This window comes from Silvimonas sp. (assembly GCF_031291215.1).
Lineage (GTDB): Bacteria > Pseudomonadota > Gammaproteobacteria > Burkholderiales > Chitinibacteraceae > Silvimonas > Silvimonas soli.
The window spans coordinates 112,131-169,801 of record NZ_JARLJK010000059.1; the positions used below are offsets into that span (position 1 = coordinate 112,131).

45 protein-coding genes and 2 tRNA genes (2 of these 47 cut by a window edge) are annotated in these 57,671 nt (G+C 58.0%); 26 read left to right on the forward strand and 21 right to left on the reverse strand.

The features are described 5' to 3' along the window. The 4 genes from grpE to P4L78_RS05125 form a co-directional block, all read left to right on the forward strand. Positions 1-445: the 3' portion of a nucleotide exchange factor GrpE gene (gene grpE, locus P4L78_RS05110; protein WP_283148309.1), read on the forward strand. 98 nt of this gene lie to the left of the window's left edge; only the last 445 of its 543 coding nucleotides appear in the window; the start codon falls outside the window, past its left edge; it ends in the stop codon at positions 443-445. Between the two features lie 171 nt (positions 446-616). After that, positions 617-2,551 carry a molecular chaperone DnaK gene (gene dnaK / locus P4L78_RS05115; protein ID WP_283148310.1) on the forward strand — a complete coding sequence of 645 codons (1,935 nt, stop codon included), beginning with the start codon at positions 617-619 and terminating at the stop codon, positions 2,549-2,551. Between the two features lie 81 nt (positions 2,552-2,632). Beyond that, positions 2,633-3,772, forward strand: a complete 1,140-nt coding sequence (gene dnaJ / locus P4L78_RS05120) for a molecular chaperone DnaJ (protein WP_283148311.1) — start codon at positions 2,633-2,635, stop codon at positions 3,770-3,772. A gap of 174 nt (positions 3,773-3,946) precedes the next feature. Further along, positions 3,947-5,020, forward strand: coding sequence for a Gfo/Idh/MocA family oxidoreductase (locus P4L78_RS05125; RefSeq protein WP_309327151.1), 1,074 nt, complete (start codon positions 3,947-3,949; stop codon positions 5,018-5,020). A gap of 92 nt (positions 5,021-5,112) precedes the next feature. On the opposite strand, the gene P4L78_RS05130 is transcribed toward P4L78_RS05125, so the two are convergent. Together P4L78_RS05130 and P4L78_RS05135 are read right to left on the reverse strand one after the other, a co-directional pair. After that, a complete protein-coding gene (locus P4L78_RS05130) occupies positions 5,113-5,472 on the reverse strand; it encodes a 5-carboxymethyl-2-hydroxymuconate Delta-isomerase (protein ID WP_309327153.1) in 360 nt (119 codons plus the stop codon). A gap of 131 nt (positions 5,473-5,603) precedes the next feature. After that, positions 5,604-8,120 carry a family 20 glycosylhydrolase gene (locus tag P4L78_RS05135; RefSeq protein ID WP_309327154.1) on the reverse strand — a complete coding sequence of 839 codons (2,517 nt, stop codon included), beginning with the start codon at positions 8,118-8,120 and terminating at the stop codon, positions 5,604-5,606. Positions 8,121-8,706: 586 nt separating this feature from the next. Here P4L78_RS05135 and purL point away from each other — a divergent pair. Beyond that, complete coding sequence (purL, locus tag P4L78_RS05140) at positions 8,707-12,654, forward strand: phosphoribosylformylglycinamidine synthase (protein ID WP_309327155.1); 3,948 nt, start codon at positions 8,707-8,709, stop codon at positions 12,652-12,654. A 172-nt stretch (positions 12,655-12,826) separates the two neighbouring features. Continuing rightward, positions 12,827-13,132, forward strand: a complete 306-nt coding sequence (locus P4L78_RS05145) for a DUF962 domain-containing protein (RefSeq protein WP_283148316.1) — start codon at positions 12,827-12,829, stop codon at positions 13,130-13,132. Between the two features lie 33 nt (positions 13,133-13,165). Here the strand turns inward: P4L78_RS05145 and P4L78_RS05150 are convergent, their stop codons facing one another. Then, positions 13,166-14,095, reverse strand: a complete 930-nt coding sequence (locus tag P4L78_RS05150; RefSeq protein ID WP_283148317.1) for an ankyrin repeat domain-containing protein — start codon at positions 14,093-14,095, stop codon at positions 13,166-13,168. A 161-nt stretch (positions 14,096-14,256) separates the two neighbouring features. Here P4L78_RS05150 and P4L78_RS05155 point away from each other — a divergent pair. After that, positions 14,257-14,341 (forward strand) — tRNA-Leu (locus P4L78_RS05155). Positions 14,342-14,402: 61 nt separating this feature from the next. On the opposite strand, the gene P4L78_RS05160 is transcribed toward P4L78_RS05155, so the two are convergent. Together P4L78_RS05160 and P4L78_RS05165 are read right to left on the reverse strand one after the other, a co-directional pair. Beyond that, a complete protein-coding gene (locus P4L78_RS05160) occupies positions 14,403-15,116 on the reverse strand; it encodes an SAM-dependent methyltransferase (protein WP_309327156.1) in 714 nt (237 codons plus the stop codon). After that, positions 15,113-15,712: a Maf family nucleotide pyrophosphatase gene (locus tag P4L78_RS05165; RefSeq protein ID WP_283148319.1), complete on the reverse strand. Its 600-nt coding sequence runs from the start codon at positions 15,710-15,712 to the stop codon at positions 15,113-15,115. Before P4L78_RS05165 ends, P4L78_RS05160 begins: the two co-directional genes overlap by 4 nt. A gap of 60 nt (positions 15,713-15,772) precedes the next feature. On the opposite strand from P4L78_RS05165, the gene P4L78_RS05170 reads away from it, so the two are divergent. The 11 genes from P4L78_RS05170 to P4L78_RS05220 all read left to right on the forward strand — a co-directional run bounded on the left by P4L78_RS05170 (position 15,773) and on the right by P4L78_RS05220 (position 26,316). Next, entirely contained in the window at positions 15,773-16,297 is a 525-nt protein-coding gene (locus P4L78_RS05170; RefSeq protein WP_283148320.1) for a DUF177 domain-containing protein, read from the forward strand. Positions 16,298-16,381: 84 nt separating this feature from the next. Continuing rightward, on the forward strand, positions 16,382-16,561 hold the full coding sequence (gene rpmF, locus P4L78_RS05175; RefSeq protein ID WP_283148321.1) for a 50S ribosomal protein L32: 180 nt from the start codon (positions 16,382-16,384) through the stop codon (positions 16,559-16,561). A gap of 107 nt (positions 16,562-16,668) precedes the next feature. After that, the gene (plsX, locus tag P4L78_RS05180) at positions 16,669-17,733 is read left to right on the forward strand and encodes a phosphate acyltransferase PlsX (RefSeq protein ID WP_283148322.1); all 1,065 of its coding nucleotides are present in this window, start codon (positions 16,669-16,671) and stop codon (positions 17,731-17,733) included. An 18-nt stretch (positions 17,734-17,751) separates the two neighbouring features. After that, positions 17,752-18,732: a beta-ketoacyl-ACP synthase III gene (locus P4L78_RS05185; protein WP_283148323.1), complete on the forward strand. Its 981-nt coding sequence runs from the start codon at positions 17,752-17,754 to the stop codon at positions 18,730-18,732. A gap of 105 nt (positions 18,733-18,837) precedes the next feature. Beyond that, positions 18,838-19,764 carry an ACP S-malonyltransferase gene (gene fabD, locus P4L78_RS05190; RefSeq protein ID WP_309327157.1) on the forward strand — a complete coding sequence of 309 codons (927 nt, stop codon included), beginning with the start codon at positions 18,838-18,840 and terminating at the stop codon, positions 19,762-19,764. A gap of 43 nt (positions 19,765-19,807) precedes the next feature. After that, the gene (gene fabG / locus P4L78_RS05195) at positions 19,808-20,551 is read left to right on the forward strand and encodes a 3-oxoacyl-ACP reductase FabG (protein WP_283148325.1); all 744 of its coding nucleotides are present in this window, start codon (positions 19,808-19,810) and stop codon (positions 20,549-20,551) included. A gap of 170 nt (positions 20,552-20,721) precedes the next feature. Next, positions 20,722-20,961 (forward strand): acyl carrier protein, encoded by a 240-nt coding sequence (acpP, locus tag P4L78_RS05200; RefSeq protein ID WP_184099651.1) that lies wholly within the window; start codon positions 20,722-20,724, stop codon positions 20,959-20,961. 201 nt (positions 20,962-21,162) lie between these two features. Continuing rightward, positions 21,163-22,404, forward strand: coding sequence for a beta-ketoacyl-ACP synthase II (gene fabF / locus P4L78_RS05205; protein WP_283148326.1), 1,242 nt, complete (start codon positions 21,163-21,165; stop codon positions 22,402-22,404). 132 nt (positions 22,405-22,536) lie between these two features. After that, positions 22,537-23,838, forward strand: coding sequence for an aminodeoxychorismate synthase component I (locus P4L78_RS05210; protein WP_309327158.1), 1,302 nt, complete (start codon positions 22,537-22,539; stop codon positions 23,836-23,838). Between the two features lie 71 nt (positions 23,839-23,909). After that, the gene (pabC, locus tag P4L78_RS05215) at positions 23,910-24,737 is read left to right on the forward strand and encodes an aminodeoxychorismate lyase (RefSeq protein WP_283148328.1); all 828 of its coding nucleotides are present in this window, start codon (positions 23,910-23,912) and stop codon (positions 24,735-24,737) included. Positions 24,738-24,966: 229 nt separating this feature from the next. Continuing rightward, positions 24,967-26,316, forward strand: coding sequence for a sigma 54-interacting transcriptional regulator (locus P4L78_RS05220; protein WP_309327159.1), 1,350 nt, complete (start codon positions 24,967-24,969; stop codon positions 26,314-26,316). On the opposite strand, the gene P4L78_RS05225 is transcribed toward P4L78_RS05220, so the two are convergent. From P4L78_RS05225 to P4L78_RS05250, 6 genes are read right to left on the reverse strand one after another with little or no spacing between them, the layout of a single operon-like run. Further along, complete coding sequence (locus P4L78_RS05225; protein ID WP_283148330.1) at positions 26,298-27,089, reverse strand: amidohydrolase family protein; 792 nt, start codon at positions 27,087-27,089, stop codon at positions 26,298-26,300. The genes P4L78_RS05220 and P4L78_RS05225 overlap by 19 nt on opposite strands. After that, on the reverse strand, positions 27,086-27,856 hold the full coding sequence (locus P4L78_RS05230; protein ID WP_309327160.1) for a GIY-YIG nuclease family protein: 771 nt from the start codon (positions 27,854-27,856) through the stop codon (positions 27,086-27,088). Before P4L78_RS05230 ends, P4L78_RS05225 begins: the two co-directional genes overlap by 4 nt. Continuing rightward, a complete protein-coding gene (locus P4L78_RS05235) occupies positions 27,849-28,979 on the reverse strand; it encodes an aminotransferase class I/II-fold pyridoxal phosphate-dependent enzyme (protein WP_309327161.1) in 1,131 nt (376 codons plus the stop codon). Before P4L78_RS05235 ends, P4L78_RS05230 begins: the two co-directional genes overlap by 8 nt. Before the next feature lie 10 nt (positions 28,980-28,989). Further along, positions 28,990-31,044 (reverse strand): hypothetical protein, encoded by a 2,055-nt coding sequence (locus P4L78_RS05240; protein WP_283148333.1) that lies wholly within the window; start codon positions 31,042-31,044, stop codon positions 28,990-28,992. Between the two features lie 20 nt (positions 31,045-31,064). Continuing rightward, positions 31,065-32,402: a hypothetical protein gene (locus P4L78_RS05245; protein WP_283148334.1), complete on the reverse strand. Its 1,338-nt coding sequence runs from the start codon at positions 32,400-32,402 to the stop codon at positions 31,065-31,067. Positions 32,403-32,422: 20 nt separating this feature from the next. Next, on the reverse strand, positions 32,423-33,502 hold the full coding sequence (locus tag P4L78_RS05250; protein ID WP_309327163.1) for a hypothetical protein: 1,080 nt from the start codon (positions 33,500-33,502) through the stop codon (positions 32,423-32,425). A 359-nt stretch (positions 33,503-33,861) separates the two neighbouring features. Between P4L78_RS05250 and P4L78_RS05255 the strand changes: the two genes are divergently transcribed. Continuing rightward, positions 33,862-34,131, forward strand: a complete 270-nt coding sequence (locus P4L78_RS05255; RefSeq protein ID WP_283148336.1) for a hypothetical protein — start codon at positions 33,862-33,864, stop codon at positions 34,129-34,131. Positions 34,132-34,317: 186 nt separating this feature from the next. Here P4L78_RS05255 and P4L78_RS05260 read toward each other — a convergent pair. Beyond that, a tRNA-Ser gene (locus P4L78_RS05260) sits at positions 34,318-34,407 on the reverse strand. Between the two features lie 109 nt (positions 34,408-34,516). On the opposite strand from P4L78_RS05260, the gene mltF reads away from it, so the two are divergent. The 4 genes from mltF (at position 34,517) to P4L78_RS05280 (ending at position 39,862) form a co-directional block, all read left to right on the forward strand. Continuing rightward, complete coding sequence (gene mltF, locus P4L78_RS05265) at positions 34,517-36,022, forward strand: membrane-bound lytic murein transglycosylase MltF (RefSeq protein ID WP_309327164.1); 1,506 nt, start codon at positions 34,517-34,519, stop codon at positions 36,020-36,022. 147 nt (positions 36,023-36,169) lie between these two features. Continuing rightward, positions 36,170-37,558, forward strand: a complete 1,389-nt coding sequence (gltX, locus tag P4L78_RS05270) for a glutamate--tRNA ligase (RefSeq protein WP_309327165.1) — start codon at positions 36,170-36,172, stop codon at positions 37,556-37,558. A gap of 83 nt (positions 37,559-37,641) precedes the next feature. Continuing rightward, positions 37,642-39,177 carry a beta-N-acetylhexosaminidase gene (nagZ, locus tag P4L78_RS05275; protein WP_309327166.1) on the forward strand — a complete coding sequence of 512 codons (1,536 nt, stop codon included), beginning with the start codon at positions 37,642-37,644 and terminating at the stop codon, positions 39,175-39,177. A 217-nt stretch (positions 39,178-39,394) separates the two neighbouring features. Next, complete coding sequence (locus P4L78_RS05280) at positions 39,395-39,862, forward strand: hypothetical protein (protein ID WP_283148340.1); 468 nt, start codon at positions 39,395-39,397, stop codon at positions 39,860-39,862. A gap of 88 nt (positions 39,863-39,950) precedes the next feature. Here P4L78_RS05280 and P4L78_RS05285 read toward each other — a convergent pair whose 3' ends face one another. From P4L78_RS05285 to glgB, 7 genes are all read right to left on the reverse strand, one after another. Next, positions 39,951-40,499, reverse strand: a complete 549-nt coding sequence (locus P4L78_RS05285) for an NUDIX hydrolase (RefSeq protein WP_309327167.1) — start codon at positions 40,497-40,499, stop codon at positions 39,951-39,953. Positions 40,500-40,661: 162 nt separating this feature from the next. After that, positions 40,662-43,109: a glycogen/starch/alpha-glucan family phosphorylase gene (gene glgP, locus P4L78_RS05290; protein WP_309327168.1), complete on the reverse strand. Its 2,448-nt coding sequence runs from the start codon at positions 43,107-43,109 to the stop codon at positions 40,662-40,664. Positions 43,110-43,130: 21 nt separating this feature from the next. Beyond that, complete coding sequence (gene glgA, locus P4L78_RS05295) at positions 43,131-44,567, reverse strand: glycogen synthase GlgA (RefSeq protein WP_283148343.1); 1,437 nt, start codon at positions 44,565-44,567, stop codon at positions 43,131-43,133. Between the two features lie 111 nt (positions 44,568-44,678). Next, positions 44,679-45,953 carry a glucose-1-phosphate adenylyltransferase gene (gene glgC / locus P4L78_RS05300; protein ID WP_283148344.1) on the reverse strand — a complete coding sequence of 425 codons (1,275 nt, stop codon included), beginning with the start codon at positions 45,951-45,953 and terminating at the stop codon, positions 44,679-44,681. A gap of 162 nt (positions 45,954-46,115) precedes the next feature. Beyond that, positions 46,116-47,747 carry an alpha-D-glucose phosphate-specific phosphoglucomutase gene (locus P4L78_RS05305; protein WP_309327169.1) on the reverse strand — a complete coding sequence of 544 codons (1,632 nt, stop codon included), beginning with the start codon at positions 47,745-47,747 and terminating at the stop codon, positions 46,116-46,118. Positions 47,748-47,753: 6 nt separating this feature from the next. Next, positions 47,754-49,844 (reverse strand): glycogen debranching protein GlgX, encoded by a 2,091-nt coding sequence (glgX, locus tag P4L78_RS05310; RefSeq protein WP_309327170.1) that lies wholly within the window; start codon positions 49,842-49,844, stop codon positions 47,754-47,756. Continuing rightward, positions 49,841-52,021: a 1,4-alpha-glucan branching protein GlgB gene (gene glgB, locus P4L78_RS05315; RefSeq protein ID WP_283148347.1), complete on the reverse strand. Its 2,181-nt coding sequence runs from the start codon at positions 52,019-52,021 to the stop codon at positions 49,841-49,843. The genes glgX and glgB overlap by 4 nt, the downstream gene beginning before the upstream one ends. A 258-nt stretch (positions 52,022-52,279) precedes the next feature. Between glgB and P4L78_RS05320 the strand changes: the two genes are divergently transcribed. Both P4L78_RS05320 and P4L78_RS05325 read left to right on the forward strand, forming a co-directional pair. Beyond that, complete coding sequence (locus P4L78_RS05320; RefSeq protein WP_309327171.1) at positions 52,280-53,914, forward strand: alpha glucosidase; 1,635 nt, start codon at positions 52,280-52,282, stop codon at positions 53,912-53,914. Positions 53,915-54,036: 122 nt separating this feature from the next. Beyond that, the gene (locus P4L78_RS05325) at positions 54,037-55,182 is read left to right on the forward strand and encodes a glycerate kinase (protein ID WP_309327172.1); all 1,146 of its coding nucleotides are present in this window, start codon (positions 54,037-54,039) and stop codon (positions 55,180-55,182) included. Between the two features lie 44 nt (positions 55,183-55,226). On the opposite strand, the gene P4L78_RS05330 is transcribed toward P4L78_RS05325, so the two are convergent. Further along, complete coding sequence (locus P4L78_RS05330) at positions 55,227-55,784, reverse strand: YbhB/YbcL family Raf kinase inhibitor-like protein (protein ID WP_309327173.1); 558 nt, start codon at positions 55,782-55,784, stop codon at positions 55,227-55,229. Between the two features lie 186 nt (positions 55,785-55,970). Continuing rightward, positions 55,971-56,891 carry an AraC family transcriptional regulator gene (locus tag P4L78_RS05335; protein ID WP_309327174.1) on the reverse strand — a complete coding sequence of 307 codons (921 nt, stop codon included), beginning with the start codon at positions 56,889-56,891 and terminating at the stop codon, positions 55,971-55,973. 362 nt (positions 56,892-57,253) lie between these two features. On the opposite strand from P4L78_RS05335, the gene cysE reads away from it, so the two are divergent. Then, positions 57,254-57,671, forward strand: the 5' portion of a protein-coding gene (cysE, locus tag P4L78_RS05340) for a serine O-acetyltransferase (protein ID WP_309327175.1). Its footprint extends 335 nt past the window's final position; only the first 418 of its 753 coding nucleotides appear in the window; the start codon lies at positions 57,254-57,256; its stop codon lies off the right edge, out of view.

Below are 57,671 nucleotides of genomic sequence, written 5' to 3' on the forward strand. Positions count from 1 at the left end.
CACCAATCTGGCCGAGTTGCTGGCCGAGCTGGATAAAGCCCGTCAGGACGTGCTGTACGTGCGTGCCGAAGCCGAGAACATCCGTCGTCGTGCCGCCGAAGAAAACGAAAAAACCCGCAAGTTTGCGATTGAGCGTTTCGCCCGCGAACTGTTGGCGGTGAAAGATTCGCTGGAAATGGCGATGGCCGATCAGTCTGGCTCGTTTGAAGGCTTGAAGGTCGGCGTTGATCTGACCAACAAGCAACTGATTGCGGCGTTTGAAAAGGTTGATCTGCAAGAGATCAACCCGCTGGGCGAAAAGCTCGACCCGAACAAGCATCAGGCCATTTCGGTGGCACCGTCGGACGTTGAGGCGAACACCGTGGTGCAAGTCATGCAAAAGGGCTATGAGTTGTCTGGCCGCGTGATCCGCCCGGCCATGGTCGTGGTGTCCGCTCCGAAATAAACAATGATCAGGTGGTAATGCGGGGCGCATGGATTGCCGGGAGCAAAAATGGTTCCCTGGTGTTTCTCTTGAAAACGCCGTGTACATCCCCACATCTGCATCAAGGTTATTTATATTGGCTGCCATCGCCCGGTGCGGTGGCACTACAAAAGCATTGAAAGGATTACGAATATGGCAAAAATCATTGGTATTGACCTGGGTACGACGAACTCGTGTGTGGCTGTGATCGAAAACGGTCAGCCTAAAGTGATCGAAAACGCAGAAGGCGCACGCACTACGCCTTCGATCATCGCTTATCAAGAAGATGGCGAGACCCTGGTTGGCGCACCGGCCAAACGTCAGGCCGTAACCAACCCGCGCAATACGCTGTACGCAGTGAAGCGTCTGATTGGCCGCAAGTTCGGCGAGAAAGAAGTTCAGAAAGACATCGACCTGATGCCTTATTCCATCGTCAAGGCCGACAATGGCGACGCATGGGTTGAAGTACGTGGCAACAAAATGGCACCGCCGCAAATCTCGGCCGACGTGCTGCGCAAGATGAAGAAAACCGCCGAAGACTATCTGGGCGAAGAAGTGACAGAAGCCGTGATTACCGTACCGGCCTACTTCAACGACAGCCAGCGCCAAGCCACCAAAGATGCGGGCCGCATTGCCGGTCTAGATGTAAAGCGCATCATCAACGAGCCGACCGCTGCTGCTTTGGCCTTTGGACTGGACAAGAACGAAAAGGGCGATCGCAAGATTGCCGTATATGACCTGGGCGGCGGTACGTTCGATATCTCGATCATCGAAATTGCAGATGTCGATGGCGACAAGCAGTTTGAAGTGCTGGCCACCAACGGCGACACGTTCCTGGGCGGTGAAGACTTCGACCAACGCATCATTGATTACATCATTGGTGAGTTCCAGAAAGACACCGGCATCAATCTGAAGCAAGACGTGATGGCGCTGCAACGCCTGAAAGAAGCGGCAGAAAAAGCCAAGATCGAACTCTCGTCCACTGCGCAGACTGAAATCAACCTGCCGTACGTGACCATGGATGCAACTGGTCCGAAGCACTTGACGCTGAAAATCACCCGCGCCAAGTTCGAAAGCCTGGTTGATGACCTGATCGAGCGTTCGATTGAGCCTTGCCGCGTGGCACTGAAAGATGCCGGTCTGAAAATCACCGACATCGACGACGTGATCCTGGTCGGCGGCCAAACCCGTATGCCCAAGGTGCTGGACAAGGTTAAAGAGTTCTTCGGCAAAGACCCACGTCGTGACGTGAACCCGGACGAAGCCGTTGCTGTTGGCGCTGCGATTCAGGGCGCCGTGTTGTCGGGCGATCGTAAAGACGTGCTGCTGCTGGATGTGTCGCCGCTGTCGCTGGGCATTGAAACCCTGGGTAGCGTGATGACCAAGCTGATCCAGAAGAACACCACGATTCCGACCAAGGCATCGCAAGTGTTCTCGACTGCCGATGATAATCAGAGCGCCGTGACCATTCATGTGCTGCAAGGCGAGCGCGAAATGGCGTCGGCCAACAAGAGCCTGGGCCAGTTCAACCTGGAAGGTATCCCGTCGGCACCGCGTGGCACGCCACAAATTGAAGTGATTTTTGATATCGACGCCAACGGCATCTTGCATGTGTCCGCCAAGGACAAGGCCACCGGCAAAGAAAACAAGATCACCATCAAGGCGAACTCGGGTCTGTCGGAAGACGAAATCCAGCAAATGGTGAAAGATGCTGAAGCCCACGCTGAAGAAGACAAGAAGGTGCGTGAACTGGTTGATGCCAAGAACAGCGCCGACGGCCTGATTCACCAGGTGAAGAAATCGCTGACCGACTTTGGTGACAAGGTTTCGGCTGAAGAAAAGACCGCAATCGAAGCTGCGATCAAGGATCTGGAAGAAGTCATCAAGGGCGACGACAAAGAAGCCATTGATGCCAAGTCCAACACCTTGATGCAAGCCAGCCACAAACTGGCCGAGCAAATGTACGCGGCACAAGGTGGTGACGCCGGTGCAGCGGGCGCGGCTGGTGCAGGCGCGCAAGCCGATGCCGGTAAAGACGACGGCAACGTGGTCGATGCTGAATACACCGAAGTGAAAGACAACAAGTAAGTCGCGGCTGAGATAAACCGCATCGGGGCACGGCGTCGTTGAATCGGCGTCCGTGCCTTTCTTGTTTAGCGAGAGAAAGCAATGTCAAAAAAAGATTTTTACGAATCATTGGGTGTCAATCGCGATGCTTCGGACGATGACATCAAAAAGGCTTATCGCAAACTCGCGATGAAATACCATCCGGACCGTAATCCGGACAGCAAAGAATCCGAAGAAAAGTTCAAGGAAATCAAAGAGGCGTACGAAATCCTCTCTGACGGGCAGAAGCGCGCAGCGTATGACCAATACGGTCACGCCGGTGTAGATCCGCAAGCCGGTATGGGCGGTGGTGGTGGCTTTGGCGGCGGCGGTTTTGCTGATGCGTTCTCGGATATCTTTGGCGATATCTTCGGTGGTGGCCAGGGCGGCGGCGGGCGTGGTGGTCGCAGCAATGTGTATCGCGGTTCTGACCTGCGCTACAACATGGAAATCACGCTGGAAGAAGCGGCTCGCGGTGTTGAGCGGCAGATCAAGATTCCGGCACACGACGAATGCGATGTCTGTCGCGGTTCCGGCGCCAAGCCAGGTACTGAAGCCAAGACCTGCCACACGTGTAATGGCCAGGGCCAGGTGCGCGTATCGCAAGGCTTCTTCTCGATCCAGCAAACCTGCCCGACATGCCACGGCAGCGGCAAGTACATTCCGGACCCATGCCGCAACTGTCATGGCACCGGCCGCGTGCAGACCACCAAGACGCTAGCGGTGAAGATTCCGTCCGGCGTGGATGAGGGCGACCGCATCCGTTTGACTGGCGAAGGCGAGCCGGGCGTTAACGGCGGCCCGCATGGTGATTTGTATGTGGTGATCCACATCAAGGCACACAGCGTATTCGAGCGTGAAGGCAACGATCTGCATTGCGAAATGCCGATCAGCATCTCTGCGGCAGCCTTGGGTGGCGAGATCGAGATTCCGACACTGGATGGCAAGGCGCGGATTTCGATCCCGGCCGGTACGCAATCCGGTCAGGTATTCCGTTTGCGCGGCAAGGGCATCAAGGGCGTGCGTAGCTCGGTGCAGGGCGATTTGATGTGCCACGTCATGCTGGAAACCCCGGTGAATTTGACGCCACGCCAGAAAGAACTGATGCGTGAATTCGAGCAGATCAGCCAAGGCGAACCGGCCAAGCATAATCCGCGTGCCAAGTCGTTTATGGACAAGGTGAAGGATTTCTTCGGCGGTTGATTGCGCCCGAAGTGAGATATTCAGCACGATGAAAACCCGCCCATGTGGCGGGTTTTTTTATGCGATGGCGATGCCTCTAAATATTGCCTGGCCATTTTTTCGGACGGCCAGCGGTGGGCTGCGCGCAGGCATGATAGAAAGAAGAATCTTCACCTGAGATTGGCGGGAGTTCACATGCAGATCGGCTTGATTGGTTTGGGGGCAGTGGTCGAAACGGCGTACTTGCCAGCGCTGCAGCGCTCCGGCATGCCTGACTTGCAGTGTTATGGTTTTGATATTGATCAGCTGCGCCAGCCGGGTGGCGTGATGCGCTGTGCCAGCCTGGCGGACTTGCTGGCAAAACCGCTGGATATGGTGTTCGTCACCACTTCATCTACCCAGCATCTGGCGGCGCTGGAGCAAGCCCTCGCTTCGCCGGTTCAGCGCATTGTGGTTGAAAAACCGGTGGTGGCCAGCCTCGCGCAAATGGCACATCTCAAAACATTGCTGGCGCAAACCAACACCGCCCCCCGCGTGCTGGCGCTGGATCACTGGATGGCGCGCAGCAGTGCTTTGCCGGCCACCGGTACTGACTCATCAGGCTGGATATCCGCAGACATTTCATCGTCAATCAAACCACAGCTGCGGCTGGCTGACGTGACGCATATCGAAGGCTTTTTGCAAGAGCCCAGCGGGTTCAATGACCAAGGTGAATCCATCGCGCTGAACTTCGCCACCGGCGCGCCCGACACTCGCCAGCTACGCCACCCGGATGGCGTGATTCTGGATACGGGCACGCATGTGCTGGCGCTGCTGCGTGAGATCGTGAGCCAGCTCGGTGGTGATGACAGTCTGGAGTTGCGACTGGTTGCCGCTCAGGATCGCCTTGGCCAGCCAATCGAGCGTGGCGATACCCAGACTGCCGAAGGCTCCGCTCATCTGCAGGGGCAAATCAGCGGCATACCGCTCGATATCTGGCTGGATAAGTACGCTGGCCCGCAGGGTGGGCAAAAAGGGTGGCGTATTCATTTACGCGATGGCCGCATCGTCAGTCTGGATCGGCGCGGTAATGCGGATGTGGTGGAATTGCAGGATGGCGGGCTAGTGACCAGTTGGCAGCGGCCTGGTCCGATTTATGACCACTGCCTGCGCGCCTTGCTCACGGACGATGGCAAGTTGTTCGCTCAAGCCGCGGTGATGACGCGCCGCCGGATGGCGGAGGTTGAGGCGTTGTTGCAGTTGCAGCAAGGCTTGCGCGGGCCGCATTGAATCGGACCACTGATCTCGTTTCCCGGATTTTCGCGAGCAGCTAAATCCGGACTCCTGTGCTTGCACGTTGCGTGCACATACGCTGGTGAGCATCAACCGGCAAAATAAAACGCCGGATCAATCGGCACGATCTCGACCCGCAGCTGGCAAGCTTCGGCATCAAATTTGTCGCGGAAAGTCTTTTTGAGCTCTTCCAGTAACGCTTGTCCCAATTCTTTCTTCAGTGCTTCGCTGCGTGTCGTCATGGTGGCGACGATGACGTGTACGAAGGACTTATCCGGCGCCTCGTTCAAACCCACCTGAAACTGATCCAGCCGGATCACGCGCCCCTTCACGTCATTCATGGCAAACTGGCCGGTCGCGGCAAATGCGCCATGCAGGCGGCTCAGTAATTCGGTGGGAACAAACTGGTCCGTCAGATTGGCGGTGTATTGCAGGGTGAGATTAGGCATGAGAGTGACTTGGCAGGAGATCGATATGGGCATCGTAGCTTGAAGGTGTAGCTCGCGCCAAGATGCGATACCGGAAAAGAAAAACCCCGCATTGCGCGGGGTTTCTGTTGCAGCTGCAAACCTCAGGCCGGTTATACATCCACGCTTACTGTACGGCTCTTGCGGTTGGTGTGGCTGAAGCTGGCGAGCTTGACCGTGCCCTTGGCCGCGATGGCGCCGCTGTAAACCGCCGAGCTTGCATCTGGCTCGCTGCCGTCGGTGGTGTAGCGGACGGTGAGGCCCGGCGCGCTGATGTTGGCCAGCAGCTTGCCGCCTTCCACAATCGCGCCCGGCAACGGGATGCGATAACCGTAGCCGCCGAGGAAGCCATCCAGCCGTGGCAGCTCGCGCTGACCCAGGCGGTTGGCGAACTCGTTCCAGTCGGTAGCCATTTTGGCGTTGCGCTGGTCGGCATCGGCGATAAAGGTCCAGCCCGGATCTTGTGCCCAGGCACGTTCCGCCAAGGCGATGATGCGTGGGCAAGTCAGATATTCCACACGACCCGGATTGCGGGCGTTTTCACCCCAGACCTGACCTTGAATACCCAGCACGTTCTGCACGCCGGTTTCGGTCAGGCGCGCCATTTTATCCAGCGCGGCGCGGTCCAGCGGGTGGCCAAACAGGTTCACCGTAGCGGTGGTGTAGATATCCAGCGGGCAAAACCAGAATGGCTTGCGCGTCTCGATAAAACCGCCCCAGTAATAGCCAGGCTCTGCCGGGTCTTTGGCGTAGGCCAGGTCAAAGTACAAGTCGGTGACGTTGGAGAGCACGACCTTGTAACCGGCATTGGCCAGTTGATAGGCGATATCTTCCTGGCCCCAGCCCCAGACGTTGTTCCAGATGTATGGGCGGAAGTTGGCGTCTTTGAACTTGGGATTCGGTGCCAGTTTGTGGCTGCCGTCCGGTTGGTGTTCTTTGATCAGCGCGATTTCTTCCCAGCCTGCAACCGCCAGGTTGTGGCGCGTGAGGATGTCGCGGAAGCGGCTCAGGAAGTAATCCTGCAGTTCCTGGATGGTCTTCATGCCCTTGTCGGCCATGAATGCCTGGCAAATCGGCGAGCCTTCCCAAGCGCCGTGCGGAATCTCGTCGCCGCCGGTATGCAGCGCTTTGAATGGCGCGCCCGCTTCGATAAACATGGCTTCGATATCCGACACCACGGTTTCGATAAAGCGATAGCACGATTCTTTGGCAATGCAGATGACGTTGTCGTTCCACAACTGCACGGATTCGTATTTGGACTGATCGTCAAAATCCGCCAGCAAATATTCTTCGGCTTCGTTGACGCGACCTTCAGCCAGCAGGCGCGTGTAACGCACATTCATGGCTTTGATGGCAGCGCGGGCATGGCCAGGCACGTCGAACTCAGGGATGACTTCGATATGGCGTTCGGTGGCAAAGCGCAGAATTTCGATAAAGTCAGCGCGAGTGTAATAGCCGGTGCCGTGCGAACCTTCGACTTCGGCGCCAGAGCCGAAACATGGCACCAGATTGTCGGTTTCATCCAGCGTGAAGCCGCGCTTGGAGCCAATCTCGGTCAGTTCCGGCAGCGTCGGGATTTCCACGCGCCAGCCTTCATCGTCGGTGACGTGAAAGTGGAACTTGTTGAGCTTGTACAGCGCCATCACTTCCAGCAAACGCAGCACGGTGGTTTTGCTGGAGAAGTTGCGGCCCACGTCCAGATGCATGCCGCGATAGGCAAAGCGTGGGGCGTCGGTGACTTTCACCGCAGCGACGGCTAGCGTTGGCTGCTCGTTCAGCCACGCAGCTACGGGCAGCAACTGGCGCAGACTCTGAATGCCGTTGAACACGCCATGTGCGGTCACGCCGGTAATGCTGATGCCAGCAGCGGTAACTTCCAGTTCGTAGGCTTCGTCGCTATTGCCGGTGGCATGCGGGAGAGTCACTTTGCCCAGTTGCAGCACAATGCCTTTGCCTTGCGCTGCGCGGGCCGGGGTGACTCCCAGATCGGCCAGGCTTTGCTGCAGGAATGCGGCTTCTGACGTCAGTTCAGCAGAGTGCACGATCAATGTTTGTGCATCGATCACAAACTGGCCGTGGCCGCTGACTTGCGCCTGTGGAGTAGGAGTGATCTGGCCAACTTGCGCAGCAGGCAGCAGGCTCAAGTCTTTGTTGTCGGCGTAGCGGGTGGCGGCGGTAACGGGTTCTACCTTGTCGCTCAGGCTACGGTTGCGCTGTTCCGGGCTGGTGAACGGAACGATTTCCGGATCGCCAATCGCCTGGGCGGTTGCGGCCGGAGTGCCATCGTCATAAACCACGTAAAAGCCCAGCGGCGCGTCGGTTTCCTGGATCACCCAGAACATGCCTTTGTAGCCAATCTTGCGCGATTCGCCTGCGGCCAGGGCACCAAACTCAGCGGTCGGCACCAGCTTCCACAGGTCACCGTTGATCTGGCTGATGGCGACGCCACCACCCACTGAATCTGGATGAATCTTGCGGCAGGTATTGAAGTACAGCGCCCAGTCGCTCCCGGAGAGCGGCGTGGCGGAATGGTTGGTGAGGGTAAGCTCAGCTAGAAAGTTGTCGCCCTCATGATGGTTGGTAATGCATTCCCATTTGAGTTTGAGCTGTGCGCCTGTGGGTCGGGTCATGTTTCGTCTCCTCGACGGTTCCATTGAGGGGGTGTTTGGTTTTTGCTTTTATGGTTTGCGCAGCATAGGCGTTTTGCCCGATCGGTTGTGCAGCACCGGGCAATACCGGCAAAGAACTGTAAGCCAGTTGCTGTCTACGTAGTATGCCTTACAGCTGAAAAACCGGCATTTCACGGGTTTTTGGGGCTGACAGAGATACCACATGCGGGTTTTGTGACAGTGAATACGCGGTCTGGCGGACTGTCGGGGCGGCGGGAAGGGTAATTTTTGGGTATCATTACGCCTTTGTTTACTCTGGCAAATCAGAGTAGGGCCGGTTAACGCTTATTACGCGACTGCGCTGGGTCAGAAAAAGGCCAGGCACAAGACGTAGGAGGCAGGCAATAACCGGTTATTGCCAAGAAGTACAACACAGTGAATGGCCTTTTTCTGGCCCAGCCCTTCGGGTTTGGGGTGTTTCGGGCGGATCGCCGTGCCGCGAAATGCTTGTGGTGTGCACACCACAGCACATTTCGCGGCCCAACGCGCCATCCCGAACTGCCCCAAACGCAGTTGTGTAATAAGTGTTAACAGGCCCTAAACCCACATGGCAGATGTCCTCAAGCTGCGCGGCGGTGCTGCGCTCTCCACGTTCCGTGTCGAAAAACTCCAGGCTGCGTTGGTCGAGCAAGGTATAACGGCGGACATTTACGCCGAATACTGGCACTTCGCCGAAGTAAGCTCAGCGCTGAACGATACTGAGAAATCCACGCTGGAACGGGTGCTGCATTATGGCGATCCGGCCACGCCAGCCAAGGCGGTCGGCGCACTGCTGCTGGTGTTGCCGCGTCTGGGCACCATCTCGCCATGGTCCTCCAAAGCATCGGATATCCTGCACCATACTGGGCTGGAAAAAATCTCCCGCATCGAGCGCGGGATTGCGGTGTACGCCAGTAAAAACGGCCAGCCGTTGTCCACTGGCGAAAAGAACCTGCTGCTGCCACTGATTCATGACCGCATGACCGAACAAGTGTTCGAGACGCTGGATGCCGGCAACGAATTGTTCCGCCATTTCGAACCCAAGCCGTTTATGAGTGTGGATATCCTCGGCGGTGGGCGCGATGCGCTGGACAAAGCCAATATCGAATTCGGCTTTGCCATGTCGGCCGATGAAATCGATTACCTGGTCGAGAGCTACCAGAAACTCAAGCGCAATCCGACCGATGCCGAACTGACCATGTTCGCGCAGGCCAACTCGGAACACTGCCGCCACAAAATTTTCAATGCCGAGTTCATCATTGATGGCGAGAAGCAATCGCACTCGCTATTCGGCATGATCCGCGAAACCCACAAAGCGCACCCGGAAGGCACCGTCGTTGCCTACAACGACAACTCTTCGGTAATCGAAGGCGCTGAAATTGGTCGCTTCTTCCCGCAGCCGGGTAGTGCCGAATACAGTTACGACCAGCAGTCCACCCATATTCTGATGAAGGTGGAAACCCACAATCACCCCACCGCAATCTCGCCTTTCCCCGGCGCAGCAACCGGCTCGGGCGGTGAAATTCGTGACGAGGGCGCTACTGGTCGCGGCTCCAAGCCCAAGGCCGGTTTGTCGGGCTTTACCGTTTCCAACCTGAATATCCCCGGCGCCATCCAGCCGTGGGAAGGTGAGCAATACGGCAAGCCGGAGCGCATTGCCTCGCCGCTGCAAATCATGATCGAAGGCCCGATTGGTGCCGCTGCGTTCAACAATGAATTCGGTCGTCCCAACCTGGCGGGTTACTTCCGTACGTTTGAAGAAAACTGGCAAGGCGAGCGCCGCGGTTACCACAAGCCGATCATGCTGGCGGGCGGCTTGGGCAATATCTCGGCCATCCACATTGGTAAGAACGACATCCCGGACGGCAGCTTGCTGATCCAGTTGGGTGGCCCTGGCATGTTGATCGGCATGGGCGGCGGTGCAGCCAGCTCGATGGCGACGGGTGCCAACGCGGCTGATCTGGACTTTGACTCGGTACAACGTGGCAATCCTGAAATCCAGCGTCGCGCGCAAGAAGTGATCGACCGCTGTTGGCAACTCGGTGAAAACAACCCGGTGTTGTCGATCCATGACGTGGGCGCTGGTGGTATCTCTAACGCCTTCCCGGAACTGGTCGATGGTTCTGACCGCGGCGCGGTGTTTGATCTGCGCAAGGTGCCGGTTGAAGAAAGCGGCATGGCGCCGCGGGAAATCTGGTCGAACGAATCGCAAGAACGTTACGTGCTGGCGATTGCTCCGGAAAGCCTGTTGGCCTTTGAAGCCATGTGCGAACGCGAGCGTTGCCCGTTTGCCGTGGTTGGCCGCGCGACTGCCGAGAAGAAACTGGTAGTGGCCGATGCGCACTTTGGCAACGACCCGGTCGATATGCCGATGGACGTGTTGCTGGGCAAGCCGCCCAAGATGACACGTGACGTGAAGCGCGTCGCAGTGCAAGGCCAGTTGTTCGACTCTTCCATCCTTGAACTGAAAGAAGCCACTTACCGCGTGCTGCGTCTGCCGACCGTGGCGAATAAGTCGTTCCTGATCACCATTGGCGATCGTTCCGTTGGCGGCATGACCGCGCGTGACCAGATGGTCGGCCCGTGGCAAACCCCGGTTGCCGACGTTGCCGTTACCGCCATGGGTTACAACACCGTGCTGGGCGAAGCCATGAGCATGGGCGAGCGCACGCCGCTGGCGCTGCTGTCGGGCCCGGCATCTGGCCGCATGGCCGTGGGCGAGGCACTGACCAACCTGGCTGCTGCACCAATCGCCAAGCTGGGCGACGTGAAGCTCTCCGCCAACTGGATGGCCGCTGCTGGGCACACTGGTGAAGACGCCAATCTGTACGACACCGTGAAAGCGGTTGGTATGGATCTGTGCCGCGATCTGGGTATCAGCATTCCGGTGGGTAAAGATTCGTTGTCGATGAAGACGGTGTGGCAAGACGATGGGGCGAAGAAAGAAGTGATCTCGCCGCTGTCGCTGATCATCTCCGCCTTTGCGCCGGTCACTGACGTGCGCAAGACGCTTACTCCGCAACTGAAGACCGAACTCGAAAGCGACCTGATCCTGGTCGATCTGGGCGATGGCAAGTGTCGCCTGGGTGGTTCGGCGCTGGCACAGGTGTACAACCAGGTTGGCCAGTGGGCGCCGGATGTGGTCAGCACCGAACGGCTCAAGGCATTCTTCGAGACCGTGCAAAAGCTGAACGACGAAGGTCGCATTCTGGCTTATCACGATCGTTCCGATGGCGGCCTGATCACCACGGTGGCGGAAATGATGTTTGCCAGCCACGTTGGCGTGACGCTGGAAATCGACGAAGCCTGTATCGAACGTCGTCGCCGTGCGCGTGAAGAAGACGAACAAACACCGGAAAGCATCGCTCGCGAAGAAAATGGTCGGGTGATGGGCGTGTTGTTCAACGAAGAGCTGGGCGCCGTGCTGCAAGTGAAGCGCAGCGACACCGCCGCCGTGATCGCCGCTTTCAGCAATGTCGGCATTCGTAGTGAACTGCACGTGGTCGGCACGCTCAATAATGACGATCGCTTGAAGATCAAAAAACGCAATCGTCTCGTGCTGGATGAATCGCGCGTTGAATTGCAAAAAGCCTGGTCCGAAACCAGCTACCAGATTCAGCGTCTGCGCGATAACCCGGTGGGTGCCGATTCGGAATTCGCCCGCATCGGCGACAAGCAAGACAAGGGGCTGTTCGCCAAGTTGAGCTTTGAACCGGCACAAGACATTGCCGCGCCGTTTATCTCCACTGGCGTGCGCCCGGCGATTGCCGTGCTGCGTGAACAGGGCGTGAATGGCCAGGTGGAAATGGCTGCAGCGTTTGACCGCGCTGGCTTCAAGTCAGTTGACGTGCATATGAGCGACGTCATCTCTGGCCGTATCTCGCTGGCAGACTTCCAGGGTATCGCCGCTTGCGGTGGCTTCTCTTACGGCGACGTACTGGGCGCCGGTGAGGGTTGGGCCAAGAGCATTCTGTTCAACGCTCGGGCGCGCGAAGAGTTTGAAGCGTTCTTCAATCGCGCTGATACCTTCGGCTTGGGCGTGTGTAACGGCTGCCAGATGATGGCCAATCTGTCCGGCATCATTCCGGGTGCCGAAGCGTGGCCGAAGTTCACGCGTAATCGTTCCGAGCAATTTGAAGCACGACTGGTGATGGCTGAGCTGACTGACTCACCGTCGCTGTTCTTCGGTGGCATGGCCGGTTCGCAAATTCCGGTGGTGGTCTCGCACGGCGAAGGCTTCGCGAACTACAGCCAGCAAGGCGATATCGGCAAGTCGATTGTGGCAATGCGTTATGTCGATAGCCATGGCAAGCCGACCGAGGTTTATCCGCTCAACCCGAACGGCAGCCCGCAAGGCATTGCAGGCGTTACCACCGCTAACGGTCGCTTCAGTATCATGATGCCGCACCCGGAACGCGTATACCGCACGCTGCAGATGTCGTGGCATCCGGCCGGTTGGGGTGAAGATAGCCCGTGGATGCGCATGTTCCGCAACGCGCGCCAGTGGCTGGGTTAAGCGCTCAGGATTGAGGTTTGCTGATGAGAGAAGAGGCGCACTACGGTGTGCCTCTTTTTATTTGCGGGTGGTGATCACAACGCTCACCTTGGCTGTCATGCTGCGGTGCATATTGAATCCGAGCGCCGGGCGCGGTATCAATCGGCTATGTCGTTTGCCGCCGGAGCCATTGATGTCTTCCCGCTATCCCGATTTTGCTTCGTTCTACCCGTTTTATCTGAGTGAACATCGCAACACGGTATGCCGCCGTCTGCATTTTGCCGGATCGCTGGGCGTGTTGTTTTGTCTGGCCATGTTGCTAAGCGGGCATGGCTGGGGTTGGCTGCTGGCGGGATTGGCGAGCGGCTACGGTTGCGCATGGATCGGTCATTTCTTCTTCGAGCATAACCGGCCCGCTACTTTCAGTTATCCACTCTACAGTTTTATGGGTGACTGGGCGATGTTCCGGGATATCTGCCGGGGACGGATCCGGTTGTAGCGCCGCCGCGCCGCCGCTTGCTTTGTCGTCAACTTAGCCGCGCTGGCGTTGTCGCTGCCTGGCTTGCAGACTGGCGCCCAGGTTGAGCAGTCCGGCGAGCGCTTTGTTGCCACTATTCAAGGCCAATGAAAGCGGCGTGGTGCCATCCATATGGCGGGCGGTGGCGTCGGCGCCCAGATCCAGTAACGCAACGCTGGTTTGCAGATGGCCATTTGCCACCGCCTTGTGTAGCGCCGTCCAGCCTTCTTTGGTGGAGGTATTGATAATCGCGCCTGCGCCGATCAATTGCCTGACCACGCGTTCGTGCCCACAACTGGCCGCCTGGATCAGCGGGGTAAATCCTTGATTGCTCTCGCTGTTGACGTTGACGCTGCGATCGAGCAGTAACTGGATAACTTCTTCATGCCCGTTGAGCGATGCCCAATGCAAGGGGCTGTAGCCGTCACGGTCTCTTACATGAATGTCTGCGCCATGCTTGATCAGCACGAGCGCCATTTCGCTGTTGCCTTCAAAGCAGGCGCGGATCAGCGGCGTCCAGCCAACGTCGTCAATACCGTTAACCTCAACGCCTGCGCCGATAAACAGCAACACGGCGGCTGTATTGCCCTGCGTAATGGCGCGCTGGAAATCCCGTGGCGTTGCCTGAAAGCCAAGTTCTCGCAGTTGGCTCTCGACTTCTTCGCGCACGTGCTCCCAGATGTCGTGGGTGGCGGTTTCTTGTTGATTCATGATCTGGTCATGAGCAAACGCCACAGACATCAGTTCCGCCCCGATATCGGGTGGAAAGCCCTGACGATCATGCCGGTCCATGATCAAGAGATCGTCAAAATAAGCCTGCATGCCCGGTGTGCCCCACAACTCGACGATCCGGTTGAGGATGCGTGGAAACTGTTCGGCCAGTTTCTCCGGGTAGCGATTTTCAAAATTCCAGGCGGCGAGTTTCTCGCGTAGCGGGTCGGTCATGCTCGGGTCTAGGGGTTCGCAATTACTGGATTGGATAAGTTAACATTTTTGACCATGGCCGTGATTTTTGCTTGGTACGCGCCGCGTGTGCCCGGTTGCTGGACAAGTGCATGGCTTGTCGCTAGAATGCCGCCTCTTGCTTCCCGCTGGGGATGCACAGAGCCGACATGGTGGAATTGGTAGACACGCTATCTTGAGGGGGTAGTGACTGCGGTCGTGAGAGTTCGAGTCTCTCTGTCGGCACCAGAATATGGAACAAAAAGCCCGTAGCGTTTGCTGCGGGCTTTTTGTTTTTCAGCGCGACCGATTATCCGGCATACAGCACAAACACGGTGGGGCGCTTATGCAGGTCAGGCGCGTCCTCTCGCTTCCACTGCGCAATTTCGCGGGTGGCGGTCAGCTCGTTGGCGGTGGTCAGATCACGCGCTACCGTGAGCAGGGTTTGCGGGCGGCAGGCGGCCAGCAGGCTGTCGAATAGCGCGCCGTTGCGGTAAGGCGTTTCGATAAAGATTTCGGCCTGCTTGAGCTTGAGCGAATCCTGTTCCAGCTTGCGGATCGCCTCAATGCGGGCGGTGGCATCGGCGGGCAGATAACCGTTGAAGCGAAACTTCTGGCCATTGGCGCCGCTGGCCATCAAGGCCAGCAAAATGGACGACGGGCCCACCAGCGGCGCGACCTTGATGCCGCGAGTATGAGCAAGCCGGACCAGATTGGCGCCGGGGTCTGCCACACCAGGGCAGCCAGCTTCAGACATCAGGCCCACGTCATGACCGGCCAGCAACGGTTCCAGTAGCGTAGAGAGTTCTTTCTCCTGCGTGTGCTCGTTGAGTTCGGCCATCCACATACTGCGCAGTTCATGTGGCGTACCAAACCATTTGAGCATCGCCCGCGCGGTTTTGGGGGCTTCGACGATGAAGTGGGTCAGTTGCCGCGCCGTGGACTGCACGTCTGGCGGAATGACCGACGTGAGGGAGTCTTCACCCAGTGGTACCGGGATCAAATAGAGCGTTCCGGAATTCATACAACCTCTACACCGGCCTCTTGCAGCAAGCTGCATAAGGCAATCAATGGCAGGCCGATCAGAGCGGTGGGGTCGGTGGACTCAACTGCGGCGATCATCGCGATTCCCAGGCTTTCGACTTTGGCGCTACCAGCGCAGTCGTAGGGTTGATCGCGGCGCAGATAGTGTTCAATCTGCGCGTCGTTGTAATTTCGCAATGTGACGCGGGTAATGTCGGTAGCAGTGCGGGTCTGGCCGGTGCGGGTGTCGTGTAGCGCCAGGGCCGTGTGAAACTCTACAGTGCGACCACGCATCAGGCTTAACTGGGCAACCGCACGCTCGTGATTGCCGGGTTTGCCCAGTTGCTCACCGTCCAGTAGCGCGACCTGGTCAGAGCCAATCAGCAATGCATCGGCAAATTGGGTGCCGAGTGCTTGCGCTTTGGCAATCGCCAGTCGCAAGCTGGTTTGCGCGGCTGTTTCGGCTCGTAATGGCGTTTCATCGACATGGGGTGCGGCCGTTTCAAACGGTACTCCCAAGCGTGCCAGCAGTTCGCGGCGATAAACGGATGTGGAAGCCAGTACCAATTGTCTGGCTGGAAGGGCTTGTTTTTGCATAGGAAATTCTTGTGGTCTGGCTTAAAAAGCCTTTGACAGAAAGGTGTGGCAGATTATATCATGCGCGGTTTCTTAGCTCCGACGGCCTTGGCCATGAAAGTGATCGATAGCGCAGAATTCGCGCTTGAGCAGCGGGAACTCTCCGGCGCCATAGCATTATCAAGCATGGCGCGATTGCACGATCAGCTCGCAGACCAGACTGGTGTTGTGGACTGGGAACTGCAAGGTGGGGTCGACAAGCTCGAGCGTCCCTGGTTGAGTCTGGTGGTAAAAGGCAATTTGCGACTGGTTTGCCAGCGCTGCCTCAAGCCAATGGATTGGCCATTTGCCTCTGAAACCTTGCTGACGCAGTTCACTGATGAAGCAAAGCTCGACGAAGCTGAAGAGCAAGATGAAGAGCTGGAAGGAATTCTGGTCGATCCGGCGCTGGATGTAGAAGCGCTGGTCGAAGAAGAAGTCCTGCTTGCGGTGCCGTTTTCGCCTATGCATGAAACATGCGGCGGTGTGGATGGTGTAACCGAGGCAGGCAAGAAAGTGAATCCGTTTGCTGTCCTGGCTGGTTTGAAAACCAGGAAAGCGGAATAACGGACGAGACCGCAAGCCGGATGTGCTTTCAGAGTCGTCCGTTGAATTGTTAAATACATAACTGGTTTTCAAGGAGTACCCAACATGGCTGTTCAACAGAATAAAAAATCCCCGTCCAAGCGCGGCATGCATCGCGCACACGACTTCCTGACTGCACCTGCTCTGGCTGTTGAAGCCACCACTGGTGAAGTTCACCTGCGCCACCACATCAGCCCGAACGGTTTCTACAAGGGCCGTCGTGTGATCAAGGCTAAGGGCGAATAATTCGCTTCGGGTGAAAACCCTTTATAACCATATGGTTATGACAACGGCGCAAGCGGGGATTCCTGCTTGCGCCGTTCGCCATTCTGGATAAGCGACTCGCAAAGCTGATGGATATTACTGTTGCTGTCGACGCTATGGGCGGTGACCATGGCACGCACGTCACTGTGCCCGCGGTGCTCCGGTTCCTGGACGATCACCCGGATGTGAACGTGGTGCTGGTTGGTGTTGCCGATGCCATTGAGGCCGAACTGAAAGTTCGCCGCCGTACGGTGGGCCCGCGCTTGCGCATCCAGGCCGCCACGGAAGTGGTCACTATGGACGAATCTCCGCAATCGGCATTGAAGAACAAGAAAGATTCTTCCATGCGGGTAGCGATTAATCTGGTGAAATCCGGTGGTGCCAATGCCTGTGTTTCGGCAGGCAATACTGGCGCGCTGATGGCTACCGCACGCTTTGTGCTCAAGACGATCAAAGGTATTGATCGCCCGGCCATTGCCAAAATGCTGCCTACGCGCAAAAACACCTACACCTGTGTGCTGGATTTGGGGGCGAACGTTGATTGCACCCCGCAGCACCTGGTTCAGTTCGCCATTATGGGCGCGATGCTGGTTGAAGCCACGCGCCAGAAAGGGCGTCCGTTGGTTGGGCTGCTCAATATTGGTGAAGAAGAAATCAAAGGCAACGAGGTGGTCAAAGAGGCCGCCGAGCTGTTACGCCGTTCCAACCTGAATTTTCACGGTAATGTGGAAGGCAACGATATTTACACTGGTGCGGTCGACGTTATTGTCTGCGACGGCTTCACCGGTAATGTGGCACTGAAAACATCGGAAGGTCTGGCCAAGATGATCGCCGAGCAGCTGCGCGAAGAATTCTTGCGTAACTGGTGGTCTCGTTTGCTGGCCGGACTGGCATGGCCGGTCTTGTCCCGCTTCAAAAAACGCGTTGATCCACGTCGTTATAACGGCGCATCGCTGCTGGGTTTAAATGGCATTGTGGTAAAAAGCCATGGCGGCGCTGATCGTATGGCGTTCTACTGGGCGCTGTCTCAGGCCGTGGAAGAAGCCCGTGCCGGTGTGACGCAACGCATTGCTGAACAAGTACAGCAAGAGCTTGAATTGCTGGCTGCGCGGCCCGACGTGTCGGAAGTGATTCCAGATGCGCCCGCTGCCTGATCGAAGCTAGCAGCCAATATGCACTTGCCAGGAGAAAAACTCATGTATTCGCGCATTGCCGGCACAGGTTCATACCTGCCGGCCAAAACGCTGACCAATCACGAACTGGCGCAAAAAGTTGAGACCAGCGATGAATGGATTGTTTCGCGCACCGGTATTCGCGAACGTCGCATTGCTGCAGAAGGCGAGACTACCTCTGACTTGGCACTCAAAGCGGTAGAACGCGCGCTTGAAGCGGCTGGTGTGACGCGGGAAGAAGTCGATCTGCTGATCGTCGCTACCACCACGCCAGACAGCGTGTTTCCGTCGACTGCATGTATTTTGCAAGACAAGCTGGGCGTGCACGGCTTTCCCGCATTTGATGTTCAGGCGGTTTGTTCCGGCTTCATTTACGCGCTGGCCACTGCCGACAAGTTTGTGCAGACGGGCGCTGCCAAGTGCGCCGTAGTTGTTGGCGCAGAAACGCTCTCGAATATCGTTGACTGGAATGATCGCGGCACCTGCATCCTGTTTGGCGATGGCGCCGGTGCGGTTGTGCTCCAGGCCAGCGAAGAACCCGGTATTTTGCAGACCAAACTCAAGGCGGACGGTCGTTATCGTTCGATCCTGAAAACCGACGCGCGGATGCAGCAGGGACAGATCGCTGGTAATCCATATATTTATATGGAAGGCAATGCGGTGTTCAAATTTGCTGTGCGTGCACTGGCTGATATCGCTCATGAAACGCTCGAAGCCGCTGGCATGCAGGCCACAGATATAGATTGGCTGGTGCCGCATCAAGCCAACCTGCGCATTATCGAATCCACCGCCAAGCATCTGCATCTGTCGATGGATCAGGTCATTGTGACGGTAGAACGCCATGGCAACACCTCGGCGGCATCGATTCCGCTGGCGCTGGATGAAGGTATCCGCTCCGGATCGATCAAGCGAGGACAGACGCTGATGCTCGAAGGCATCGGCGGCGGTTTTGCCTGGGGCTCCGCGCTGATCAAGTACTAAGCAAAACGGCGCAAAATGCGCCGTTTGTTTTTTCAAACGCTCATTTGAATTAGTCAGGCCAGACTGCCACAATTCTGAGTCTAGCCTGAAGCAAGGAGAACTCGCATGAAGCTGGCATTTGTATTTCCTGGCCAGGGCTCGCAAGCCGTGGGCATGATGAACGCCTGGGCCGATGTTCCGGTCGTGAAAGCCACTTTTGATGAAGCGTCTGGCATATTGGGCCAGGACCTCTGGCAAATGGTTGTTGATGGCCCGGCTGAAACGTTGAATGCCACCATTAATACCCAGCCGGTCATGCTGACCGCTGGCGTTGCTGTGTGGCGCGCATGGCTGGCATCAGGTGGCCGCGTGCCGGACGTGCTGGCTGGCCATAGCTTGGGTGAATACTCGGCTCTGGTCGCTGCTGAAGCAATTTCGTTTGGCGATGCCTTGCAATTGGTGCGTTTGCGCGCCGAAGCCATGCAGGCCGCTGTGCCAGCAGGTGAGGGCGCCATGGCTGCCGTACTGGGGCTGGATGATGCCGCGATCATTGAAGCTTGCGCCGAAGCAGCGCAAGGTGACGTGGTGCAGGCCGTCAACTTCAATTCCCCAGGCCAGGTAGTAATCGCCGGTTCGAAGGCTGCGGTTGAACGCGCATGTGAGGTCTGCAAGGCCAAGGGCGCCAAACGCGCCATGTTGCTGCCGGTTTCGGTGCCTTCGCATTGCGATCTGATGCAACCTGCAGCAGAACAACTCAAAGCCAGGCTCAATACGCTGGCTTTGGCAACACCAAAAATTCCAGTCATCCACAATGCTGATGTAACGTCATACTCCGATATTGCGCAGATCAAAGATGCGTTGGTTCGGCAGTTGTACAAACCGGTGCGTTGGGTTGAGACTGTCCAGTCCATATCGGCAGATGGCGTCACGGTGTTTGCCGAATGTGGTCCAGGCAAGGTGCTGGCAGGTCTTGGCAAGCGGATTGCCAGCGATGGTCAGCAATTTGCGCTGACCGATCCGGCTGCGTTCGACGCACTGCGCACTGCGCTATAAATTACAAAGAATTCAAAGAAAACGAATCAGGAAGGGCCCAATCATGAGTCTGGAAGGCAAAATTGCACTGGTAACCGGCGCTTCGCGCGGGATCGGCAAGGCGATTGCACTGGAACTGGCACAGCAAGGTGCTACGGTGCTGGGTACTGCAACATCAGATAGCGGCGCAGAAGCGATTACCGCATATCTGAAAGAAGCCGGTGCCAAAGGTCAGGGCTTGCGTTTGCAGGTGACAGAAGACGGCGCGTGCGAGGCATTGGTATCGCAAATCGAAAAAGAATTTGGCGCAATTACAATCCTGGTCAACAATGCGGGCATTACTCGCGATAACCTGTTGATGCGCATGAAGGATGACGAGTGGGATGCCATTATGGCAACCAACTTGAAGCCGGTATATCAGCTTTCAAAAGCCGTTATTCGTGGCATGATGAAGGCGCGCTGGGGCCGTATTGTAAATATCGCTTCGGTAGTCGGTGCCACGGGTAACCCGGGGCAGACCAACTATTCGGCGGCCAAAGCGGCGTTGTTTGGCTTTACCAAATCGCTGGCGCGCGAGATCGGCAGCCGCGGTGTAACCGTCAATGCGGTGGCGCCGGGGTTTATCGATACAGACATGACCAAGGTTTTGCCGGAGGAACAAAAGGCAAAACTGGTAGAAAGCATTGCTCTGGGTCGCTTGGGTGATCCCCAGGATATCGCAGATGCTGTAGCATTCCTTGCCAGCGACAAAGCTGGCTACGTCACGGGCAATACACTGCACGTGAACGGCGGGATGTACATGAATTGATTCTTGCCGGAGCGCATCGGTTTGACGTGCGATCCGGAGAATATAAGTAGTTTTCAACCGTATAGCGTGTGCATTTTCATCAAATACCTCCGGATGCGCTTGGCGTAGCCCGTTTTTTTGGTAGAATGCGGACGCTTTTTTCCGAATCTTAGAAAGGCTTGGCTAAACCCATGGAAAACATCGAACAGCGCGTGAAGAAAATCGTTGCTGAGCAACTTGGCGTACCGGAAACCGACGTCAAAATCGAATCGTCCTTCGTGAACGATCTCGGCGCCGACTCCCTCGACACCGTTGAGCTGGTGATGGCACTCGAAGAAGAATTCGAATGCGAGATCCCGGACGAAGAAGCTGAGAAGATCACCACTGTTCAGCAAGCGATTGACTACGTCAGCGCCCACCTGAGCAAGTAATCGTTCCGATTCGTCTCCGCAGCCGCTTTGGTGGTTGTGGTTAGAGCGGTGCGCAAGACCAACGCCTGCGTCAATGCTTTTCGACCTGTCTTTAAAGGTTCAGCCTGTGCGGACCATTAGAAACAAACGAAATGTATCGATCGCGGGCGCTGCGCCATTGCCGCCGCTCTTGTTACATCCGGTTCACTCTCGGAGATTACCGTGTCCAAACGTAGAGTAGTCGTTACCGGTCTCGGTCATGTGTCGCCTGTGGGCAACGACGTGGCAACGGGCTGGGCGAATCTTCTCGCCGGCAAGTCCGGCATCGGCAAGATCACCCGTTTTGATGCAAGCGAGTACGCTTGCCAGATCGCCGGTGAAGTCAAAGAATTCGATATCGGCCAGTATATTTCGGCTAAAGATGCCCGCCGGATGGATTTGTTCATCCACTTTGGTATCGCAGCCGCTTTCCAGGCCATTGCCGACTCCGGCATTGAAGACTTGGCTGGTCTGGATAAAACCCGCGTCGGCGTGAACATCGGCTCCGGTATTGGCGGTTTGCCGCTGATTGAAGAAACCGGTGCAACCTTGCTGGCCGGTGGCCCCCGCAAGATTGGCCCGTTCTTCATTCCCGGTTCGCTGGTTAACCTGATTGCCGGTCATGTCTCGATCTACAAAGGCTTTCAAGGCCCGACCTACGGTATCGTTTCGGCATGTACCACTGGCGCGCATTGTATTGGCGACGCTGCCCGCATGATCCAGTACGGCGATGCCGACGTCATGGTGGCTGGCGGTGCTGAAGGCGCGGTAACCGGTCTGGGTATTGGTGGCTTTGCTGCGATGAAAGCGTTGTCGACCCGCAATGACGATCCGGCTACCTCGTCTCGTCCGTGGGACAAGGGCCGTGATGGCTTTGTCATGGGTGAGGGCGCTGGTGTACTGGTGCTGGAAGAGTACGATCACGCGGTCAAACGCGGCGCGAAGATCTACGCCGAGCTGGTTGGTTTCGGCATGAGTTCCGATGCGCACCACATCACCGCACCGAGCGCAGAAGGCCCGGCGCGTGGCGTGACCAATGCGTTGCGTGATGCCAGGATCAATCTGGATGAAGTCGATTATGTGAATGCACATGGCACGTCGACTCCGCTGGGTGATGCCAACGAAACCCAGGCGCTCAAGATGGCGTTTGGCGATCACGCTGCCAAACTGGCTGTTAACTCGACTAAATCCATGACCGGCCACTTGTTGGGCGGCGCGGGTGGTGTTGAGGCTGTGTATTCGGTCCTGGCACTGCATCACCAGATTTCGCCACCGACCATCAACCTGTTCGATCAGGATTTTGAAGCCGGTTGCGATCTGGATTACGTGGCCAACACCGCACGCGAAATGAATATCCGCGTGGCTATTTCCAACTCGTTTGGTTTTGGTGGCACCAATGGCACGCTGGTGTTCAAGCGCGTGTAATTGAGTGATCACTCCGAAGAAGGGCTGCGTTGATGCAGCCCTTTTTCTTTTCAGCGACATCTCTGTGTAGCCCCGCGACGCTGTGGCGGGGGTATTCCGTTGGGATGGCGTTCTGCCTGATAAAATGCCGTCATGACTTCTCCCGCATTCCATATCCGCCCTTTGTCGCAGCCGGTTGATCTGGCTCAGTGGCATGCCGCCGCGCCAGCCAGCTTTCCTATGTTGCTGCAATCAAGCGGCGCAACGGGTTGGGATGTCTTGCTGGCGTTGCCGCAGACATCGCGTATGTACCGGCAGGCGGATGCTGCCCAGTTTCTGGATGATCTGGCGGCATTGCCATGCAATCTGCCGGACGTTGCCGCGCTGCCTTTTATCGGCGGCTGGGGCGTGTATGCGGCGTACGAATTGCTGCATCAGTTCGAACCAACCGTGCCAACGCGTGATACCGCCGATGTGCCCGTGGCTGCACTGTGGCGTTGTCCCGCCGCCGTCTTGCATCACCGCGACGAGCAACGATGGCTGCTGGTGGCCGAGTCGGTCGAACTGATCGATGAACTGGAACGGCAGATTGCCACTTTACCTGGCTACGCTGCCAATCCCGTGGCCGTGGCAAGCGTAGCCGAAGATGATCCGCAAGCGTTTCTGGATGGCGTGCTGGCCAGCAAGCGTTACGTATACGAAGGCGACGTGTTTCAGGTCAACTTGTCCCGCGCCTGGGATATCACGCTGGCCAGTGGCTCGGCCAGCGATGTCTACGCCCAATTGCGTCGCGCCAACCCGGCACCGTTTTCAGCGATTTGCCATCTGGGTGATTACGACATCATCAGTTCGTCGCCGGAACGGCTGGTCAAAGTACGCGAGCAGATTGTAGAAACCCGGCCCATTGCCGGTACCCATCCACGCTCAACCGATCCGCAAGAAGATGCGCGTCTGAAAGAACAACTGCTGGCGACTGTCAAAGAGCGGGCCGAACACATCATGCTGGTGGACCTGGAGCGCAACGATCTGGGGCGCATTGCCAAGCCAGGCACGGTGCAGGTCGATGAATTGATGGCTGTCGCCAGTTATGCCTACGTGCATCACATTGAATCCAACGTGCGTGGAGAATTACAAGACGGCGTGAATCCCGCGCAAGTGCTGCGGGCGTTGTTTCCCGGCGGCACCATCACCGGCTGCCCCAAAGTGCGCTGTATGCAGATTATTCGTGAGCTTGAACAGCGGCCACGCCACGCTTATACCGGTAGCCTCGGCTATATCAGCAATGATGGCAGCATGGATTTGAATATCCTGATCCGGACCTTTTTAATGCATGACGACCATCTGTATTTTCGGGCTGGCGCGGGTATCGTGGCGGATTCTGAGCCCGAGCGTGAGCTGCAGGAAACCCGCCATAAAGCGCGCGGCTTGTTGCGGGCGCTGGGGCTCGATCAATAACCCGCACTATTTCGGGTAGTGGCACGTTTGCCAACCCGAGCAATCAGCCAGTGAAACAACCGGGAGCCAGCATGACGATGAGACTGATTAACGGTGTCCCCGCCGAGCGGCTGAATGTGGCGGATCGGGCTTTTCAGTTTGGCGACGGCGTATTCAGAACGCTGTTTCTGAAAGATGGCGTAATTCCCTTTCTGGGGCGCCATCTGACAAAGCTGCGCGCCGATGCCCATGCGCTGGATATCCCCGCCCCGGATGACGAACTCTGGTTAGCAGATATCCGTGCCTGCGACGTGACTGAGGCGACTTTCAAGCTGATCCTCACTCGTGGCGAAACGCCGCGTGGTTATGCCTACCCCGCTGACTTGGCTCCCAATCGCCTGGTGCAATGTACCCCCCCACCAGTGCCAAGGCGCTTTGGTGAGTCTGGCGCCACGGTCCGGCTTTGCGAAACACCTGCAGGCTGGCAACCGCGCCTTGCCGGTATTAAGCATTTGAATCGGCTGGAGAATGTTCTTGCACGAGCCGAGTGGCAAGACCCGGACATTTTTGAGGGCTTGTTGCTGGATCGGGATGGTTGCGTGCTGGAAGGCACCATGACCAATCTGCTGATGCTCGAAGCAGGGCGACTGGTGACCCCATTGCTGGAGAGCGGTGGTGTGGCGGGGGTGATGCGTCAGGTCGCACTGGAGGCCGCGCAAGCGCTGGGCTGGTCCTCGGCGCAGGAACGGATTGCGCTGCCACGCTTGCTGGCGGCTGAGCGGGTCTGGCTGTGCAACAGTCTGATTGGTGTGGTGCCGGTGGGCACGCTGGAGCAAGCTAGATGGGAGGCGCACCCGGCGGATGAAGTCCTCACTCAGGCCATTGCGCAGATGGCCAGTCAGGAAAGTATCCCGCTGTGAAGGCCGGGCAACGCACCTTGGTCCGTTGCCTTTCTCTCTGCCCGCGTCATGGCCTGAAAGCGGCTGTGATTGGGTATTCAAACGCGATATCCGTCTATCTTATTCAGCCCTGACCGACCGTAGCCTGCTCTATGAAAGAAGTCGGTGATCCGGGCTGCCGCGGCGTTTTCTGATTTCAAGCTAAATAATACTCGACCCGGAAAGTTGTCGATTTGTGCGAGGTTGAGGGATGCGCGTCGTTCTCGATCAGGAGGACGCGCGGCGGCTGGGACAGTCGCTGCGCCAGCATGGCTTGCCGGAGAGTCTGGATTTGTCCGGCGACGGAGATGGCTTGCTGGCAGTAGTGATCCTGGCCGAAGAAAAACGCGTCAGCGCAGCGGCTGAACGCTGGTTACGCCATCAACCCCTTCCCGATGCTTTTATTATTGGCTGCACTCGCGGCACCCGCTGTTATTGCCAGCCACAAGACTGGTGGCCCGTCGCCATCTGCGATCTGGTCTCCGCTGACGACCAGGACACACTACTCACCGAACTGGCTTTACGCCTGGCGCGCCTGGCAGAAATGGAAGCCATTCTGGCCTCGGACTGGCTGCACGAACGCGCCGTGGGCTGTTCTGCCATCTGGCGGCAAACGCTGCGCATGGTGGCGGAAGTCGGCCGCTTTGGTCACGGTGCCTGTCTGCTGCTGGGCGAAAGTGGCTGCGGCAAAGAACTGCTGGCACGGCTGGTGCACGATCTGGACCCGAAACGGCGGCGCGGACCGTTTGTAGTGGTGGACTGTACAACGCTCAGTCCGGAGCTATCGGGTAGCGAACTGTTTGGTCACGCCAGGGGCGCGTTTACGCATGCGCTCACCGCGCGTGATGGTGCCGTTGCGCTGGCCGACGGTGGCACCTTGTTTCTGGATGAAGTCGGCGAGCTGGAGTTACCGCTGCAAGCGCGCTTGTTGCGGGTGATTCAGGAACACACCTACAAGCGGGTAGGTGAGGACAACTGGCGTCAATCCGATTTTCGGCTGACCTGCGCCACCAACCGCGATCTTGAGGCTGAAGTCGTCGCCGGACGATTTCGAGCCGATTTGTATTTCCGCATCACGCAATGGACCGTGCGCGCTCCCTGTCTGGCGGAACGTCGCGAAGACATCCCGCTATTGGTCCGGCACTTTCTGGCCGAAAGCGGTCAGGCCATCCCGCAGGTCATGCCCGAGGTCATGCAGCAACTGGTCAGCGCCGATTACCCTGGCAACGTGCGCGAATTGCGCAATGTGGTGCTGCGCATGGCGGATCGGCAGCAAGGTTTTCATGTATTGAGTACCGGCGGATTGCAGGGAATAGGCCTGGTTGCGGACATGGTGTTTGCTGGCACCAACGGCAGTTGGGAGCAGGCGCTGGCTGCGGCGGTGGAAGGGGCACTGGACGCAGGCTTGGGCTTGAAAGGCATTGGGCAACTGGCCGAGTCCGTAGCGGTTCAGGTGGCGGTACTCCGCGCTGGTTCAACCACCCGCGCTGCAGAATTGCTTGGGGTCACGCCACGTGCGCTGCAATTGCGACGACAAGGGCGTCAACCGGATAGCGGGTGATGAGAACGTAAGCGCCGCGCATCCGGAACGCCCGTAGTGGAGCGACCTGCGCGCCGTAACAAGCGCAGGGCATTGCCGCTGGTCATGCTGGCAAAGGCGGCGGAGGAAGGGCGCAAGGCACGAATCTTGGCCAGCTCCAGTCCTGGATGCAGCCACGGCCCATCTGATCCAAACAACAATTTGCCTGGCCCGGCACGGACAAAAGCTTCTTCCAGCAGGTCAAACCGGCGCACGCCAGCCGTGTCGGCAAACAAGTTCGGATGCCGCACGATCAGATCAATCACCCGGCGTTGCGCGGCCCAGTCATCGGCAAAGCTGCCTAAATGTGCAAAGACAAAGGCCACATCAGGATGGGTTTGTGCCAGCAAATCCAGCGGGCCAGTATCGCCACCCGGGTCATACAGCACCGGTAATTGCCAGCGGCGGGCGGCGTCGCAAATCTGCCGGTTGATGCGTGCGTCGTGCCGATGCACCTTGATGCCGCGCAAGCCCAGTTGGAGCACCGCTTCTTCGATCATGCGGTGCACACGTTCCCGGTCGCGCTGGCCGTGGATCATGGCAAAGCCGATCCAGCGCTGCGGCTCGGCGCGGACCAGCGCGGCAACGTCACGGTTGCCTTGCGCGTAGTCAGACTGGAATACCGGCAGCAGCACGGTGCGGCCTATGCCAGCTTCAGTCGCACGGCGGGCGTAATCGGCTAGCGGGGCGGTGGTATCCCACGGGCCGGTCATGCCATCGCCCTGGCCCGCATGGCAGTGAAAATCGATAATCATGCTGCTAACTCGAATTCGGCGCCCGGTAGCAAGAGGAGCTGGTTGCCTGGTGCTCTGGCCGAAGTCAACCCGCCCGGGAGCAAGTTACGAATCGTCAAACCGCCAGGACCAACTCTCAGCGTGCCTTGCAAACGATCATTCGACACCCGTGGGCCGAGTGCGCGCACCAGCGCGTGTTCAACTGCCGCCAAGTCTTGCGGGCGCTCGACGCTGGCCGACCAGGCGCTTAATCCGCCATCGCGATGGCGCACCGCGCACCACAAATGCTGACGTAGCCGTTGCGGCAGGTTTTGCGACATGCCGACGTAAACGGGTAAGGAGCCCCGCATCAGCATGTAGATACCCGCGCTACGTGTACCGTTCATGGCATCGGTCAGGCTGTTCCAGTATTGCCAGCGCAAAACGAGATTGGCCGATTTGGGGCTGGATTCAAACTCCAGTTCCAGCTGGCGGCTTTCATTCAACAAGTCTCGCATTACCTGGGGCACGATACTCAAACCAACCAGCTCCAGCACGCCGCTGCTTTTCTGTTGTCGGGCCAGCAAACAAGCCCGGAAGCACGCGCCGGTGCTTTGATACTTGGCGGTGCCGACGCGCGGCTGGCTGCTGACGCGGCGCGCGCGGCTGATGATGAGCCGCAAATCCTGGATCAGCATTTGTGGCGGGGTTCCGGCGGGGTAGCTGCGCGCGTCGGCAATCAGCCGCAGCAAGCGCCGCATGCGCCACGGTGCAAGTTCCAGCGTTTCTCCATCGGCAGTTTTAAACATGCTGGCGGTCCTCCGTGAGGCGAGTTCTGGCCGGTTCTGCCGCGGGTTTGGGCAACTGCGGGGCCAGTGTAGCCATCGCCAATAACAAGGCATCGATATCGGCTTGGCGATGATTGGCGCGCAAGATCACCGCCAGCGCGTAACGTCCCTCGCGCTGCCGCAATAAGGCCGTGCGAAAACCACTGGCGCGCAAACCGGTATGCAAGGCTTGCGTACGTTCTGCGGTCGCCAGACACAAATGCTGCAAGGGGTGATTGCGGCGGGACGTTTGCAGATCAGGTAGCTTGCCACGGGCCAGCCGACGCAATCCGAGATGCAGATGTTGCAACAATTGCAATAGCTGCAGCCGCCGTCGCGCGCCGTCGCGCTGATTGAGTGCCAGCGCGTTCAACCCGGCCCGCAATGCGGTTTCGCTGGCGCTGCTGCAATGGGTCTGGGTGGGGCCGTCACGTGCTACATCGCGGACCAGATTCAGCGGCCCGCACAAGGTGGCCAGGGGCGCACCAAATGCCTTGGCCCACGATGCCAGCAACAACACCGGTTGTGTCCGGCCAAGTGCGGCGTAGCGCAAGGCGCCGCCGCCGCCCTGGCCCCACGGCTGCGGTGCGGACGGGTGTTCGCCCATCAATCCAAGCATCTGGCTATGATCAACCACAATCAAACCTCCATACCGTTGCACCAGTTTCAGGTAACGCGCCAGCGGTACCGGTGCGCCTTCGCGTCGCGTTGCATCGGTGATCACGGCGGGCGGGCGTCCACCCCAACGTTGCTTGATCTGCAGTGTCAGATCGGCCAGATCACCATGGCGGAACCACGTCACCTGCACGCCCATGCCCATTACGCGCTCCAGCCCCCAGCGCATGACCGGATACAGTGCCTCGTCGGCGATCAGCGCGTGCGTGCGACCCAGACGATCAAACACATCAATGGCCAGATGCAGGGTGGAAGGCGCCACCATCCCGGCTTCGCATCCCTGCAACTCGGCGGCCTGCGCCGCCAGCAGGGTGGCCAGTGGCGCAGTCGCCAGCGAAGCCGGGGCACCGGTGGTTAGCGCCGGGTAAAACCCCAACTGCGTTGCTGGATGTTGCAGCCCCAGATACAGCGCCGTGGCAAAGTCGATCATGGCGCCCCCGTTATGCGACCTTCATTCCTTTGCGTTCACGCAAGCGGCGCAACAAGTGCATGCCAGGCACCTGTACGTCGACCGGTTCCGCGCTCACATCCACGCCGGTGACCGCACGATAGGAGTGGATGTAGGTCTGGATTTCCGGGCGGAAGAAAGTCGCCCAGTTGGCGGCGTTAACCGGGTCGTTGATGGAATTCCAGTCGCCCCAGCGGATCGACGACACAATCTGTTCACCCATGGTGGCCAGTTGCCAGAACTGGTAGGTATTGGTATCGCCCCAGCCTTGTAGTTTGCGCATGCTTTCCACCGAGTGCATCCACGGTTCCGGATAGGCCACCATCGCCCGTCGTGGCAGGAATTCGCGAAACTCTGGTCGTGCCAGCAACCACTGCTGCATCATCATCTCAACGCGTGAGGTGGTGGGCAGATCACGGAACTGGTTGTGCGCGCCTTCGGACAAGATCAGATGCACCTCGCGCAAGGCGTTCAGCAGCGGGAAGCCATCGGGCACAACCGTGGTGTCATCGGCTTGGCGGAAGAACGGCACGCACAGGTTCAGTAACGTGTGAAAAGCTTCGAGGAACTTGCTGCGGTTGTCCGCAGCTTGGGCTGGCGGCACTGCTTTGCCATACAATTTCAGGCCGTATTCATGGCAATACTCAGCGGCACGGCGTTCAATCGGCAAGCGGTGTTGCTCGTCTTGCACCCAGCCCCAGATCAGATTATTCAGTGGCCGCAACGGGTCCAGTTCGAGTTGCGCCAACGGGTCGCGTGGACCGCCCGAAACATTCTGGAAGCGCCTTGAGACCGCGTTCATGGTCTGCACCAGCTGCAGCTCTTCCATCCAGTAGCTCCAGATCAGCTCGATGAGCGGCGGATGGGTGAGCTTGGCGGAGATGTTGTCATTCCAGTGACTCAACCACAGGCAACCCTCACCGCAAAAGCCTGGCTCGGTCATTCCAGTGGTTTTAAGCTGGATCTGCGTGGTGGCGACCGCTTGTGTGGTTGCTTCCAGCGCATCCTCAATGACCGCTGCGGCATCCGAGCCCTGCAAGGCCATGGCCACGCGTTGCAGATATGGCAACGTGGGCGACATGCCTTTGCCAAAGTACTGCTGAGCCAAAGCGTTGGCACCGCCAGGAGTAGAGATATTCAAACCCAGGCGCTCATTGGCTAGAGCCACTGCGGCCGGATCGTCGGCCAGCAAGGTGGCAATGGTTTTGGCATCGGCGCCGCGCGGTGCAACGCCGCCCCACGTGATGACAAACGCTTCAGTTGCCACTTTCAGGGCGCGATAGGCATCGGTATCGGTAAATGGGAGAAAGCGGCGACGGCTCAATTGAGCGGCTTTGTGATAAAGCGGCGCTTTACGACTGCCGATGGCGTCTGGCGTAGTGCTGTCCGGCCCGTCCGGGAAGAACAGCAAGTCCAGTTGCCGGGCGTAGTTATCCCAGCTGAGCATGTCGGCATTGAGTTTGATCAACAGCCACAGTGCAACATCGCCGGTCAGCGGGCGGCTGGTCCGTTGCAGGCTGACCATGGACGGCGGCGTGTAATCGGTGATGTCAGCAGGCCCGGAACTGGCGGCCAGCGGATCAAGCGGGCTCAGAAAACTGCTCGGCCTTAGCGGTGCCCCGGAAGTGCCGCCAGTAGAGCCTGGACCGGTCACTGGCAATGCTCTGGCCGCCGCGATATCAGTAGTGGCCGCAGGCAGGGCCACGTTGCCGGTGAGCGTGACCTCATTCCCGGAAAACAAGGCATTGACCGCCGTGATCAGTTGAGGGGTGATTTCGGTTACGCCAATCAGCTTGCCCAGCTCAAAAGCGGTTTCCAGAATCTGCGTCGGATCACTGGTGATGTTCTTTTGCAGAATCTTCAGTGTGATTGACGCGCTGACCGTTTGCGCACCAGCCGGGTCCAGCAACACCGTCTGGTCTTTGGTATAGCTGGAGTACGCCAGAATGGTGCCGGTCAGACTGGATATCGGTACCGCCACTGTATAACTGTTGATGTCAATCTGATGGCTGTCCAGCAGCAGACCTGTAAGGGTTATGGTACTCATTGCCTTTCTCCTTCAGAGAATCATGCATAAGCGGCGAGAGGCGTCCGGATCGGGCGACGCTGGTTCAACACCACACTCAGTTGTGCGCTGCCTGCGGTCCACGGCAGGTATCCCGCCAGAGCCCAGCGCTGCAGCAACGCGGCGATCACTTGCAACTCCTGGTCTGCTGGCAACAAACCGCTGTAGCGCGCCTGGCCCAATACGGCGAAAGCCAGCGTCGGGGTATCGGCCAGAAATTGTTGCGGCCGGGATTTGACGCTTTGCCAGATGTGCAGCAGGTGTTGCGGATGCCGGTCAGGCAAGCGCAGTGCCGAGCCCAGACTGCGGCCCGCCAGCGCTGGCGGATGCAATGCCAGCAAGACCGCCACAAATTGCGGGATCGACTGGTCCAGCTGTTCAAATGCCTGGCGTTGGCTGGCGTTCATTTGCCAGCGCGGATACTGCAGCTCCCATACTTTTTCCAGTGCCGCCCATTGCGGATGCGGATACAGCGCCTTACCCATGGCCAGCGACAATTTCACGCGGATCCACGGTGCCGGATGCGGGTCGTCCAGGGTGATACGCAAGACAAAAGCCCGCGGCAGGCTGACCACACTCATCAAACCGCAGGTGGCGGCAATGCCCACCCGCGACACCGCCCACAAATCGGCCAGAATCTCGCCAATCCAGCGATCCCACGCTTGCCAGGCGACAGGCATCGCCTGCGCATGACCAAACCGCGCCGGGAGTGCCCGCTTGAAGGTATTGGCCAGCTCCAGCAAGGCCGAAGCCTGATGCCCCACTTCATGGAACAACGAAGCAGCAATGCCCGTTCCGACCATCCGTTCACGTGGCATCCGGATAACCGCCACCGGATTGTTGCCACCCCCCGGTAAGCGCGTGCGCGCTCGCCGGATTGCTCCACCATGCCCGCGCTCGACATAACAAATCACCGGCGGCGCCTTGATGGCCGCGCCCGGTTGGCGCAAGCCATCCTGGGCGGCCACGTCCAGACCGGACAACCAGATGCCCGTGCCATGCTGACTGCGTTGGGTAAGCACTTCGGCAAAGATTTCGAAGTGCGTTAACGCGGCCTGAAAATACAGCTTGAGCAAGGCATAACGGCGTTGTGCGGCGGCGACGTTCTGTGGTGTGGCGCTTAACTGGCGCAATTGCCGCAAGAAGCGGGCGATCCGCAAGCGCAACTGCCGTCTTGCCGCCTGCATATGCTGTTCAATGGCCGCCATGGCTTCGTCACTGACATTGGCCGCTGGCACCATTGGCATTTGCAAGGCGTAGGGCAGTTGCGCATCCAGACGTGCCCGAATGCCGAGCACTTCCTGTTCAAGCAACCGCAAGGCTTGGGTGCATGGATTCATCGCGAAGGGCCTTGCGTTGGTCAGTACACCGGTCGCTGCGGCGCCAGAATCAGGATGATCGCCCGCCCGTTGCGTGAGCGGCGCCAGACGCCGGATTGGGGAATGCCCGCCGCGCGTGGCAACGCGCTACCGCAAGAAGGGCAGCCCGCACTGGCTGGCGCCGGATAACCTCCGCTCACTGCCGGCGCGGCATAGCCCGATCCGGAATACCCAGGGCTGGAGTAGCTCTGGCCGGTATAACCCGGACCGGCATAGCCTGGCCCGGCGTAACCTGGGCTTCCTGCGCCAGCGGATTGGGCGTAACGACGTTGCCCACCACCGTAATAACGGGGATAACCGGGGCGTGCAGCCGCATTGGCAATTGCCGCACCAAAGATCGGCAATCCAGCCTGCCGCGCTGCGGCAACACCTTGGCGAGCAATCACCCGCATGGCAGGTAACAAACCCGGTGCGACCTGGCGCGCTGCGCGCAAAAAGGCAACGCGTGCAGCTTTAGCCGGGGGCACATGTGGCGGAATGGTGGTCAGATGCCGTGCCGCGTGCTGGCCAATCTTCACCAGTCGCCGGGCCACTTCAAACTCACGGTCCTCGTTGCTCAGTCCTTCCAGTTCCAAGCCCAGTGCACCGCCCGCCATGCTGGCCAGCTTGCCGCCAATCATGCCGCCTGCGCCCGGGATAATCATGTTGCCCAACGCGCTGCCCACGATCGGCAGGGCAGATTTGGCGGCAGATTTCAAAATTCCGCCCAGCGCTTTACCGGCGCCTGATTTGGCAAAATTGCTGGCTGCCCGACCCACCGACTTGATCAAACTGCCCAGGAATTGTTCCATTTCCTGTTCGCTGTTAACGGAGAGCAATTCTGCGGCCAGTTCCATCTCCTGCATTTCGCCTGAGACTTCGCTTTCGAATTCGTTCTCGAATTCGTTTTCACCTTCGCCCTCGTTCTCAAACTCACCCTCGAACTCGCCCTCAAATTCATTGGCAAACTCGCCTTCCAGTTCCTGACCGAATTCGCCGGACAGTTCGGGGGAAAGCTCCTGTTCAAACTCGTTGTAACCAGGGCCCCAACCGCCAGGCCTGGAGGTTCCGATATCGTGCATTTGCCGCTCCTTTCATGCTGAGGTTGGCGAGAACCAGGGTCTCGCATGCCTCTAGCAACGCAGGATTCGTGCCAATACCAAAAAAATCATAAGACTTTGAAAAACAAAAGAATTTTTTGTTTTGGTAATTTAAATCTTGCGAACATGGCTTCGCCTGACATAAAACTGTCTAAGGCTTGTGCGAAGTTTTCTTCGCATTGAAAGTGCCCCAGCAGATTCTTGCAAGTGGATGTATTCTCAGGGATGGGCATGGAGGCAACCGGATGAATATCATCAGGTTTTGCTTCTGCATCGGTATATGAGGGAGGCGCGCTGTGATTTCAGACCGCCATCCCGATCTGGTAACGAGGAGCGTGAAAATGATCGAATCGAGGAAAGGACATTGGCACCAGGCGGGCATCGCAATGGCTGCTGCCGGGTTGCTGGTGCTATCTGGCGCAAGCTTTGCCACGGAGCAATCACAGCAGCGCCAGGAAGGCAGAAACGCCAACCAGTCTGCCAAACACGATGCGCGCTCAAACAAGGTGGACTGCCGGCAAGCAAACGAGAAGAGCAACTCTGCTTGCCGCCAGGACAAACGCGACACCAAGCAGACTGGCCGCCAGGACAAACGCGATATCAAGTATTAACGCGGTGTGTCTGATGGATGTGGCGTGCCTGGGTAAAGGAACGCGCAGTGGCGGTTTGGCGTGCGGGTAGCGCAGTTACCCGGTGTGATAAAGCTGAAAGCAAGGCCGGATGGCTTGGCAGTTCACGCGCATAAACCGCGAAAACAAAAAAGCCCTGAATAGTTTCAGGGCCTTTTGTTGGTTCTTTGGCGGAGAGGGAGGGATTCGAACCCTCGGTAGGCTCGCACCTACGCCTGATTTCGAGTCAGGTACATTCGACCACTCTGCCACCTCTCCGCAAAGAAGGGCGGATTCTAGCCCGTTTTCTCTGGTCTGCCAAGTCTTCACGTTTGCGCTGAGGCAATAAAGTTGGCAGACTGCCGGTTCCTTAACGCTTAGGAGTCGCATGAAACGCTGGTTGATCTCATTGGCCGCAGTGGCACTCGTGGGTTGTGGAGGCATGAATGACAAAGCTTCCGATCAACATCTTGTGTCATGGAAAGATTCGAAAGAGCTGGTAGTTCTGGTCCAGAATGGCCCGACTTCCCTCTACATCGATGCCGAAGGCAACTACGCCGGTTTGGAATACGACCTGCTAACGAAATTTGCCCAATCCAATGGCCTGAAAATTCGCTTTGTAGTGGACAGCAGTTACGCGCGTCTACTGCAACGGCTCCAACACAACGAGGCGCATATCGCCGTTGGCTTGCATGCCGACGACTCGCACCCCGGTCTGGTGTTTGGACCCTCCTATCAATCGGTTTCACCCGTGCTGGTTTATCCGGCAGCCATGACCGAAGCAGCGGCCTGGCAAAAGCTGTACAACGGGGAAGCCACCATCAAGACCCTGCCGCAATATGTCCCGGCGCTGGACAAACTCAAAATCCAGCACCCATCTCTGACATGGCAGGTCGTTCAAGACCAGGATAACGAAAGCCTGATTCAAAGTGTGTCCGGCGGCGAGCTTGATTTCGCGCTGGTGGATTCGCACGCGGCTGATGTGGCGCAGAATTATTTTCCGCAGGTGGGCATGACTGACACCATCGGTACGCCGCAGCAACTGGCCTGGGCTTTGGGCAGCAATGACAAAGATTTGCAGGGCATGGTCCAGCATTTCTTTGGCCAGGTGCAGGCCGACGGTACTTTGCGTCAGCTGATGGATCGCTACTATGGTCACGTCAATCGTGTCGATCAGATGGATGCGCAGGCCTTCCTGGATAAACGCCAGGATGTTTTGCCGACCTTCAGCAAGTGGTTCCACGAAGCCGAGAAGAAAACCGGTCTGGACTGGCGCTTGGTTGCCGCCTTGTCTTATCAGGAATCGCATTGGGACCCATCTGCCGTTTCGCCATCTGGTGTGCGCGGCATCATGATGCTGACCACCGATACGGCACAGCGGCTGGGCGTGGATCGTCTTAATCCGTATCAGAGCATTCTGGGCGGTGCGCGTTATATCGCCACGCTGCGTGATGGCCTGGATCAAGGTGTCCCGGAACCGGATCGCACGTTCATGGCGCTGGCCGCGTACAACGTGGGCTTGGGCCACTTGCTTGATGCGCGTGAGCTGGCGCGCAAGATGAACAAGAACGCCGACAGCTGGGCGGATGTAAAAAGTATCCTGCCATTGCTGCGCCTGCCCAAGTACTTCAGCCAGACCAAGTACGGATTTGCCCGCGGCGGCGAGCCGGTGGTGTTTGTCGAGTCCCTGCGGACGTACTACGACGTGCTGGCGCGATTCGAGCCGCCCATGAGCGCCTCGCAGCCGGTGTTGTCCAGCGAGATTGAAGTGCGCAACCCGCACAACTTGCCGCTGGCCATCAACAGTGCGCTGCGCCCCGCGCCAGCCACACCGGTCTCCGCGTCTGCCGTGGCAGCCAAAGCGCAGCCCTTGCACCTGGCAATGCTTCACTAGTGATTCCGGGCGCAGTTCGCGCCTGTTCACGTTGTTCCTCATGTTCTCGCCACCGGCCTGCCAGCGTGCAGCGCCGGGATTTTGGCGAGGCAGCCTCACAGCCGGTACAATGGCGCTCTTATTGCACACCGCAACAGAGAGCCTATCGTGACCGTTCGTACCCGTTTCGCCCCTAGCCCCACCGGTTTGCTGCATATCGGCGGCGTGCGCACCGCGCTGTTTTCCTGGGCGTTTGCCCGCAAGAACGCTGGCACCTTCGTGCTGCGTATTGAAGATACCGATCTGGAACGCTCCACTCCCGAATCGGTACAGGCGATCATGGACGGCATGCATTGGGTCGGTCTGGACTACGACGAAGGTCCGTTCTACCAGATGCAACGTATGGACCGGTACAAGGAAGTGATCCAGCAAATGCTGGCCGCCGGTACCGCGTACTACTGCTATTGCAGCAAAGAAGAATTGGAAGCCATGCGCGCCGAGCAAGAAGCGCGTGGCGAAAAGCCGCGCTATGACCGCCGCTGGCGTCCGGTGGCTGGCAAAACCCTGCCGCCAGCCCCGGCTGATATCAAACCGGTGGTGCGCTTTTTGAACCCGATTGACGGCGTAGTGGCTTGGGACGACCAGGTGAAAGGCCGTATCGAGATCAGCAATACCGAAATGGACGACTTGATCATCGCCCGTCCGGATGGCACGCCCACCTACAATTTCTGCGTGGTGGTGGATGACTGGGACATGAAAATCACCCACGTGATTCGCGGGGATGACCACGTCAACAACACGCCACGGCAGATCAATATTTTCAAGGCTCTGGGTGCAACGCTACCGTTGTTTGGCCATTTGCCGATGATCCATAACGATCAAGGCCAGAAGCTCTCCAAACGCCGTGACGCGGTGAGCGTGGTGGATTACGACAAAGCCGGTTTCCTGCCCGAAGCGCTGTTGAACTATCTGGCCCGCCTGGGCTGGGGCCACGGTGATGACGAGTTCTTCACCATGGAGCAATTTGTTGAATGGTTCGACCTGAAAGACGTCAGCCCTAGCCCGAGCCGTTTCGACCGGGAAAAGCTGCTGTGGCTGAACGCGCAGCATATCAAGGTGGCGGAACCCGCACGTCTGGCTGCGCGTGTGGCCGATTTCCTTAGCGACAAAGGCATTGATGCCAGCACTGGCCCGGCGCTGACTGACGTGTGCATGTTGCTGAACGACCGCTCACAAACGTTGGTGGAAATGGCCGACCAGGCGGAGTACTTCTATCGCGCGCTGACCCCAACGACCGACATCGTTGAAAAACATCTGACACCGGATGACGAAGCGCGGCTGGGCTTCTTCGCTGAAGGCGCTGCCAAGCTGGAAACCTGGGATCAACCGACTCTGGGCCAGTTCATCAAAGACTTTGTCAAAGCCCAAGGCGTGAAGATGCCAATGGTGGGCATGCCTTTACGGGCCAAGGTGCTGGGCACCACGCACACGCCGTCGGTCGATGCCGTACTGGCACTGCTGGGGCGTGAAGAAGTACTCAAGCGGCTGGCGTCCTGATCGCCATGCGCTAACAAGCCCGGGGGAGCCGCAACTGGTTCATCCGGGCTTTTTCATTTCATGTGGTTTGCCCAAGATATCCAATGATGACTCTTGACCAACTTTCACTCGAACAGAAAATCGGCCAGTTGTTGATGGTGGGTTTTGATGGCCTGACACCCAATGCCCACATCGAACATCTGTTGCGCCAGCGCCAGGTGGGCGGCGTGATTCTGTTCCGGCGCAATGTCGATCAACCGCGGCAGATTGCCGCGTTAAACCGCGCTTTGCAGCAGATCAACGCTGAACGCAGTGATATCCCGCTGTTGATCGGTATTGATCAAGAAGGCGGCATGGTGGCGCGGATTGAAAATGGCGTGACGCCGTTGCCGTCGGCACTGGCTTTCCAGGCGGCTGGTTCGGTGGACGATTGCGAAACACTCACTCGTTACGCGAACGAAGAATTGCGGCAACTGGGCTTCACGGTCAACTTCGTCCCGGATGTCGATGTGAACAACAACCCGCGCAATCCGGTGATCGGCGTGCGCGCGTTTGGTGAAACGGTCGAGCAGGTCATCACGTACAGTCTGGCCGCCCTGCGTGGGGTGCAGGCGGCGGGGCTGGCGGCAACGGCCAAGCATTTCCCGGGACATGGCGATACCGATGTTGATTCGCATCTGGGCTTGCCACGCGTGCCGCATGACAGGGCGCGGCTGGACGCAGTGGAACTGGCACCGTTCAGGGCAGCTATCGCCGCCGGTGTGGATACGGTGATGACTTCGCACGTGGTGTTCCCGGCCTTTGAACCGGACCCCAATACGCCGGCAACGATGTCTCACGCGGTGCTGACGGGCCTGCTGCGTGAGGAACTGGGTTTTGAGGGCGTGGTATTTACCGATTGCCTGGAAATGGATGCCATTGCCAAAGGCCCAGGCACGGTGGCAGGGGCGGTGGCCGCATTCAAAGCCGGAGCCGATATCTTGCTGATCTCGCACACGCAAGCGCGGCAAGAGGGCTTTCTGGACGCATTGCTGGCCGCCGTTCAACAAGGCGAAATCAGCGAGAGCCGGATCGATCAGTCCGTTGCGCGCATCCTGGCGCTGAAGACCGCGCGCGCGACGAACTGGCAGCAATTGCCGGTTGACCCGACTGCGCAACTCGCGCAACCGCAGGCACTGGCGCTGTCCCAGGACGTACATCGCCGGGCGGTGACTACAGTCGGCCAGTGCGCTGTGCTGAATCCGGCCCAGCCGGTATTGCTGATTACGCTGGAAGTGCGCGAGCGCACGGAAATGGATGAAGTGGAGCCGCGCACTGATACTTTGGCTGCGCCACTGCTGGCAGCTGGGCTTACCGTACAGGAGGTTCGTCTGCCACTGGCGCCAGGTGCGGCGGATATCGCCAGTGTGGCGCAACTGGCGGCGCAGGCCGAACAGGTGGTCATGGTGAGCTACAACGCCATCTTGCAACCGGCCCAGCAGCAACTGCTGGCGCAATTACCCGCGCACAGGCTGTGGTTGGTGGCCGGGCGCTTGCCGTATGACTTGGGGCTGCTGGACAACGCGCGCGGCAGGTTGACTGTCTTTGCCAATCGTCCGGCGGCACTCGCAGCGATTGCCGAGCGTCTGCTGAAGCCATAACGCGGCAGCGTGTAGAGGCAAGTCGTGGGCTGGCCTGGATGGCATTGGGTTGGATATGACAAACGGGTATGTGGACAAACGCACTTCGGTTGCCTGAAGGTGGCAGCTATACTGCAACTTTTTTGCGGTTTGCGCGTTAGCTAGAAGGCAGGCATTTTACCCATTTTTGCATCGGGCATTGGCCCGGTGTTCGCACAACGTTTTTTTGGGAATCAGTATGAAACGAATTCTGGCGCTGTGTTTAAGCGCACTACTGGTCACGGCCACAGCCTTTGCTGAAGATGCACCGCTGCCGTTTGATGATCCGAACTCCGCCCCACCAGCGGGTCAAGTGCATCAGGCTGCCAAACCCGGCCACGCCACCAAGTCGACCGGTGCCAAGCAATCGGGCAAGCAGCAGGGCAAGTCGCACCATACGGGCAAGGCTAAATCCGGTAAGTCCACGGCCAAGAAGCCCGCTGGCAAACCAGCCAATAAAGCCACAGGCAAGTCGTCTGGCAAGGCGGGCACGACCCACACGTCCAAATCGCAGGGCAAGCACGCTGCCAAGCCGACCAAAGGCACTGCCGCAAAAAAACCGGCCACGTCCAGCAAGTCGACGTCCAGCAAGTCCAAATCGACCAAGCCTGCGGCATCGACCAAAACTGCGAAGCCAGCCAAGGCTCAGCACAAGCAACACCAATAAGCTCGGCGCAAACTTTCGCGGGGCGAATCAACAAAAAGGCCGGAACATATCCGGCCTTTTTGTTTTGCTGCGGTGATCTGCGCGGGCGTCAGGCCTTGAACAGTTGTTCCAGCCAGAACACGCCAGCAACGGTTTTGCCATCGGTGATACTGCCATCCAGAATCCCGCTGACCAGTTCTTCCCGCCGTTTGGTGACCAGTTCCAGAAACTCGCCTTCATCCAGTTGCGCATCTCCGGCGACCAGACCTTCGGCCAGGAAGATATGAATTTCTTCGGATGTATAACTGATGATCGGGTGGATCACGCCCAGCTTTTTCCAGTGCCTGGCGGTATAGCCGGTTTCTTCCAGTAATTCGCGCTTGCCGCAAGCTAACGGATCTTCGCCAGCATCCAGTTTGCCTGCCGGGAACTCCAGAAAAACGCGATTAAACGGATAACGGAACTGCCTTTCCATTAGCAAAGAGCCATCGTCCAGTACCGGAATCACCATCACTGCGCCGGGGTGTTTGATGAACTCGCGCGTGGCTTCGCTGCCATCGGGTAACCGCACGGTGTCGCGGGTGATATGCAGCAGCGCGCCGTCAAAGACGTTTTCGCTGGCAATGCCGGTTTCGATCAGATGAGCATCGTCTTTCATTGGGGGTTTCCAGAAAGTGGCCGAAATTGCGCGCTAGCCTGTGAGTGTGACACCAGCGCGCATCCAACAAGTTTGAGTCGGCATTATGCCTGACTGACGCTGGAATGAATTCGGAGGCAGCCTGGGCTGCCTCCGACGGAGACCACATTACGCCGGTGCGGGTTAGAGTTTGACTGGCTGCACGTTCCAGATTTCTTCGGCGTATTCGCGAATGGTGCGATCCGACGAAAACGGCCCCATGCCCGCGATATTCATCACCGCGCTGTGGGTCCAGGCGGCCTTGTTGCGATAGAGCGCGTCCACCTTGTCTTGAGCATCCACGTACGAGCGGTAATCGGCCAGCAACTGGTAGTGATCACCCCAGTTCACCAGTACATCAAAAATGGCGCGATAGCGTTCCGGGTCATCCGGGCTGAAATGGCCCGATGCCAGCAAGTTGAGCACCTCATGCAATTCGGCATCTTCATCGTAAAACTTGCGCGGGTTGTAGTGCTCTTTGCGCAAGGTATCGACCTGGTCGGTGGTGTTGCCGAAGATAAAGATGTTCTCATCGCCGACATGCTCTTTGATCTCGACATTGGCGCCGTCCAGCGTGCCAATGGTGAGCGCACCATTGAGCGCAAACTTCATATTGCCGGTGCCTGAAGCTTCGGTGCCTGCCAGGGAAATCTGCTCTGACAAATCCGCCGCCGGGATAATCAACTCCGCCAGACTCACCCCGTAGTTCGGGATGAACACCACTTTGAGTTTGTCGCCAATGACCGGGTCGTTATTGATTTTGCGGCCCACGTCGTTGATCAGTTTGATGATCAGCTTCGCCATCTTGTAGGCCGAAGCGGCTTTGCCGGCGAAGATCACCACACGCGGCACCCAGTCTTTTTCTGGATGCTTGATGATGCGGTTGTAACGGGTGATCACGTGCAGCACGTTAAGCAACTGGCGTTTGTATTCGTGGATGCGTTTGACCTGCACGTCAAACAAGGCGTGCGGATCAATCACCCCGCCCATCTTGCGGGCAATGTACTGGGTCAGCCGCTGTTTGTTGGCGAACTTGGCTTCGGCCACGGCGTCGATAAACGCCGGGAAGTCGATATGCTGTTTCAGTTCGGCTAGTTCATCCAGATTGCCGCGCCAGGTTTTGCCGATGTAATAATCAATAACGCCGGAAAGCGCCGGATTGGCCTGCGCCAGCCAGCGGCGCGGAGTAATGCCGTTGGTTTTATTGCAGAAGCGATCCGGGAACAGCGCCGCAAAATCGGCGAAGATCGATTGCACCATCAAGTCTGAGTGCAGCTGCGACACGCCGTTGATCTTGTGACTGGCGACCACAGCCAGCCAGGCCATGCGCACCCGGCGCTCGCCGGATTCATCAATCAGCGAGATGCGGCGGATCAGGTCGATATCATCTTTGTGGTGATCACGCGTATCGTCCAGGAAGCGCTCATTGATCTCGAAAATGATCTTCATGTGTCGCGGCAGTACGCGATTCAGAATCTCGACCGGCCAGGTTTCCAGCGCTTCGGACATTAGCGTGTGGTTGGTGTAGCTGAACACTTTCTGGGTGATGGCCCAAGCCTCGTCCCACTTGATGTCAAAGTCATCGATCAACAGTCGCATCAGTTCTGGAATAGCCAGCACCGGGTGCGTGTCGTTCAGATGGATCGACGTTTTCTCGGCAAACTTGGCGAAGTTTTCATGCGTCTGCCGGTAGCGCCGAATGATGTCCTGCAAACTGGCCGAGGTGAAGAAATACTCCTGGCGCAGGCGCAGTTCTTTGCCGCTATAAGTCGAATCGTCCGGGTACAACACGCGCGAGACGTTTTCAGAAAGATTCTTTTCTTCAACGGCGGCAAAGTAATCGCCCTCGTTGAACTTGGACAAGTTGATCTCGTTGGAGGAGCGTGCCGACCACAGCCGCAGCGTGTTGGTGGCGATGGTGTCGTAACCTGGGATGATCTGGTCATGGGCGACGGCAAACACGTCCTGTGTCTGCATCCAGCGCGTGCGTGAGCCTTCCATTTGCAAGTGGCCACCGAAGCGCACCAGATACTGCACTTCAAAGCGCTCAAATTCCCACGGATAACCGTTGGCCAGCCAGTAGTCCGGCGATTCCACCTGGTTGCCGTCGATGATGCGCTGTTTGAACATACCGTAGTCGTAGCGGATGCCATAGCCATAGCCGGGCAAGCCCAGGGTGGCCATGGAATCCAGAAAACATGCCGCCAGCCGTCCCAGACCGCCATTGCCCAAGGCGGCATCGGGTTCGAGTTCAACCAGTTCGTTGTAATCCATGCCCAGTTCATCCAGCGCGCCGCGCACTTCGTCATACAGCCCGAGTGCCAGCAGGGCGTTGGTGAGCGCACGGCCAATCAGGAATTCCATGGAGAGGTAGTACACGCGCTTCACGTCTTGCGAATACTGGGCACGAGTGGTGCGCATCCAGCGTTCAATTAACCGGTCGCGCACCGCCAGAAATGAAGCGTTAAGCCAGTCTCTAGATTGCGCCGAAATCGGATCTTTACCGATGGCGAACACCAGTTTGTTGGCAATGGAGCGTTTGAGCGACGCTACGTCGGTGTTGGGGGAGTCGTGGACGAACGAAACCGTCATCGTGAATCTCCAGTCAGGCCGTCAGGCCAGTAGCTGTTCATAAAGATTGAAGTACGAGCGGGCCGAGTTTTCCCAGCCAAAATCTTGTGTCATGGCTACTTTGCGCACGGCTTTCCAGTCTTTGGGGCGAGCCCAGAGTGCCAATGCGCGCCGCATGGCCTGACGCAAGCCATCTGCACTGAATTCTTCAAACACAAAGCCGGTGGATTTTTCATCCGCCATATCCTCCAGCGTAGTGTCCACAACCGTATCCGCCAGCCCGCCGACGCGACGTACCAACGGCAATGCACCATATTTGAGTCCATACAACTGGGTGAGCCCGCAAGGTTCAAAACGGCTTGGCACCAAAACCACATCTGCCGCCGCCATCAAACGGTGCGATTGCGCCTCGTCATACCCGATCTGCACCGTAACCTGCCCAGGCTCATGTAGCGCTGCCGTGTTAAAGGCGTGTTCCAGATGCTGGTCACCGCTTCCCAGCAAGGCAAACTGCGCCCCGGCGGCTACCAGTTCCGGAAGCAATTCCAGTACCAGGTGCAGGCCTTTTTGCTCGGTGAGGCGACTGACCACCACAAACAAAGGCGCGTCGGCATCGGATTGCAAAGAGGTTTGCTCTTGCAGCGCCAGTTTGTTGCGGGTTTTTTGCTGCGGTTTGTCCGCTGAATAGGTTGCCGGGATCAATGCATCGGTCAGCGGGTCCCACACCGCGCTATCCACACCATTGAGAATGCCGGTTAACGCATCGCGCCGGTCGCGCAACAGGCCATCCAGCCCGCAGCCTTGTTCAGCTGTGGTGATCTCACGTGCATAAGTGGGGCTGACCGTGGTGATGTGGTCGGCGAAGTACAAGCCCGCTTTGAGAAATGAAATCTGCCCGTGAAACTCCAGCCCGTTCATATTGAAAAAACTGCCAGGCAAACGCAAACCATCAAACACCCACGCCGGGAAGACGCCCTGATAAGCCAGGTTGTGTACCGTGAACACCGATTTGGCCGGACGCCCACGTGCTGCCAGATAAGCGGGCAGCAAACCGGTGTGCCAGTCATGGCCATGCACCACCTGTGGGCGCCAGAATGGGTCCAGCCCGCTCGCCAGTTCGGCCCCAATCCAGGCCAGCAGGGCAAAGCGCAGATGGTTGTCGTTATACGGTTCGAGATGCGGGTCCAGATAAGGGTTGCCGCTGCGGTCGTACAGACCTGGCGCGTCAATGACGTAGATTTCCAGATCGCTCTCGGCCACGCGCCCAAACAACACGCGTACCCGTCCGGCAAAGGTATCCAGCGTGCCGACTTCACCTTCTTCCACGAAGCCTGCGCGTATTGCCGGAAAGCCCGGCAACAACACACGGGTATCTACGCCCAGTTCTTTCAGCGCGGGTGGCAGTGCGCCAGTCACATCGGCCAGGCCGCCGGTTTTAAGCAACGGAAACAGTTCAGAACAAACGTGCAGCACTTGCATGTCAAATCTCTCCCTGCGTTACCTCAATGAGTAACGTATTGGGCGCTGTTCAGGTTGCAGGCTGATAACAGCGGGTGCCAAAACACGGCTGGCGTGTTGTGCTCAGCTAGATCACAACTTGGCGAGCATGTCCCGGGTGATCAGCACCACGCCTTCTTCGCTGCGATGAAAGCGGCGGGTGTCTTCTTCGGCGTTCTCACCGACTACCAGTCCGTCCGGAATCACGCAAGCGCGATCAATCACGCAGCGCCGCAAACGGCTGGAGCGGCCGATAACCACGTCGGGCAGGATGACCGCCGAGTCGATGGTGCAGAACGAATGCACGCGCACGCTGGAAAACAACACCGAGTTGATCACCAGCGAACCGGACACAATGCAGCCGCCGGATACCAGCGAGTTCAGCGTCATGCCATGGCTGCCATTGCGGTCTTGTACAAACTTGGCGGGTGGCAGTTGTTCCTGATGGCTCCAGATCGGCCAGGTACGGTCGTAGACGTCCAGTTCCGGCGTAACCGAGGCGAGGTCCAGGTTGGCTTTCCAGTACGCATCCACGGTACCGACGTCGCGCCAGTAAGGTTGGGATTCGGGGTCGGATGACACGCAGGACAATTCAAACGGATGGGCAAACGCTTTGCCTTCGCTCACCGCTTTGGGGATCAGGTCTTTGCCAAAGTCATGGCTGGATTTGTCATCTGCGATGTCTTCATCCAGCATTTTGTAGAGGTAATCGGCGTTGAAGATATACACGCCCATTGAGGCTAGTGAAGATTCTGGCTTGCCCGGAATCGGCGGCGGGTCTGCGGGTTTTTCGACAAAATCGATAATGCGGCGGTATTCATCCATGTGGATTACGCCAAAGGCCGAGGCGTCCACCCGTGGTACTTCAATACACGCCACCGTGCACTCGCCGCCTTGCTCGACGTGATCGAGCAACATGCGTGAGTAATCCATTTTGTAGATGTGATCCCCGGCCAGGATCACCACGTATTCCGGGCGATAGCCGCGGATGATATCCATGTTCTGATACACCGCATCGGCCGTGCCGCGATACCAGTGTTCTTCGTCGATCCGCTGCTGCGCGGGCAGCAGATCAACAAACTCATTCATCTCGTTACGCAAAAACGACCAGCCGCGTTGCAGATGGCGCAGCAGACTGTGCGATTTGTATTGGGTGATGACGCCAATGCGTCGGATGCCCGAGTTCAGGCAATTGGAGAGGGCAAAGTCGATGATGCGGAACTTGCCACCAAAATGGACGGCCGGTTTTGCTCGCTTATCCGTCAATGCCTTCAGCCGCGACCCGCGCCCACCTGCCAGAACCAGCGCTACCGATTTATTCGGTAGTTGTCGGGCCAGCGTGATTTTGTCCATGATCGGATACTGCATGGTTGTCTCCACGGTTTTCTGGTGAGCGCCCATTTGTCTGCCCTCTTTATATGGGTTAGAACCGTTCACAAATCTGTTTGGGCAGGCACCTGGCGGCTGACGTGTTGCAAAGTCAGGCCAGGTGTTGCCACCCTGACGGCTTTGGCGCGGGTACTAGTGGTTTCAGGTCACGACCGTGGGTTCCTTACGGCCAGTTAGTTCGGCAATGCGCGCCAGTTCACGAGATGCGGTGATGAGGTCGGCCAATGCCTCTTGCGGCGGCGTGGCGTGACGGGTGACGTCAGCCTCGTAGCTTTCAAGATAGACCCGTAGCGTGGCACCTTCCGTACCGGTGCCAGACAGGCGGTAAATGATGCGGCTGCCATCAGCAAAAATGATGCGCACGCCTTGTTTCTGGGACAGCGAACCGTCAACCGGATCGAGGTAGGCGAAGTCGTCCGCCAGTTGTACGGTGCGGTTGGCCAGTTGCGTACCGACCAGAGTGGTCAGCTTGCCGCGCAGATCACTCATCAGCGTATTGGCGGCGTCAGTGTCGATGCCTTCAAAATCGTGGCGCGAGTAAAAGTGACGGCCAAACTTTGCCCAGTGTTCTTCCACAATCTCGGCCACGCCCTTACCGGTGGCGGCCAGAATGTTCAGCCAGAACAACACGGCCCAGACGCCATCTTTTTCGCGGATATGGTTGGAACCGGTGCCGTAACTTTCTTCGCCGCACACAGTCGCTTTGCCCGCATCGAGCAAGTTGCCGAAAAACTTCCATCCGGTTGGGGTTTCATAAGCCGGAATCCCCAGCGCCTTGGCGACAACATCGGCCGCTTGCGAGGTCGGCATAGAGCGCGCAATGCCAGCCAGCCCGCTCTTGTAACCTGGCGCGACCGTGGCGTGCGCGGCGATGATCGCCAGGCTGTCTGACGGCGTGACCACGAGCTTGCGCCCGACAATCATGTTGCGGTCAGCATCGCCATCCGAAGCAGCGCCGATATCGGGAGCGTCGGCTGCATCCAGATGTTCGATCAGATCGGTGGCGTAAACCGGGTTGGGGTCCGGGTGATGGCCGCCGAAGTCTTCCAGCGGAATACCGTTAACCACTGAGCCCTTGGGCGCACCCAACAAGCCTTCCAGAATCTCTATCGCGTAAGGACCGCCCACGGCAGACAAGGCGTCGTAACGGATACGATGGCCATTGTCCAGCCAGGTTTTGATAGCATTGAAATCAAACAATTGCTGCATCAGTTCAGCGTAATCGGCCACCGGGTCGATCACTTCAACGGTCATGCCATCCAGCGTGCCGCTGGCGATGGTATCGATGTCGTAATCCAGCGCACCGGAAATCAGATAGCGGGTGATGGTCTCGGTTTTGGCGAAAATGGCGTCGGTGACTTTCTCGGGTGCCGGGCCGCCGTTATCAATGTTGTACTTGATGCCAAAGTCGCCATCTGGCCCGCCCGGGTTATGCGAGGCCGACAAAATAATGCCGCCAGACAATTTGTGTTTGCGGATCACGCAACTGGTGCCGGGCGTAGATAGAATCCCGCCTTTACCGACCATGACTTTGGCCACGCCGTTGGCGGCGGCCATTTTCAGAATGGTCTGCACGGCGACTCGGTTGTGATAGCGGCCATCGCCGCCGAGCGCCAAGGTTTTGCCTTTGACATCGCCCAGCGCGTCAAAGATGGCCTGGACAAAGTTTTCCAGGTAATGCCGTTGCTGGAACACGCCGACTTTCTTGCGTAGACCCGAGGTGCCCGGTTTCTGGCCGGTAAAAGGCTGGGTCTGGATAGTTTGGGTACTCATGATTTTTCAGTCCGTTGATGTTGGCGTATTTTTGTTTTGGGTCTGGATAGACAGGGCAGGGGCGTCGATAGGGCATTCGTCCGACAGCATGACCGTCACACTGCGCGGTGATGCGCGGTATTCATCCTGATGCAGACCTGATTCTCTGGCCTGCGCACTTGCAAGCTTTACTCGCCAGCAACCGGCTGGCAAGCGAAATTCCAGTTGGTGAGCCGAGCCGTTGATCAACACCAGGATGCCGCCGTTCAAGGCCAGCATCATGGCGCGGGCGGCGCTGTCATCCCAGTCATGCGATTTCAACAGCCCGCCCGACGGGTTGAGCCATTGCACATCGTATTCATCGGCTTCGGTGGACGGCGTCTCGCGCCACCATTGGCCATTAACCAGCGCCGGGCAGTTTTTGCGCAGGGCAATCAGCTCGGCCACAAAGTCGGTGAGGCCGGTGTCGGCACTGGACCAGTTCAACCAACTGGTGGCGTTGTCCTGGCAAAACGCATTGTTGTTACCGCCCTGGGTTTGACCTAGTTCATCGCCAGCCAGCAGCATGGGCGTGCCTTGCGCCAGGAACAGCGTGGCAAGTAGCGCCCGGCGTGAGCGGTCGCGCAGCAGTTGCACGTCTTCGTCGTCAGTCGGGCCTTCTTCGCCGCAATTCCATGACAGATTATCGCTGTGACCATCGCGATTGTTCTCGCCATTGGCCTTGTTGTGCTTCTGGTTGTAACTGGTCAGATCGGCCAGCGTGAAGCCATCATGCGCGGTGATCAGGTTGATCGATGCCCACGGCTTGCGACCCGGAATATGAAACAGATCGCTGGAGGCCGCCAGGCGTTGTGCCAACTGACCGCGATTGACCCCATCGTGTAGCCAGAAGCGGCGCAGGGTATCGCGATACTGGTCGTTCCATTCCGCCCAGCCGGGTGGAAAGTGGCCAAGTTGATAGCCGCCTGTGCCGACATCCCACGGTTCGGCAATCAATTTGACGCGGCTGAGAATCGGATCTTGCGCGATGGCGGCAAACGGCCCGGCTTGCGTGGTAAAGCTGCCACTGGCGCCACGGCCGATGATCGGGGCCAGATCAAACCGAAAGCCATCGATATGGCATTCGGTAACCCAATAACGCAGGCTGTCCATCATCAGTTGCAACATGCGCGGGTGGCTGAGCTTGAGAGTGTTGCCGCAACCGGTCCAGTTCTCGTAATTGCCATCGCCAGTCAGGTGGTAATAACTGGCGTTATCAATGCCGCGTTGCGACAGCGTGGGCCCAGCCGCATCCAGTTCGGCGGTGTGGTTGAACACCACATCCATGATCACTTCAAAACCCGCATGATGCAGCGCTTTGACCAGATCACGAAACTCGGAAAGCGGCGTACTGCCTTTGGCGCCGGACCAATAACGCGTTTCCAGTGCCATCAGCGCCAGCGGGTTGTAGCCCCAGTAATTGACCAGGTTCATGCGTTGCAAACGCGGTTCGTCGGCATGCAGCGTTACCGGTAGCAATTCAACCGTCGTCACGCCCAGCTTTTGCAAATGCGCAATCACGGCGGGGTGCGCAAAACCGGCGTAGGAACCACGCAATGCTTCAGGCACATCCGGGTGCAGCATGGTCATGCCGCGGACGTGGGCTTCGTAAATCACGGTTTGTGACCATGGATGACGCGGGCCAACGTCACCTTCCCAATCGTATGTTTCGGCCGTGACTCTCGCTTTGGGGGCGAGTTCAGCGCTGTCGGTCGGATCTGCCTGACCCGGGTTTTCCAGATCATCCCCCAGAAAGTTCGAGTGATCGTGGACATGCCCGACGACATCCTTGGCGTAGGGGTCGAGCAATAATTTATTGGGATTGAAACGATGTCCGTCACGCGGCGCATAAGGGCCGCTCACCCTATACCCGTAAAGCTGTCCCGGTTTGCCATTGGCCAGATAGCCATGCCAGATGCCGTTCTCGTTAGCGGGCAAGCTCAGCCTGGTTTCGGTGCCGGCGGCATCAAACAGACACAGTGTGACCGCCGTGGCGTTCTCCGAGAACAAGGCAAAGTTGATGCCCTCGCCATCGAAAGAGGCACCAAGCGGCCAGCCACGCCCTTCTTGCAGCGTCATGGTGCTACCCGCTTCAGATAGATGGTCGCCAGAGGTGGCAAGGTCAGCAGCAGCGATTGGGCAAAGCCGTTGCAAGCTTCATCAGTGGTGTATTGCGGCGGATTGCCGATGTCGCCGCCGCAGTAATATTGCGAATCGGTATTGAGGATTTCGGCGTACTGGCCGCTGTGTGGTACGCCCACCCGGTAGCCTTCGCGCGGGACCGGGGTGAAGTTACAGATCACCACGATTTCTTCACCGGCCACGTCATTGCGGCGGAAGAAGGCGTAGATCGAATTGGCCGCATCGTCGGCGCTGATCCAGCCAAACCCTTCCTCGGTGAAATCCTTCTGATACAGCGCACCTTCGCGGCGGTAAGTCTGGTTCAGATCGCGCACTAGCGTTTGCACGCCACGATGCCAATCGATTTCCAGCAAATGCCAATCCAGGCTGGTTTCGTGATTCCACTCTTGGCCCTGGGCGAACTCGCAGCCCATAAACAGCAGCTTCTTGCCCGGATGCGCCCACATAAAGGCGTAATACGCGCGCAGATTGGCAAATTTTTGCCAGGTATCGCCGGGCATGCGGGTCAGCAGTGAGCCTTTGCCATGGACCACTTCATCGTGCGACAGCGGTAGCACAAAGTTTTCGTGCCACGCGTACATCAATCCAAAACTCATCTTGTTGTGATGATGTTTGCGATGCACCGGGTCCAGCATCATGTACGACAGCGTGTCGTTCATCCAGCCCATATTCCACTTGAAGTGAAAGCCCAGCCCGCCATCGGCAGGCGGTCGGGTTACGGCCGGGAAGGCGGTGGATTCTTCGGCAATGGTGATCGCCTCCTGGCGCACCGTGCCGACGGTTTCGTTCATGCGTTTGAGAAAATCAATGGCTTCCAGGTTCTCCCGCCCGCCAAAGCGGTTGGGAATCCATTCACCTTCTTTGCGGCTGTAGTCGCGGTAGAGCATCGAGGCCACGGCATCGACCCGCAGGCCGTCAATGCCGTAACGCTCGACCCAGTACAACGCGTTGCCGATCAGGTAATTGCGGACCTCATTGCGCCCGTAGTTAAAGATGAGCGTGTTCCAGTCCTGATGAAAGCCTTCGCGCGGATCGGCGTGTTCGTACAGGTGAGTGCCGTCAAAGGTGGCCAGCCCCGCGGCGTCGGAGGGGAAGTGTCCAGGCACCCAATCCAGAATGATGCCTAAGCCGGCTTTGTGTGCGGTGTCGACAAAATGACGGAAGTCATCGGGCGAACCAAAACGTGAGGTCGGCGCATAGAGCCCTAGCGGTTGATAGCCCCAGGAGGCATCAAACGGATGCTCATTCACCGGCATCAACTCGATATGGGTAAAGCCCAGACCTTGCACATATGGCACCAGTTGATCGGCCAGTTCGCGGTAAGTGAGCCAACGCTGGCCTTCTTCGGGGATGCGTCGCCATGAACCAAGATGCACTTCGTAAACGCAAACCGGCGCGTTAAAGGCATTGGCCTGGCGGCGCTCAACACTCGGCTCCACCCACGCCGGCAAACGGCTAACGCGAGAGGCTGTGCCTGGCCGCAACTCCATCGACAAACCATACGGGTCGGACTTCAAAAACACATCGCCGTTGTGGTCGCGAATTTCGTATTTGTAGAGTTGGCCGATCTGCGCGCCGGGCATGAATAATTCCCAGACACCGCATTCAGGCCGATACCGCATGGGATTGCGGCGGCTATCCCAGAAATTGAAATCGCCGACCAGTGCTACGCGGCGGGCGTTGGGCGCCCACACAGCGAATGACACGCCACCGACGCCATCAATGGTGGTCGGATGCGTGCCCAGTTTTTCATAGGGGCGAGTGTGTGTCCCTTCTGCCAGCAGCCAGATGTCCATATCGCCCAGACTCGGGCCAAACCGATAAGCATCTTCCAGATCAAACTGGCCGTGCTCCCAGGTCACCAGCAAGCGGTAGGCAAAGCGGTTTTTGCGGCGCGGGATAACACCTTCAAAAAAACCGCGCTCATCGGTGCGTTCCAGCGTGGCCAGCTTGCGGGCGTTGATGTCTATAACGCTGACTTCAGTTGCATCCGGCTGAAAAGCGCGCACCACCAAGCCTTCGTCAGTTTCATGCAGACCAAGTATCGAGAATGGATCGGCGTGATCGCCAGTGAACAGGGCATCCCGGGCGGCGGTTGCTAGCTTATAAGGCATGACGCGATCTCTTGGTGGGCGTTTATAGGCAAACGGATTGATGTCACGTGCTATATACAACTGCGTTGCATGCTCATTCAGAACCAGGCCGACCCAGAACCGGGCCAACCGGCGTTGTACTGTCTCTGGCTCCACTACATTAAGTTAATTTATAGCTCAACGGTTACGCGGATGCTGTTCTGCAATATTGGCTTGCTAAGTTTTCAGCGAAATCTGACAAAAATTTGCGTTTCACCCTGACCAGATTAAGGGCGACACATGGCTAAACAAAGTAAGGCGTGGTGGCGCGGTGCAGTGATTTATCAGATATACCCACGCAGTTTTATGGACAGCAATGGTGACGGCGTGGGCGACCTGCCCGGTATTCGCCAGCACGTTCCATACCTGAAGCGTTTGAACGTCGATGCGGTGTGGATTTCGCCCTTTTTCAAATCGCCGATGAAGGACTTTGGCTACGACGTTGCCGATTACCGCGAGGTCGATCCGCTGTTTGGCACGCTGGCCGATTTTGATGCGCTGGTGGCGGATCTGCACAAAGCCGGTTTGCGGGTGATTATTGACCAGGTGCTGTCGCACAGCGCGGACGTGCATCCGTGGTTTGAAGAAAGCCGCCAAAGCCGTGATAACCCCAAGGCTGACTGGTATGTGTGGGCCGATGCCAAATCCGATGGCACGCCGCCTTCCAACTGGCTTTCGGTGTTCGGTGGTTCAGCATGGCAATGGGATGCACAACGGCGGCAGTACTACCTGCACAATTTTCTGGTCTCACAGCCAGACCTGAATTTTCATTGCGAAGACGTACAACAAGCGACTCTGGATAACATCGAGTTCTGGCTGAAACGCGGTGTGGATGGTTTTCGCTTTGATGCCTGCAATTACCACTTTCACGACCGCAAACTGCGCAGCAATCCGCCCGCCGCAGTGGTGGATGACATCACCGTCACTGCTGCTAATCCCTACGGCATGCAGCAGCACTTGTATGACAAAAGTCGCCCGCAAAATCTGAAGTTTCTCAAGCGTCTACGCAAGCTGCTGGACCAATATGGTGCAGCCAGTGTGGGCGAGGTGGGGGACGATGACTCATTAACGCGCATGGCTGAATACACATCGGGCGGCGACAAGCTCAATCAGGCCTACAGTTTCAATTTGCTGACCGAACATTATTCAGCCGAGTTCATTCGCGGCCAGGTGTTGGCGATGGAGCATCATCTGGCCAATTACGACAAGCCGGGCTGGGTGTGCTGGTCGGTGGGCAATCATGACGTGCCGCGGGTGCTTACTCGCTGGGGCCACAATGTGGCTGATCCACAATTTTCCAGAATGGTGCTGGCGCTGTTGACCACCTTGCGCGGCAGCAGTTGTATTTATCAGGGCGACGAGCTGGGCCTGCCCGAAGCCGATATTCCTTTTGATTTGCTGCAAGACCCGTATGGCAAAGCGTTCTGGCCGCAGTTCAAAGGCCGCGATGGCTGCCGCGCGCCCATGCCCTGGAAAAAGCATGCAGCCAACGCCGGGTTCACGGTGGGCACACCGTGGCTACCCATCCCCGAGGAACACAAAGCGCATGCCGCGACGGTGCAAGAACGGCCACTGGATTCGGTGCTCAATTTCACCCGGCATTTTCTGGCATGGCGCCGCCATTATCCGGCGCTGATCCGCGGGGACATCAAGTTCTACAAAGCGCCTGAGCCGGTACTGCTGTTTACCCGCAAACTGGATGACACCACCATCCTGGTAGCGCTGAATCTGGGCGACGCGGAAATGCGCGTGACGCTCCCTGGCACTTTGCACAATGTGATTCCCTTGTCCGGACATGGTTTGGGGCGCGGGTTGATCGACGATGGTGTGATCGATCTCGGGGCGTTTGGCGGCTCTTTTGCTACGGTTCGGTAGTTCATTCACCCCAAAGCGGTGCGGCTCCGCGAGGGCTGGGTGAGCAATTCGTTGCATCTGACGGGATTGCAATTCAGGATTAGCGAATCCGCTAGCGCACCCGTTACCGCGAATACACAAACATGAAAATCGTTATTGCTCCCGATTCATACAAGGAAAGCCTGAGCGCGCTGGAAGTTGCCATCCAGATCGAAGCCGGATTTCGCGAAGTCTTTCCATCTGCGGATTACCTCAAGATGCCGATGGCGGATGGGGGCGAAGGCACAGTGCAAGCCATGGTTGAGGCCACGCAAGGCAGGCGCATTGAGGTGACGGTGACCGGGCCGTCAGGCGAGCCGGTGGCCGCGTTCTATGGCTTGACCGGTGATGGCCGTACCGCAGTGATCGAAATGGCTGCGGCCAGTGGTTTGGCATTGCTGACCCCAGCGCAACGCAATCCGCTATTTACCACCAGTTATGGCACCGGCGAGTTGATTCGTGCCGCGCTGGACGCGGGTGCTCGCCATTTCATTCTCGGTATTGGCGGCAGCGCCACCAACGATGGTGGCGTGGGAATGGCCCAGGCGCTGGGCGCGCGTTTTATCACGGCCGAGGGCAAGGAACTCGGGCGCGGTGGCGCTGCGCTGGCGCATCTTGCCAATATTGATCTGGCTGGACTTGATCCGCGCCTGGCGCAAAGTGCGATTGAAGTCGCTTGTGATGTCGATAATCCGCTCACCGGCCCGAACGGCGCTTCTGCGGTATTTGGCCCGCAAAAAGGCGCGACGCCAGAGATGGTGCGCCAGCTTGATGCCAATCTCGCGCACTACGCCGGGATCATTCAGCGCGACTTGGGCCTGGATGTGAATAACGTCGCCGGAGCTGGCGCTGCTGGTGGCATGGGCGCGGGTATGCTCGCGTTCTTGCAGGGTCGTTTGCGTGCGGGCGGTGATATCGTCGCCGAAGCTGTGGGGCTGGATGCGGCAATACGCAATGCCGATCTGGTCATCACGGGGGAAGGGCGCATGGACGGCCAGACCATTCATGGCAAAACGCCCATGGCCGTAGCGCTGGTGGCGCAACGCCACGGCGTGCCAGTGATTGGCATTGCCGGAAGTTTATCCGGCGATGTGGCCGTGGTTTACCAGCATGGTATCGACGCCGTATTCAGTGTATTGCACTCCGCCAGCACGCTAGACGAGGCACTAGTCCAGGCGGCGCAGAATGTGCGGCTAGCCGCGCGCAATGTGGCGGCGGCCATTAAAGTGGGCCAGATCATCGGGCGATGATTGGCACTGCCGATTGTTCATTGGCCCGCTTCAAGCCACGGGCATCAGCGCCCGTAGGTGGCAGTGATGGTCGCGCTGCCGATGGCCTGCGCCTGAATGGCAGCGCTGACCCGCTCCGGACTGTCATCCGGTTTTACTGCCAGATTGGGCACTTTCAGCGCATAAACAGTGAAGTTGTAGTGATGCGGTTTGTCGCCCTGCGGCGGGCAAGCGCCGCCCCAATAGGCACTCCCGCCGCTGGAGTTGCTTTGCTGCGCGCCCGCGGGCAAACCCTTGCCGCCATAGCCACCAGCGTCAGCGACCAGATGGTTGGTGCTGGCAGGCAAATTGAAAAGCAGCCAATGCCACCAGCCATGCGCGCCCGGCGCGTCGGGGTCGTGCATGATCACTGCAAAACTTTGCGTACCGGCAGGCGGGTTCTGCCAAGCCAGATCAGGCGAAATATTCTGGCCACGGCAGCCATCGCCATAGGCCACTTGTTTTTGCGACAAGGTAGCGCCGTTGGTGACATCTTTGCTGGTCAGTACAAAATCAGCGGCACTGACGTAGCTTGCGGCTAGCGCCAGGATAGTGGCGGAGAGAAGTTGGATAGGTTGTTTCATGGGCTTCGTTCCTCGTTACTGTGTTGGATATCGTGCTGCGGTATGCATCCGCATCTCTCAAATCAAACGCAGTCTCAATTTACGAAAACAGGGCGCGAAGGTATCGCCGCAATCGGTCAGATTCTCGCCCGTGCCGGTCAAAATTCAGAATATACGGCAGCGGACCGTCGTATCAGCGTGTACGGTTCAGGCGTTTTGCATGTCGGCTGTTGCCCGTTCTGTCGTGCCAGCCTTGGGTAAAAAGTCCGTCGGGGATTGCTCAAACGAGGCTCGCAAGGCCAACGGCGCCAGACCAAAGCGCAAACGAAAAGCCGCACCAAAGCGTGAGGGGGATGAATAGCCGCACGCCTCGGCAACGCGCTGGATCGGCGTATGACCATCCAGCACCATGCCCAGTGCCCGTTCCATGCGCACATCGTTGAGTAATTCGCTGAACGATGTGCCTTCATCGCGCAAACGGCGACGTAGCGATGATTCGCTCAGTGCCAGCTTGCGAGCAACGTCGTCGGCCCGCCAGTCAGCGGCGACGTTGCTGTAAATTGCCCAGACCACGCGTTCGCGCCAGCGGCCAGGTTGCGCCATCAGCAACTCGCGGCCAACACCTTGACGGGCCAGCGCCAGCCATAAGGCCTCCCAGCGCAACTCGACCAGCGCGTCAGACAGCTTGTCGTGATGCGGCAGCAGAATTTCGCCCACATAATCGGCCAGCGCCTTGCGGCAGTTTTCGTCAGGTTGAATCTGAGGATCGCCATCGAGCCGGGCGGGCAGCACGCTGGCATAACGTTGGCGGAACCGTTGCAGCATGCTGGCATCGGCAGCGATCACCACTGCGGCGAAATAACCGTTGTCCGGATCGGGCACGTTGGTGAAGGTGATTTCGGTGCCCGCATTGACGGTAAACCAGTCGCCCGCGCGGCAGACGTATTCATTTTGCCCGGTCTTGATGTGCTTCTCGCCCGCCAATACGGCAATCAGGCACGGCACAAAGTACGGCGTGCGCTGTACTTGCACACGTTGGTGAAAGCGAAACAGCGCGGCGCCGCCCACGAAAGTGCGTTCGGTCAGATGCGGCAGAGCCAGTAGCTGTGTCAGGAGAGTCTCATGCATGGTCGGCTCCGCCGGATAGGTCGGCGCATAGACTACCGCGTGTTTTTCGGTTTTTCCTGAATTTATTGTGAATGTCGCGAAATCAGCCGCCAGACGTTGTCTTTGGCCTACACCTTCGCGCAATAACGCACGGCTGCGCGAGGGCGTTATTGATTGGCGTAAAGCGGCGTTTGAAGTATTTTAGGCGGCGGATTTACCCGAAAAACACTCGGCATTCGATCTGCAGATTAGCTGCCGCAAAATCGTGATGAAAAAATATTGTAACAATATCAATGAGTTAGGTTGGTGTGTGCGGCTGGTCTTACAAATAAAAGTCGAGTAAAATAGTCGGCTTTCTAACCTTCCCTGAAAGCCAGCTGCTTATGCTAGATCGCTTGCGTGAAGACATCCGGGCCATTCTTGACCGCGACCCCGCCGCTCGTTCGATTTGGGAAGTGGTGATCTGTTACCCGGGCTTTCAGGCGCAAACGTTGCATCGCATGGCTCACGGCTTGTGGCTGCGTGATTGCAAATTGCTGGCGCGCACGGTGTCACATTTTGGTCGCTGGCTGACCGGCATCGAAATACACCCCGGCGCGACCATTGGCCGCCGCGTGTTTATCGACCATGGCATGGGTACGGTGATTGGCGAAACAGCCGAGGTTGGCGACGATTGCACCTTGTACCAAGGCGTGACACTCGGTGGGACATCTTTGCATGAAGGCAAACGCCACCCCACGCTGGAAGCCGGTGTGGTGGTCGGTGCCGGTGCCAAAGTACTGGGCGGATTTGTGGTCGGGC

Excerpts from the sequence above, each read along its gene's own strand:
- P4L78_RS05255 (WP_283148336.1), top strand. The coding sequence starts at position 33,862 with ATGATCGAATCGAGGAAAGGACATTGGCACCAGGCGGGCATCGCAATG.
- P4L78_RS05220 (WP_309327159.1), top strand. The coding sequence starts at position 24,967 with ATGCGCGTCGTTCTCGATCAGGAGGACGCGCGGCGGCTGGGACAGTCG.
- P4L78_RS05245 (WP_283148334.1), bottom strand. The coding sequence starts at position 32,402 with ATGAATCCATGCACCCAAGCCTTGCGGTTGCTTGAACAGGAAGTGCTC.
- fabD (WP_309327157.1), top strand. The coding sequence starts at position 18,838 with ATGAAGCTGGCATTTGTATTTCCTGGCCAGGGCTCGCAAGCCGTGGGC.
- dnaJ (WP_283148311.1), top strand. The coding sequence starts at position 2,633 with ATGTCAAAAAAAGATTTTTACGAATCATTGGGTGTCAATCGCGATGCT.
- P4L78_RS05325 (WP_309327172.1), top strand. The coding sequence starts at position 54,037 with ATGAAAATCGTTATTGCTCCCGATTCATACAAGGAAAGCCTGAGCGCG.
- P4L78_RS05145 (WP_283148316.1), top strand. The coding sequence starts at position 12,827 with ATGTCTTCCCGCTATCCCGATTTTGCTTCGTTCTACCCGTTTTATCTG.
- P4L78_RS05230 (WP_309327160.1), bottom strand. The coding sequence starts at position 27,856 with ATGTTTAAAACTGCCGATGGAGAAACGCTGGAACTTGCACCGTGGCGC.
- P4L78_RS05235 (WP_309327161.1), bottom strand. The coding sequence starts at position 28,979 with ATGATCGACTTTGCCACGGCGCTGTATCTGGGGCTGCAACATCCAGCA.
- P4L78_RS05335 (WP_309327174.1), bottom strand. The coding sequence starts at position 56,891 with ATGCATGAGACTCTCCTGACACAGCTACTGGCTCTGCCGCATCTGACC.
- P4L78_RS05170 (WP_283148320.1), top strand. The coding sequence starts at position 15,773 with ATGCGCGGTTTCTTAGCTCCGACGGCCTTGGCCATGAAAGTGATCGAT.
- glgC (WP_283148344.1), bottom strand. The coding sequence starts at position 45,953 with ATGCAGTATCCGATCATGGACAAAATCACGCTGGCCCGACAACTACCG.
- glgP (WP_309327168.1), bottom strand. The coding sequence starts at position 43,109 with ATGACGGTTTCGTTCGTCCACGACTCCCCCAACACCGACGTAGCGTCG.
- P4L78_RS05225 (WP_283148330.1), bottom strand. The coding sequence starts at position 27,089 with ATGATTATCGATTTTCACTGCCATGCGGGCCAGGGCGATGGCATGACC.
- mltF (WP_309327164.1), top strand. The coding sequence starts at position 34,517 with ATGAAACGCTGGTTGATCTCATTGGCCGCAGTGGCACTCGTGGGTTGT.
- P4L78_RS05125 (WP_309327151.1), top strand. The coding sequence starts at position 3,947 with ATGCAGATCGGCTTGATTGGTTTGGGGGCAGTGGTCGAAACGGCGTAC.
- P4L78_RS05240 (WP_283148333.1), bottom strand. The coding sequence starts at position 31,044 with ATGAGTACCATAACCCTTACAGGTCTGCTGCTGGACAGCCATCAGATT.
- P4L78_RS05320 (WP_309327171.1), top strand. The coding sequence starts at position 52,280 with ATGGCTAAACAAAGTAAGGCGTGGTGGCGCGGTGCAGTGATTTATCAG.
- P4L78_RS05160 (WP_309327156.1), bottom strand. The coding sequence starts at position 15,116 with ATGAATTCCGGAACGCTCTATTTGATCCCGGTACCACTGGGTGAAGAC.
- P4L78_RS05250 (WP_309327163.1), bottom strand. The coding sequence starts at position 33,502 with ATGCACGATATCGGAACCTCCAGGCCTGGCGGTTGGGGCCCTGGTTAC.
- glgX (WP_309327170.1), bottom strand. The coding sequence starts at position 49,844 with ATGACGCTGCAAGAAGGGCGTGGCTGGCCGCTTGGTGCCTCTTTCGAT.
- pabC (WP_283148328.1), top strand. The coding sequence starts at position 23,910 with ATGACGATGAGACTGATTAACGGTGTCCCCGCCGAGCGGCTGAATGTG.
- P4L78_RS05130 (WP_309327153.1), bottom strand. The coding sequence starts at position 5,472 with ATGCCTAATCTCACCCTGCAATACACCGCCAATCTGACGGACCAGTTT.
- P4L78_RS05185 (WP_283148323.1), top strand. The coding sequence starts at position 17,752 with ATGCACTTGCCAGGAGAAAAACTCATGTATTCGCGCATTGCCGGCACA.
- P4L78_RS05305 (WP_309327169.1), bottom strand. The coding sequence starts at position 47,747 with ATGAGTACCCAAACTATCCAGACCCAGCCTTTTACCGGCCAGAAACCG.
- P4L78_RS05285 (WP_309327167.1), bottom strand. The coding sequence starts at position 40,499 with ATGAAAGACGATGCTCATCTGATCGAAACCGGCATTGCCAGCGAAAAC.
- P4L78_RS05210 (WP_309327158.1), top strand. The coding sequence starts at position 22,537 with ATGACTTCTCCCGCATTCCATATCCGCCCTTTGTCGCAGCCGGTTGAT.
- fabG (WP_283148325.1), top strand. The coding sequence starts at position 19,808 with ATGAGTCTGGAAGGCAAAATTGCACTGGTAACCGGCGCTTCGCGCGGG.
- P4L78_RS05280 (WP_283148340.1), top strand. The coding sequence starts at position 39,395 with ATGAAACGAATTCTGGCGCTGTGTTTAAGCGCACTACTGGTCACGGCC.
- glgB (WP_283148347.1), bottom strand. The coding sequence starts at position 52,021 with ATGCCTTATAAGCTAGCAACCGCCGCCCGGGATGCCCTGTTCACTGGC.
- plsX (WP_283148322.1), top strand. The coding sequence starts at position 16,669 with ATGGATATTACTGTTGCTGTCGACGCTATGGGCGGTGACCATGGCACG.
- glgA (WP_283148343.1), bottom strand. The coding sequence starts at position 44,567 with ATGCAAGTGCTGCACGTTTGTTCTGAACTGTTTCCGTTGCTTAAAACC.
- nagZ (WP_309327166.1), top strand. The coding sequence starts at position 37,642 with ATGATGACTCTTGACCAACTTTCACTCGAACAGAAAATCGGCCAGTTG.
- P4L78_RS05135 (WP_309327154.1), bottom strand. The coding sequence starts at position 8,120 with ATGACCCGACCCACAGGCGCACAGCTCAAACTCAAATGGGAATGCATT.
- P4L78_RS05150 (WP_283148317.1), bottom strand. The coding sequence starts at position 14,095 with ATGACCGACCCGCTACGCGAGAAACTCGCCGCCTGGAATTTTGAAAAT.
- rpmF (WP_283148321.1), top strand. The coding sequence starts at position 16,382 with ATGGCTGTTCAACAGAATAAAAAATCCCCGTCCAAGCGCGGCATGCAT.
- P4L78_RS05165 (WP_283148319.1), bottom strand. The coding sequence starts at position 15,712 with ATGCAAAAACAAGCCCTTCCAGCCAGACAATTGGTACTGGCTTCCACA.
- P4L78_RS05330 (WP_309327173.1), bottom strand. The coding sequence starts at position 55,784 with ATGAAACAACCTATCCAACTTCTCTCCGCCACTATCCTGGCGCTAGCC.
- acpP (WP_184099651.1), top strand. The coding sequence starts at position 20,722 with ATGGAAAACATCGAACAGCGCGTGAAGAAAATCGTTGCTGAGCAACTT.
- purL (WP_309327155.1), top strand. The coding sequence starts at position 8,707 with ATGGCAGATGTCCTCAAGCTGCGCGGCGGTGCTGCGCTCTCCACGTTC.
- dnaK (WP_283148310.1), top strand. The coding sequence starts at position 617 with ATGGCAAAAATCATTGGTATTGACCTGGGTACGACGAACTCGTGTGTG.